This is a genomic window from Streptomyces sp. BL1 (assembly GCF_057628045.1).
Genome location: NZ_JBXYWZ010000002.1, coordinates 1 through 54,794, shown reverse-complemented (window position 1 = coordinate 54,794; position 54,794 = coordinate 1). Strand labels below are relative to the sequence as shown.

Genomic DNA, 54,794 nt, shown 5'->3' with positions numbered 1-54,794 from the left:
CCAGCGTCTGCGCCAGCGCCGGTAGCTGGTCGCTGTCGCACCGCCAGGGCCTGGGGCTGGCCACGATCGACCAGAGGGAGGCGCCACTGCATTCCTGCGGGTGGAGAAGCCCCCGACTGGTTCCGCAGCCCCATCTGGCCAGAGGATGCTGGACACTTGAGGCCCGCGTTGGCGACTGCTCGATCACGATTGCGAGGGACATGACCACCTCACCCGCGTCCGGGGCACCGCTGGCGCCGGCGATCCGGACCTGCACACGAGTTGAGCGGCACGTCACTGCACGCGGAGCGAGCCGGGAGGAACTCGACGCCCTCGGCATGCCCCACTACGCCTTGATGCCGGTCACGGTCTACAGGAGCGTTCAATACGGCGAGGACGACACCGTTCTCGCCGTCACCACAACTGCCGTGCCCGGCAACCACGAGAGCCCGGCCGGCTGGAATATCGCTACCGGCCCCGACGCAGACTGAAGCGTTACTCACGCGCAGCTGACAGGGCGTATCCCGTCTCCTCATTCCAGGAAAAGTCCGCATCGTCCACGTGCACGTGCCACGCGGCGTCCGGCAGGGCGCGGCGCAGCGCGGTCACCGAGACCAAGAGGTGGCTGAGTGCCGGCATTTGGCGCCCCTCGTCCGAGGGCAGCTTGCTCGAGCCGTTCAGGATGGTCTCAGGGTCGCGCCCACCGCCCGCGTAGAGGTACAGGCCCTCCTCGTCGTCGTACGGGAAGGTGGCTGCTCGGGCAGCGACGATGCGTTCCACCGCAGCGGCTTCCTCATCACTCAGCGGCCGTTGGCGCTCGGCCCGGTAATACAGCGACACACTCATGACCATGAGCCTACGCGGGCCGGCTGACCCCGGCGGCCTCGCCGCACGCCCGACCCGGGCCCGCGGCCGGGACGCCTCTCCGCAGCGGACGGGGGCGTCACGCCCGCGCCGCTGATGCTCGCACTGCGGAATCCCGCAAGCGGTGCCGTGCCAGGCGCCCTGGCCACCGTCCACGCCGGAGACCCACTGGGGCGACTGTCATTCGTAGACGGTCGCCGCCTGCAAGGCCCGGGCGAGAAACGCCCAATCCCCTGTCGCAGGCAGCTCCTTACCGGAGTTCCTGTACCAGCCCTCGGCGTCATCCATCCATGCGGCGAGCCGGTCCAGGAACGTGTCCAGGGTCTGGTTCTCCCACTCGTGGCCATGGTGGAGATACTCCTGGTGAAGCGCGCGGACGAACGCCACCAGATCCTCGCGGCTGCGGACCTCATCGGCGGGTGCAAGGGGCATGACGGCAACCTACCGCCCCCGTCTCAGGAGCCCCAGGGAGCCCAGCCCGGGGGTACCCTGGAGGACGAAGACCCTGGAGCTGTCCCTGGTAGTCCTCGCAGGAGGGCAGGCCACACAGCCAGGGTTCGTGATCGTGAGAAGGCCGCCCGGCACACGCCGGGCGGCCTTCGTTCGATCTGGCGGCACTGTCTCTGCGGAACGCAGCGACAGCCGGGGGCATCGCTGGAGATGGTCCCGATGCGGGCATTGCACCGGGCCTCTCGTGGTGCGGAAACTGTTGTATGCGGGGCTTTACGAGGCGAGGGTCACGGACAGAGCGACGCCCGACGCAATCAGCACGACGGCGATGACGACCGCGGCGTAGGGGTGTGCGTGCCAGGCCGGCACCACGTGGGGATGGTCGCGACGGAGGCTCTTGATCTCCACCCCGGCCGGTAGATCATCCGCACACCCCCGGACTTCAACGCCTGATGCGCCCGCTCCAGCTCCGTGGCCGGCCAGATGGTGCCGCTGGTGCCCCGCAGCAGGCAACGGCTGTGCTCATCGAGCACGGCCAGGTAGCTGATGGAGCGACTGGAGTTCCATGGGGAGCCGGTGCTCGCGCTGATCTGTGGGGTGTAGAGAACCGACGCGACCTGCCCCAGCGGCACAGACCGCGTGCGGCCCAGTGCACCGCGGTAGGCGACCGCGCTGCTGGGCCTCGCCGCGCCATGCTAGAAGCCGCCGGACGCGGCCTACTTGTGCCTACTTGGGGCTGGCTGCCGCGAGGGCCGCCGCCCCGACAAAGGCCAGTACGAAGACGAGACCGGCCACGACGTAGGGGTGCGCCCGCCAGGGAGGCATCACCTGGGGGTAGTCGTGCCGGAGGTTCGTCGCCCGTGTCCTCGCCGGGTAGGTGACCTCCGCGCCCGGGGACCCCAGAGCCCGGTGTGCTCGCGCGAGTTCCGCGGCCGGCCAGAGGTTGCCGCTGGTGACCCGCAGGAGAAGACGGCCGCGTTCATCTAGCAGCGCCAGATAGCTGCAGTAGTGCTCGCCGGTCTGAGGGTTGCTGCCCATGCGGACGTGTGGAGCGTAGAGAACCGCCGCGACCTGATCCAGGGGCACAGACCGCGTCCGGCCCAGAACCCCGCGGTACCTCACCTGCGAACTGGTGACGTCCATGCGCAGGATGCGGCCCAGCCATACCTGGACAGCGAGGACGACAGCCGCCACTCCCGACAGAGCGAACGGCCCCCAGGCGATGCCTCCTTGGGCAACCAGCCGCCACACAGCGAGCGTCAGGAACACCGCACAGACAATGCCCACCACCACGACCTGCGCCCGGGACGGCCTGTTCGACCGGATCGTGCAGGCCAACTGCTCGTACTCATGAGTCCCCGCGATCTCCATCGGCTACAGCATGGCAGCAGCGTGCAGGTGACGACCCCGATGGGGTGGAGGGGACATCGGTGCGCCTGAGCCACGCAGGAGGCAGCGCCCCGGCTGGGGCCTCCCGCCCGAACTGGCCTACGCTCGGCGCGAGAAAGGAGCGCACACGGTGCGCTCGCGTGGGATGGGCATGGACGACGGACCGGTGGGTGGGCAGGGGTATGAGCGGGTCGGCGAAGCTGCGACGGCGCAGGGCGAGCGCGAGTTCACTTCCCGTCCCGCCTCGGACTCCGCGCGGTGGCGGCACGGCGGCAAGGCCGCGGCGGTCAGCGGGAGACTGGCTGATCGTGCCGGGGCTGTTCGCGGGTCTCCTCGCGTTCGTGGTCATGGTGATCGTGGTGGGCGAGTCCGGGTGGGGCGGTATGGCCCCGCACTGGCCGGGCAGTGGGTACGGATTCGCGGTAACGGTCGGGCTGTTGCTGCCGCTCTCGATGACTGCCGCCGTGATCGCGCTGATGAAGGCCGGAGCATGCTGGAAGACGGCTCGGGCTCGCGCACTGGTGTGGACAACGGGGACCGCAGCCGGCGCCGCAGGGACCTTGGTGGCGTGCATGCTCGCGCTGGGGGCGCTGCCGTCGAAGAACCGTCACACGGGACGATCGATGGGAGTCGGCGAGAGCGGGTGGGTCAATGAACAGTGGCCCGGCGTCTGGGCCGTGGGAGTGGGCACCACTGTTGTGTGCGCTGCCGTCATCATCGGGGTCGCCGTGCAGTTCAGTCGGAAGCAACCTCAGCCGGAGTGCTATGCGGACTCGGCCTCCTCTTCCCGCGCCCACGAGGCCGATGCGCCGTGACGCGCCGACTAGGCTCACCTCCATGCCCGAGTCAGCCCCCGACCCTCGTATGCAGTTCTTGATCAACCAGCTCCGGCCGGGGGCCGTGCGAACGGTGAAGGTCGCCGGGTTCGACGGAGCGGACGTCCTGGGGAAGCTCGTGGATGCCGCAGGGGAGAAAGCCGAGATCGCTCGGATCCCTCGACATGAGGCGTCGATGCGTCGGATGGGACATCCGTCCGAGTTGTTCGAGGTCGGCCAGGAGATCAATGCCGAAGAGATGTGCAGGCACGAAGGTCAGCTTCACCTCTCCGCCAGGGCGTGCGAGATTCCGGCCTTGCGGTCTTTTCTCCTCGCGTTTGAACGAGGACAGGTCGTGGCTGGGACAGTCTCCGCGGTTCACAACTTCGGGGTCTTTGTGCACGTCGATGGCGAACCGGACGGCCTGTGCACCGGCTTCATCCGGGTGCCGGACCTGACGTGGGGCTGGATCGACTACCCCTCCGAGGCAGTTGAAGCCGGCCAGCGGATCACCGCTGAGGTGATCATCGCCGAGACGCGCTCCGGACAGGTCACGCTCTCGTTGAAGGCTCTTCAGGCCGATCCGCTCATTCGGTTTGCGGATCAGGTCGGCCGGATCCTCACCGGGACAATCGCCAAGATCATTCCTTTTGGCGTATTCGTGGAGCTTGCTCCCGACGTTGTGGGGTTCCTTCACCTCTCAGAGCTCACTGACGAGCCGGTCGAGACCCCGGATCAACTTGTCGAGGAAGGCGAGCTGATCCGGGTGAAGGTCGCCGAGGTTGACCTCCAGCGTCACAAGATGCGGCTGGGGGCCACTGGCGGGAGCGGATAGAACGTCATTTGAGAGCCGGCGCACGCTCGTTGAGCGATACCGGTGTCACACCGTTGTTTCGGGGTTCGCCAGCCACCGCATATACCAGTCGTGGAAGTCCGGCCCGGGACTCAGCCCCTGGTCGCAGGCAAGGTCGTCCGACCAGACCTGGCCGCGGGCTTCGCCGGTGACGACGAGGCGGAAATAGGAGCCGCAGCCGATCTCGGCGATCACGAGGGAGCCGGTAAACCAACAAGGGTCGAAGAACTCGTCCTCAGCAGCGTGTTGCGGGCAGAGCGCTACGTCGGGCCAGGGCTGGAAGCGATCGGTGTGCGGGAACGGAGCGGCCAGCAGGTCTGCCCAGCGTTCGCCAAGGTCGGCCTGCTGACGTACCCATAGGTCGCTGCCGTACAGGAACAGCCCGTAGCAGGGCCCGCCACCGCCGCTGCCCACCGTGGTGATGAAGGCGCGGTAGGAAGCCGGAAGGCTGATGCCATGCTCGTGCTCGAATTGCCGTACGAGAGCTTCCTCGACTGGTGGGCCAAGAAGGTAGCGGTGGCGATCCGCACCGAATCGCCGATACCGGGGGTCTGCCTCGGCCAGCGCCTGAAGCCGACCGCGCACCGTCTCCGCATTCCACACAGCGCCGATCATGACACGAGACCGTCGTGAGGTCGTCACGTCGGTTCATCACCGTCCCGCAAACCGGGCCCTTCCCGCCATGTCACGGTGGCTGCGCGGGTGTTCGAGCACCTCGAGGCTCTCTGCTCGCCGACGTTTCCCGGGAGCCCGTCAGCCGGAAGTCAACCGGACGCCCCCGCAGAGCGGAGCGCGCGTCCGAGATCCCCGACGAGGATTCGGGGGTGGCGTCGCCACCACCATCGGTCGTGAGTGTCGAACCGGCCGAATCAGTGGAAGTCCTCCAGGGCGAAGCCGTCGTCGAAGACGGTGGCGGCCCGAAACCGGTTATCGAGCACCTTGATCCGCGGGGTCCACAGTGCCACCGTCCGTTCGCTGAGCAGCGGCCACGCCGCGTGCAACCAGTCACGACAGTTGAGGTCGAAGAGGTATTCGTCGACGTCGTCGCGGTAGCCGTCCTCGACTTCATCCACGAGCTGGGTCCAGCACGCAGCCACCTGGCCGACGGCGGATGCCTGGCGCCAGCCGCGCGGCTGTATCCATTCACCCGCCTCCGACCCGTTCTGGATCTCCATAGACCCAGATCCTGACACGCCACCGTCACGAAGCTCACGCCCGATCAGGGACACGGAGCTTCCACCTCTTGCGTCCGCGTACTCCTGTCATCTTGGCTTTCCGTTTTGGTGTCTGCGCCTGTGTACGTCGTAGCCGAGTCGGGGCGACAGCGTGTGTGTTGTCGCAGCGCTCTGGGGGGTCGGGTTTCCGTGGGTGCGGAGCTATGCCGGCTCTTCGTACAGGTCGATCTCGTAGGGGCCGCGGTCGCGTAGGGGTGCGAGATGCTCCTCCATGATGCTGGACCACTCGTCGAGGTCCGTATCGGTGTCGTGGAAGAACCAGGAGCCGAAGTGTCCCAGGGACGTCAGGTCTGGTTCGGGCTCGTAGCGCAGTTCGCAGTGGACCTGCCTGTAGTGGTCGTGGTCGGCGGTGGTGGCGAACTGCCGCGTGAGGTCGAGGGTGAACATCGGTCGTCCGCTGAAGGCGTACGTGCCGTATTGGAAGAGCAGGCCGTCGGCGTCGGGGGTGGGCGGTGTGTGAAAGCGTCTGCGTCCGAAGCGCAGGAAGGCGAGCCATGCATGACGAGTGGTCCACTCGGTCATCGAGGCTTGGCCGGCCGCGAGTTCGGCCCGCAGGAAGTCGAGGGCTTATTCCAGTGGTGGTGTGTCGGGCACGTCGGCTCCCCGCGTCGCGTGAATCGGCCCCTGACCTTATGCCGTTCCTGAGCTGCTCAGCCCTGGCCCGGGAGTCAGGAGCCCGACGCCGTCGCGGATGGCTTCTCGGGCTTCATAGCCTGGTGAGGTTCGGAGTGAGGGAGTCGGCATGTCCGAGGTGGTAGTCCAGCATCCGTGGCTGGGGGAGTTGCGGCGCTATGGCGAGCATCAGCTGGTGGGGGAAATCCGGATCGATCCCGCGATGCGTTCGGCCAGAAGGAACGGCGGGACCGGTGCCGAGGTGCTGATCACCGTCGATCCGACGCTCAGCGGCTCCGCCCTCGATGCTGTCCTGGCCACAGCCGTGCGACGAATCCAGGCTGCCCTCACGGGGCTTCCCGCAGTCAAAGCCTTCGCCCTGGCGCACGCTCCCGAGGACCGGCGGCGCGGCTGTGCGGCGGTCGAGGCGAAGCCGCCGGCGGAGCGGCTGTTCCTTGAGGGTTTCGAGGTGACCTCAGCCGCAGGGATGGACATCACTTTCGACTTCGGCGATCTGGATCTACTCGTCGTCCGAGTCGACGCTCAGGGCTGCGGGCAGACGGTGTTCTTTGCCTGACTCCTCACGGCGCCCAGGTGCGATCATCAACCGGTGACGGCTTGCTGGGAGCCCCGGGATCCTGGCCGCTCTCGGCGGCAACCAAAGCTGAGCGCCGACTGGTTGAGGCGGTCCGACGACCGGTATCGCGAATGCCGGCACGCGCTCCCCTGCGGGGCGCGCCGCAGGTACCGATGGCGCCGGTGAGCTTGAGTTTTAACCGCAGGTCGGTTGCTAGTCCCAGCGGAACCAGGCCGCATCGCCGTCGATGTGCAGGAGGAAGCCGGACACCGGACCTGATGGCGACACCAACGTCAACTCCTTGGCGATGCGGTCGTAAACCGCGTCGAAGCGCTCGAAGTCTTCCGCCTCAAGGATGGCCAGAGCCTCGTCGAACCACGGTTTCACCTGGACGAACACGGGCTCGGGGACGAACCGGCCCCGCAGCTAGGGGAAGTCGCTCTCTTCCACAATGATCGTGCCTATCAGCGCATCCTGGCGCATCACACGCCAAGTGGCGCTCTCCTGGGGCATTCTGGGGACACGGCTCCTCTCGATCACGGCATGCCTGGGAGTTGCAGACAGCCCGGGTATTCCAGAGTGGAAGGTTACAGAACACCTGTAAGACGGCCAGCCGCAGCCCTGGTGTTTCAGAACGTCTGGTCATTCTCCCTAGGCCGGGCAGAGTCGGCGAGAACACCGCAGGGACGCTGCTGGCAAAGGACCTTTGGTTAAAACTCAAGGTGAGAAGCTGGTACGTATCTCGATCGGCTCAACTGTCCATGTCTGTGAGGGTGTTGGCATGCTTGCCTCCCCGGAGCCGGAGTCGGCGCCCGCACGGCACGGTGATTCGGGCGACTGGATCGCGTGGTTCACCGGCCGGGTTCTCGTGTTCTGCCCGCGCTGCGGAGGGCAGGCCGTCGCAGTGACACCTCCTGGACCCGCTGTACCGCCCCTGCCGGTCCCGTGGATACAGCCCCTGGGGCCGGCGCCGGCCGGGCACGCCCGCGCCGCATCCGCGCCGCGCCACCGGGCCACCCTTCTCCGGAAGGGGGCCGGTGACGCGGGTCCGAGGGCGGCGGGGCTGGGGCGGGGCGTCCCAGGTCTGTGGTGGGGGTGCCGGCGCGCCGCTCCGGCCGCAGGGGGCTGCGGGGCGGGGTCAGTTGTGGCTGAGGTGTTTTTCCAGGGCGGCCACGACCAGGGCGTGGTCTTCGAGTTGGGGCAGGCCGGACACGGCGACCGTGCCGATGACGCCGACGCCTTCCACTCGGAGGGGGAAGGCGCCGCCGTGGGCGGCGTAGCGGTCGGGGTCGAGGCGGGACTTGGCCTCGAAGGTGGAACCGCCGGCCTCGGCCCGCAGCCGGACCAGAAGGGTGGAGGCGCCGTACCGGTCGACGGTCCGCGTCTTGCGCAGGATCCACTCGTCGTTGTCGGGGGCGGTGCCGGGGAGGGCGGCGTGGAAGAGCTGCTGCCCGTTGCGGCGGATGTCCACGGCGACGGCCGCGCCGCGCTCACGCGCGAGCTCGACCAGGAGCGTGCCCAGCCGCCAGGCGTCGTCGTTGTCGAAGGAGGGCAGGACCAGGCGCCGTTCCTGCTCCTCCACCTCGGCCACGGTGGGCTGTTGAGGCATTGTCAGGACTCCATTTCGATGGCGGTTCCGGTCTGTGCGGAGCGGCGGGCGGCCTCCAGTACGCGCAGCACCTCCACCGCGTCGCGCGGGTCGACGGGTGTCGGGCCGCCGTCGCGCAGAGCGTGGGCCACGCCCCGGTAGAAGGCGGGGTAGTCGCCGGGGAGGGTGCGTACGGGCTTGGCGTCCGTGTCGGTGCCGAGCAGGCCCCAGGCCGATTCGGGCTCCTCGCCCCAGCCGGGACTGCCGGGGAGGGAGCCCGCGCGCAGTGCCGCTTCCTGCGGGTCGAGTCCGTACTTGGTGTAGGCGGCGCGATCGCCGAGCACCCGCAACCGGGGTGGAAGCTGCGCGGTCAGGGCGCTCATGCCCAGGTGGGAGCGGACTCCCGAGGCGTGGGTGAGGGCGAGGAAGGCGTCGTCGTCCACGGCGGCGCCGGGGCGGCGTGCGTCGATCTCGCTGTAGACGCGGGCGACCGGTCCGAAGAGCCGCACCGCCTGGTCGACCAGGTGGCTGCCCAGGTCGTAGAGGATGCCGCCGGCATCGGCCGGGTCGGCGGACTCGCGCCAGCCGGCCTTGAGCTGCGGCCGCCAGCGGTCGAAGTGCGAGGAGAAGCGGTGGACGGCGCCCAGCTCGCCCTCCTCGATCAGGGCGCGGGCGGTGAGGAAGTCGGCGTCCCAGCGGCGGTTCTGGAAGACGGTCAGCAGCAGCCCGCGCTCGGCGGCGAGCGCGCACAGCTGCTCGGCCTCACGGGAGGTGGCCGCCAGGGGCTTGTCGACGACGACGGGGACGTCGGCCTCCAGGGCGGCGCGGGCGGTGGCGACATGGGCGCGGTTGGCGTTGGCGACGACCACCAGGTCGGGCTTCCCCTCGGGCGTCTCCAGCAGCGCTTCGAGGGAGTCGGCGGGGCGCACCCCGGGGTGGTCCCCGGCCAGCTGGGCGCGGCGCTCGGCGTTCGTGGTGACCACGGCGTCCAGTCGCAGACCGGGAGTGGCACGGATGAGCGGGGCATGGAAAGCGGAACCGGCGAGGCCGTACCCGACCAGGCCCACGCGAAGGTCGTCGGCAGTCATGACCACCAGTTAAACAACAGAGTTTCTTAACTGCAAGGTGCCCGGCATACTGGCAGGCATGAACCTCGCCGCACTCCGCGACCACAACACCGCCCGGGTCCTGGGCCTCCTGCGGTACCGGAGCGCCGGCCGGGTCGAGCTCGCCGCGGCGACCGGGCTCACCCCCCAGGCCATCGGCAAGATCACCGCCCAGCTGCTGGCCGAGGGGACCCTCGAGGAGGCTGGCCGGGGCGCGGCCGGAAGTTCCGGCGGCAAGCCCCGTACCCTGCTGCGCCTGCGCCCCGCGGCCGGATACGCGGTGGGAGTGCAGGTCGACACCGGCCGGCTGACAGCCGTGCTCACCGACCTGGCATGCCGTCAACTCTCGGTGCGCCAGACCGCCTTCGACCCGGACGACGGCCCGGCCGAGGGCGTGCCGCGCATCGCCGCACTGGTGCGGGAGGCCGTCGCGGACGCCGGAGCCGGCCCGGTGCTGGGCGTGGGAGTGGGGGCCCGCGGCCCGCTGGACCACGCCACCGGAGCCCTGCGCGCGCCCACCGGATGGCCCGCCTCCTGGCACGGTTACGGCCTGCGCGAAGCGCTCGCCGGACAGCTGGAAGGTCTGCGGGTCTCCGTAGACAAGGACACCAACGCGGCGGCGGCGGGGGAGTCGTCCGAGCACAGCTCCCTCGCCTACCTGCACCTGGGCAGCGGCCTGGGTGCCGGGCTGGTGCTGGACGGCGCGCTGTACCGGGGCGCCGGCGGCAACGCCGGGGAGTTCGGGCACCAGACCCTGCACCTGGACGGCCCGCCGTGCGCCTGCGGGCGGAACGGATGCCTCGAAGCGCTGGCCCTGACGGCCCCCGACGACCGGGCCGCGGCGCGCATCGTGGCCGTGGGCGCGGCGAACCTGGTCCGGCTGCTGGACGTGGACCGCGTCGTCCTCGGCGGCGAGCGCGTCCTGGCGGCCCCCGACACCTACCTCACCGAGGTGGCCGGCGCCCTGCCCGAGCACACCGTGACCACCACCCCCCACGGCGAGCCCGGCCCCGCGCGCGGCGCCGCCGAGCTCATCCTGGGCCCGCTCTTCGCCCGGTCCCTGTGAGGCGAGCGCCCCGCCCAGCAGTACGCAGCCCGCTTCGCCATCCCGCAGGGCCCTGCGTTCAGGGCCACCTGGTGAAGGCCCGGTACGTGCGGCAGCCCGCTCGTCGTGGCACGGCCGCCGTTCGTCATGGATGCGGCGCCGGTCGTTCGCGACCGATTGCCAGGCCATGCGAGGGGCGCTGAAGCTGTGGACGGATAAGCCCAGTTCAGGGCCGGAACCACTGATGGTCGCCCCGGCTGAACCCTTGACGGGCCACGGTGTCTGTTGTCGCACGGCCGTTGTCGGTGGTCACAAGTGAGGGAGAACGCCATGAGGTGGGAAGCGCCTGAATGCGCGGCGAACGAGGCGCGCTCCGAAGCCGGCCGCCAACTGCTCCGGCGCTGACGGATCGTTGTCACGCCGTGCTTATTCATTGCCTCGGAGTGGCGGCAGGCGGAGGCTATCCGCAGTGGAACTGCGCGTGCGCAGGCTGCCAACAGGCGCGGGCCAGGCCTGACATCGCGTCGACCCACGCGGGGATCGCGGTATCCGGAGACGGCGAACAGTGGTTTCTGTTCAACGCGACCCCGGATGTCCATCACCAGATAGCGGCGGACCCCTCTTTGCACCCGGGCCCCGGAATACGGACGACACCGGTCGCCGGAGTGCTGCTGACGGACGCGGAGTTCGACCACACCATCGGTCTGCTGATGCTGCGCGAAGGAGCATCGCTCACCGTGTACGGCACGCACCCCGTGCTGGAGGCACTGACCCAGGACTTCCCGGTACGGGAACTGCTGAGCGACTACGCGGACTTCTCCTGGACCGCGGTCGACATCGGCAAGCCGTGGGACTTGGACGAACGGCTGCGCGTGACCCCTTTCATGACCGGAACCAAGCCGCCCCGCTACACCCGGCGTTCGCGGCTCGACGGCGCGGCGTGGGAGGTGGGCTTCCGCCTGGAGGACAAGGTGACCGGCGGGACCGCGGTGTACGCGCCGACACTGCCCCGGTGGGACCAGGAGTTCACCGCGCAGGTGGCGTCGGCCGACTGCGTCTTCCTGGACGGCACTTTCTGGACGGACGACGAAATGTCCGAGCAGGGTGCGGGGAGCCGCACCGGACGCTCGATGGGGCACATGCCCGTAAGCGGTGAGCACGGTTCTGCCCGGGCCCTGGCCGCGCTTCCTGCGACGCGGAAGATCTACACCCACATCAACAACACGAACCCGATTCTCGACGAAGGGTCCACGGAGCGGCGTTGGTTGTCGGACTTGGGCATCGAGGTGGGGCGAGCCGGCTTGGAGTTGGATCTATGAACGCTTGGTCCGCCGAGGAGTTCGAGACGCGGCTGCGGTCGATCGGAGAGAAGCGGTACCACCATCTGCATCCGTTCAACGAGCGGATGCACGCGGGCTCACTGACCGAGGAGGAGTTCCGGGGCTGGGTGCGGAACCGCTTCTACTACCAGGTGAACCTGCCGGTGAAGGACGCGTTCATCCTGACCAAACTCCCCGGGCGGGACGACCGGCGCCAGTGGATCCAGCGCATCATCGACCACGACGGGCGAACGGGAGACGAGGGCGGTATCGAGAAATGGGTCCGCCTCGGCGAAGCGGTCGGTCTGACCCGCCAACAACTGTTCGACGGGGACTCGGTGCTGCCTGGAGTCCGGTTCGCCGTGGACGCCTACGTGGATTTCTGCCGCCGCAAGCCGTGGCTGGAGGCCGTGGCGTCGGCCCTGACCGAACTGTTCGCCCCGGATCTGCTCAGCCGCAGGATCGCCGATGTCCAGCAGCACTACCCGTGGATCGCAGCCGAAGGCCTGGAGTACTTCCGTGCGCGACTCACCCAGCAGCCCAAGGACATCGCGCACCTGCTCCAACTGGTGATCAACGAGGCGAAGTCCCGGGAACAGCAGGACGCGTGCGTCCGCGCGTTGGAGTTCAAGTGCGACGTCCTGTGGAGCCTGCTGGACGCCGTGGAACTCGCGTACAGCAAGCGGTCGTGATGGACGAGACCACGCTGACGGCCGTTCCCCGGCTGGCGGCCAAGGCGATGCTCCGCCACGACAGCGTCCGCGACGTGGAGATGCTGCTGCTGCCGGAAAGGGTCGTCCTCCTCAACAAGTCCGGGGCGGCGATCCTGGGACTGTGCGACGGCACCCGGACCGTGCAGCAGATGGTCGCCCGGCTCGAGCAGGACTTCGAGGCCGCCGATCTCGCTGATGACGTCATGACGTTCCTTCAGGACGCGCGCGCACGCGGCTGGGTGGACGTCTCATGAACCGTCCGCCGCTGCCGTACGCCCTGCTGGCCGAAGTCACGCACCAGTGCCCCCTGCACTGCGTCTACTGCTCCAATCCATTGGAGCTGATCGGCCGGCAGGACGAACTCGCCACCGAGGAGTGGTTGCGCGTCATACGGGAGGCAGCCGGACTGGGCGTCGTACAAGTCCACTTGTCAGGCGGTGAACCACTGGCCCGCGGCGACCTGGAGGCGCTGGTCGCCGAGTGCCGTCGCCTCGGCCTGTACACGAACCTGATCACCAGCGGGCTGGGACTGACGGAAAGCCGTGCGAAGTCGCTCGTCTCCGCGGGACTCAACAGCGCCCAGCTGAGCATTCAGGGCGACGCCGCCGAGTCGACGAACCTGATCGCGGCGAGCAGGCGGTTCGACAAGAAGGAGGACGCCGCGCGCATCATCCGCGAGGCCGGGCTGCCGTTGAACATGAATGTGGTCCTGCACCGGATGAACCTGCCCCGCCTCGACGCGATCATCGATGTGTGCGTGTCGTGGGGTGCCGAGCGTCTGGAGCTCGCCAACACCCAGTACTACGGCTGGGCTCTGCGCAACCGCGACCTGCTCCTGCCGACCGAGGCCCAGCTGGAGGAGGCTGTCGGCGTCTACAGGCGCCGGAAGGCCGAGTTGGGGGAGCACATGGAACTCCTGTGGATCCTCCCGGACTACTACGAGCCCTACCCCAAGCCGTGCATGGGCGGGTGGGCGCAGACCGCACTGACCGTCGCACCCGACGGCACCGCGTACCCGTGTCCGGTGGCCGCGGAGATCACGACGATGCACTTCTGTTCGGTCCGCGACCACGACCTGGAGTGGATCTGGTCGACGTCCGACGCGTTCGCGGCCTTCCGGGGAACGGAGTGGATGCCCGATCCGTGCCGCAGCTGCCCCCGCAAGGAGCTGGATTTCGGCGGATGCCGGTGCCAGGCCTTCGCCCTGACCGGCGATCCGGCGCGCACCGACCCGGTGTGCATCCACTCGCCCGACCACCACGTGGTGCAGGACGCCCTCGCCCGCGCCCAACAGGGGGAGAGCACAGCGGCCTTGGAGAAGCTGGTGTACCGCCGCCCGCCCGCCTCAGCGCGCCGGGACTGAGAGCATGCCGCCCGAAAGCCGGACCGTCTCCAGAAGCAGACTGACGCAGGACGAGGCGGCAGCACGTTCGGCCGCGATCCGGGACGTCCACTACGCGGTGGAACTCGATCTGACGCGTGGTGAGCGGCAGTTCGCGACGAGCACCGTGGTGCGCTTCCGGGCCCGTACCGGAGGCGGGCACCTCTTCCTCGACTTCGCGGGGAAGGCCGAGTCGGTGACGTGCAACGGCCGCGAACTGGGGCCGGACGCGCAGGAGGGAACACGCGTCCGCCTGGAGGCGCGACGGGGCGACAACACGGTCCGCGTGGCCGGTACCGCTGCGTATACGCGGACGGGGGAGGGGCTGCACCGTTTCCGCGACCCCCTCGACGGACAGGTCTACCTGCACACCAAGTTCCAACCCTTCGCCGCGCACACGGTTTTCGCGTGCTTCGACCAGCCCGATCTGAAGGCGACGGTCGACCTGACCGTCACCGCCGACACGCGCTGGACCGTGGTGGCCAACACCAGCCACGAGGAGCCCTTGTCGCCTGCCGGCGACGGGTGTTCGGCGTGGCGCTTCCGACGTACGCCACCGCTGCCGCCGTATCTGGTGGCCTTCGCAGCCGGCCCCTTCAGCCGGCTGGACTCCCGCCACGACGGAGTGCCATTGGCGCTGTACGCACGCCACTCCCTCTTCGAGGAGCTCACCGGGCAAGCGCCCGAGATCTTCGACGTGATCAGTCGCGGCCTGGACTTCTACACCCAACTATTCGACCTGCCCTACCCGTTCACCAAGTACGACCACGTCTTCGCACCCGAGTACGCGTTCGGAGGAATGGAGCATCCGGGCTGTGTGACGCTCAACGAGCGGCTCCTGTTCCGCCATCGCGCCACCGAGGAGGCACGGCGCAGCCGGGCCGAACTCCTGCTGCACGAGATGGCACACATGTGGTTCGGCGACTACGTGACGATGCGCTGGTGGGACGATCTGTGGCTGAACGAGGCCTTCGCGACGATGATGGCTGTCGTCGCCCAGGGGGAGGCGACCCGGTACGGGGAGGGCTGGACCGCCTTCGCCCACCGAGCCCTGCCGGCGGCCCGGCACGCCGACCAGTTGCCCACCAGCCACCCGATCCGGGTGGAGACCGCCGACACCGATGCTGCCCGCTCGAGTCTCGGCCCGATCGTCTACCTCAAAGGCGCAGCGGTACTCCACGACCTCGCCGAGCGCATGGGCTGGGAATCCTTCGTCACCGGTGTACGCACCTACCTGCGCAGCCACGCGTGGGGAAATGCCGGCCTCGACGACTTCGTGGCCGCACTGCGGCAGGCATCGGACGAAGACGTGGACGTGGACCGGTGGGTGGACGAATGGCTTTTGCGCCGTGGGGTCAACACGGTCGAGATCTCCCGCCACGCGGGCGGTTACCGGGTGCACCAGCGTCCCGATCCGCAAGTGCCGCCGCGCCACATGCGCCTGCCCCTGGCCGCGTACGACACCCGGGAGGGCACGCTGGTGCAACGGCAACGCGCGCACCTGTCGCTCGGTCCCGGCGGGGGCGAAGGCGAACTCGCCGCCTCCGGCCCGGCCCCGGACCTGCTGGTGCCCAATGCGGACGCGGTGAGCCACGTCAAGGTCAGGCTGGACCCGCACTCGCGGCGGACGGCCTTGCGCAGCCTGTCCGCACTGGATGACCGACGAGCGCGCGCAGTGGTCTGGGGAGCGCTGTGGGACGATGTACTCGACGCGAACCTGCCCGCGCGCACCTACACCTCGGCCGTACTCGAACACGGCGTGCGCGAGAGCGATGCCGGCGTCCTGGAGGTGCTTCTGGACCGGGCGGTGCGGGCGGTGGAGGTCTACGCGGACCCGGCCGAGAGGGGACGGACGCTCGACGTCGTGGCGTGCCGCGTGCGGGAGGAGCTGGACGCCGCTGCCGCGGGCAGCGACCGCCAACTCGCCCTGGCCCGCGCTCTCGTAGGAGCCGCCCAGGCCGACAGCCACGCTCTGCTCAGAGACCTCGTGTACGGGCGGTCTCCCTGGGCGGGAGTGGAAGTGGACCGGGATCTGCGGTGGCGGGCAGTGTTCCGCCTCGCATCGACCGGAGGCGACATCGACGGACTCCTGGACGTCGCGACGGAAGCCGACCCGGGGGACAGCGGCCGCAGGAACGCCTTGACGGCACAAGCCGCACGCCCCACCCCCGCCGCCAAGGAAGAAGCGTGGACCCGGCTGTTCAGCGAAGGCCATTCGCTCGCGGAGCGGAAAGCCGTCATGGCGGGGCTGCGGCAACCGGGGCAGGAGGAGTGGCTCACTCCCTACGCGGAGCGCTACCTGCGCGCGCTGGAGAGCATGGCGGCCGTCCCGTCCGAGTTCCTTCTGGCCTTCGCTCGCACCCTCTACCCCCGCTTCACCCACGCCGAGCAGAGCGTGCTGGCGGGCACGGACTGCCTGCTGGAGAACAAGCAGCTGTCCGGACAGATACGGAAGGCCGTCCGGGAGGAACGAGCCGAGCTCGTCCTCATGCGGGCGGCGCGCCTGCGCGACGCGGCGCACCGCACGTGCTGACCTCACAGCCCTGCTGGCGCCAGGTCAGGAACCGGGCCGTTCACCGCACTTGGGGACCGGGCGCTCACACGCCGAGCATCTGCCGCAGCTCCGGGGCGTGCCGCCGGGAGACGGGAACCACCTCATGGGCACGAGGATTCATGATCAGAAAGAGCTCGCCCTTGATTCCCCGCTCCACTTCCGCCACCCGGCGAAGGTTGACCAGGAAACGCCGGTGCACTCGGTGAAACCCGTAGGGCGCCAGTAATCGCTCGACATTGTCCAGGCCGCGGGTGGACGCCTGGATCTTCCCCCTTTCCGTCATCAACCAGACGATGTTCCGGTCGGCCTCGGCGTAGCGGATTTCCGACGGAGCGAGCAGGACCAGACGGTCGTTCCGCATTCCGATGACGCGCGGCGGCAGAGGGCTGACCGCCGGCTCCGGACTGCTCTCGTACGGCTCGCCTTCCTGCACCCCCACGACGCACAGCATGCCCATCACGTGATGCGAGTCGAATACCGGCCGTATGGTGAGCGGAGTGGTCTCTCCCTCGGGAGTCATCGCTAGACACGCGTATCCGCTCCACTGGTCGTTTCCCTGCGCCCGTTCCTTGGCCCACCGCACCACGTCGGAAAGCCCTGGAATATTCGGGGCCCAGCGTTCCGCCGGTTCGATCGCGGCCGCGACGATGGAGGTTTCATCGGTCATTCCGAGTAAGGTGACGGCTGCTTCATTCGCGGCTATCACGTTTCCTCCGCGGTCCGTCGCCAGAAGGGCCCCGCCGGTCCGGGTGGATTCCTTGCTGAACTCGGATATGACCCTGTCCGCCTCGTAGACGGCGCGCCGGTATATCTCCTGTTCCACGGAGGTGACCGCGGTGGTCAGCCACGACGGGACCGCCTCGGACAGCGAGGCGTTCCATCGTGAGATGTTGATCGAGGCGACCGGCGCTCCGGTCACCACGTCGCGTATGGACGTGCCCGCGCAGGACCACTGGTGAAAGGCTTCGCACCAGTGCTCCGGGCCCGTCACCGTCACCGGTCCTGACATCTCGAGCGAGGTTCCCATCCCGTTCGTGCCGGTGCACTCCTCCGACCACGAGGACCACGGGGCGAGGTTGTGCAGCTCAGCCCGTCGTTGTGCGCTGGGGTCGCCCCACGTCCCAAGGACCCGGCCGTCCCCGTCCGTCACGGTGACGAGGGCACCGTCCCGTTCCACCTGCCGGCCGGCCAACGCGCCGAGACTGCCGAGCGCGGTGAAGATGACGCCGTTGTCGAACCGGTCGCTCCGCGCCCCGGGCGCGGCGTCCAACGTGCGGTCCACCTTGTATTGATCGCGGCACCGGTACCACGAGGCCAGGATTTCCGGCCGGACGCCCGATTCAATGCATTCGCCGGCGGCGAAACTCTCCCAGGCCCGGGCCACTTCTCTCGACGACGAAGCAGCCATGACAGATCCATCCACCCTGGGCTCACATCCGCTGGATGCACTCGGGGTGATCGTCAGCGGTGGAACTCTCCCGGCCATCGCGACCTCCTCGTCCCCTGGCGCACCGGGATTCACAGCAACCACCGGGCGATGCAGACAGGAGTGCGAACGTAACCGCTCAACACTGGACTTCTCAAGAGACGTGCACTGTGCGGCCGTTCCGCCGGAGGAGCGATGATCCGGGGCGAAAACAGGGTTACCGCTGGTGGGCTGACGCGTACCGGCGATATCCGGTTCACGACCGTTCGTAGTTTTTTCGGCCTCGGTCATCCCGCTCTGCTTGTCCTCAACCGAAGGGCGCAATATTTTGCGTCAGGGGCAATGCGACCCGGCCCGATACATGACGGAGCACCCCGGCGGTGATCGGCAGGAAGCGCCGGGGCAACCGGCCGGGTCGACACCCTGCGGACCAAAGGCGGTCTCCTATGGCACAAGTGCGGCGGCCCGACCCGTACTTCACCGATGCGCCCGCACCTGCCGGGGAGGCCGGCAACGCACCGGACCGCAATGCCGTGCCGGCCGAACTCGGCTTCCGGACCGCTGCGTTGACATATGAAATCAGCAACCACTGCGGCATCGGCACTCGCACCGGACCCGGCGGACGGGCCCTTTCCCCCAGGAGAGGCCAGGCCACAAGAGTTCCGGTTGTCCGGCGGAACACGCCGACTGTGCGCCGAGCGCTCGAGAACTGACGGCCCTGGTCCGGAGGCGAAAGGAGTTCCATGCCACAGAACCCTGACGCCGTCGCTGTTCACGAGACGTACGACCGGACCATCGCCGTGCGCCGCGGGACCGGAGGACGCCACCCGGCGGCCGGCGGGGACAACCGCGACTGGTGGCCCCACCGGCTCGACCTGAAGATCCTGACGAAGGACCAGCCCGCAACAAACCCCCTGGGGAGGGACTTCGACTACGCCGCCGCGTTCCGGGCCGTCGATCTGGATGCCCTGGCCGAGGATGTCGACAAGGTTCTGACGACCTCTCAGGACTGGTGGCCCGCCGACTTCGGCCACTACGGGCCGCTCGTCCTCCGCATGGCGTGGCACGCCGCCGGCACGTACCGCATGAGCGACGGTCACGGCGGCGCGGGCAGAGGAATGCAGCGCTTCGCACCGATGAACAGCTGGCCGGACAACCGCAATCTGGACAAGGCGCGCCGGCTGCTGTGGCCGGTGAAGCAGAAGTACGGCTCCCACATCTCCTGGGCCGACCTGATCGTGTTCGCGGGCAATCGCGCCCTGGAAACGATGGGCCTGAAGACCTTCGGTTTCGCGGGCGGCCGGGAGGACGCCTGGGAGAGTGACGAGGATGTCTACTGGGGCCCGGAACGCACCTGGCTCGGCGACGAACGCCACAGCGGCGTCCGGGACTTGCAGGAACCGCTGGCCGCCGACGAGATGGGCCTCATCTACGTCGACCCGCAGGGCCCGGGGACCCTGCCGGACCCCGTAGCGGCGGCCCGCGCCATCCGCGTCACGTTCCAGCGCATGGGCATGAACGACGAGGAGACCGTCGCGCTGATCGCAGGCGGCCACACCTTCGGCAAGACACACGGCGCAGCTGCCCCGGACCACCTCGCCGCCGAGCCCGAAGGCGCACCCCTCGAGGAGCAGGGACTGGGGTGGCGCAACACCCACGGAACCGGCAGCGGCCCCGACACGATCTCTTCCGGGCTCGAGGGCATCTGGACGCCCACCCCCACCCGGTGGGACACCGGCTTCCTCGAGACCCTGTTCACCTACGAGTGGGACGTCGAGCTCAGCCCCGCCGGAATGTGGCAGTGGATTCCCCGCGACGGTGCAGGCCAAGGGACCGTACCGGACCCCCACGACCCGTCGAAGACTCACACTCCGACGATGCTCACCACGGACCTCGCGCTGCAGGCGGATCCGCTCTACGAACCCCTCGCCCGCCGCTTCCTCGCCCATCCCGACGAACTGGCGGACGCGTTCGCCCGCGCCTGGTTCAAGCTCACCCACCTCGACATGGGCCCGCGCCGGCGCTACCTCGGACCGCTGGTGCCCTCCGAACGCCTCATCTGGCAGGACCCGTTACCCGATGTGGACCACCCGCTCGCAGAACCCGAGGACCTGGCCGAACTCAAGGCCCGCCTCCTCGCGTCGGGACTGTCCGTACCCCGACTGGTGTTGACCGCCTGGGCATCGGCCTCCACGTTCCGCAACAGCGACAAGCGGGGCGGAGCGAACGGGGCGCGCATCCGGCTCAAGCCCCAGAACACCTGGGACGCCAACGAACCGGCAAAGCTGGCGCACGTGTTGGGCACGCTGGAAGGAATCCGGGAAGCGTTCAACGCCGAGCAGCACACGGGCAAGAGGATTTCGCTCGCCGACCTCATCGTGCTCGGCGGATGCGCCGCCGTGGAACACGCCGCCGCCAAAGCCGGACACCGCATCCAGGTGCCCTTCACCCCCGGACGCACGGACGCCCCGCAGGAGTGGACCGACCCGCACTCCTTCGCCGCACTCGAGCCTGCCGCCGACGCATTCCGCAACTACCTCGGGCCCGGCAACCGGACCCCGGCGGAACTCCAGCTCCTCGACCGCGCGCGCCAACTCACGCTCAGCGCACCCGAGATGACCGTCCTCGTCGGCGGAATGCGCGTCCTGGGGGCACACCACAGCCGCTTCCCGCTGGGCGTGCTCACCACGACTCCGGGGACGCTGACCAACGACTTCTTCGTCAACCTGCTGGACACGGAGACCGACTGGGCGGCCACGCCGCACGGCGGTAAAACCCCGGCAACCTTCGAGGGGCGCGACCGCCGCAACGGTGACCACCGATGGACCGCCGGCCGCGCCGACCTCGTCTTCGGCTCCAACGCCGAACTGCGCGCCCTGGCCGAGGTCTACGCGAGCGACGGTGCCGAGGAGAAGTTCGTCCGCGACTTCGTCGCCGCCTGGCACAAAGTCATGAACATCGACCGGACCGGCCCGACCTGACGGGAGGGGAGGACCAAGCGGCGGATCACCCCGCGCGAAAGAACAGCGCCGAGATCATGCCAAACGTCCACGACAGCGAAACGAACGAGGAGGTGGGGTCCCATGGCAACGGCTCAGGAACAGTACGAGCTGCTGAGCGAACTCGGTCTGGACGCACAGAACACGGCAACCATCGGTCGCGTACTCGGAAACGGACGGATCGAACAGGCCACGGAGCGATCCGACGGAGTGATGGAGGCGACCATCCGCATCAAGGAGGACGCCCTCTCGTGGGACCCCGGAGTCCTGGTCCTGCCCCACGGCGGCGACGTCGAACTCACGGTCGTCAACGACGACAAGAACACCCACGCCTGCCTGCTGCCGAGCAACGGCGACAAGAAGTTCCTCTGGCTGCTGAACCACTCCAAGGGCCGGGCGAAGCTCAACCTCGACGGCCCCGGCTACTACTGGTACAGCTCCCCGGGCGGCAACGACGAGGGCCGCGGGCTGACCGCCGCCATCGTCGTGCTCGGAGAAGTACCGCCGGAAGCCCGCCTCGACCGCCCGCCCCAGCCCCGCCGGTAGAAAGGAACGATCCCATGACAGCCGAATACGTGGACGCCGGCGAGGCCATCAACCAGGGAGCGCTGAACGCCTCCTCCGGCACCGCGCCCGCCGTCGTGCAGAACGTCCACCACAAACGCCTCGTCGACGCACGGCAGGAACCGCAGAACTGGCTCACCTACTACGGCGCCTACGACGGCAAGCGGTACAGCCTGCTGGACCAGATCAACACACAGAACGTCAAGAACATCGGACCCGTCTGGATGTTCCAGGCCGGCGCCTCCGGCCAGATAGCGGGCGCTTCGACCTACGCGTTCGAGGCCACTCCCGTCGTCGTGGACGGCGTCATGTACGTCACCGGCTGGGACGGCTGGTTCTGGGCCCTGGACGCGAAGACCGGCGAACAGCTCTGGCGCTACAAGCACGCCGTACCCTTCGACGTCTCACTGTGCTGCGGGAACGTCAACCGCGGCTGCGCGGTGGCCCACGGCAAGGTCTACTTCGTCACCCCGAACGCCCACCTGCTGGCCCTGGACGCCACCGACGGCACGACGGTCTGGGAGAAGACCACCGGCGACGTACGCGCGGGCGAGAGCGCCACACTCGCACCCCTGGTCGTCAAGGACACCCTCATCACCGGCAGTTCCGGCGGCGAATTCGGCGTACGCGGACACATCGACTGCTGGGACCTGGAGACCGGCGAGCAGCGCTGGCGCTGCTACACCGTCCCCAAACCGGGCGAGCCCGGCGCCGAGACCTGGCCCGCCGACGGCGAAGCCTGGACGCGCGGCGGAGCCAACCACTGGGTCACCGGCACCTACGACCCGGACACGAACCTCTACTACGCCGGCACCGGCAACCCGGCACCCGACTTCGACGGCGAGGTCCGCCCGGGCGACAACCTCTACACCGACAGCGTCGTCGCCGTGGATGTGGACTCCGGACGGATCGTGTGGCACTACCAGTTCACCCCGCACGACCTGTGGGACTACGACTCCACGATGGAGATGATCCTGTTCGAGCGGGACGGGAAGAAGCTGCTCGGCCACTTCGACAAGAACGGCTACTTCTTCGTCCTGGACCGCACCAACGGCGAACTGCAGCACGTCACCCCCTTCGTCGACCGGATCGACTGGGGCACCATCACCCGCGACGGCAGGGTCACCCCCAGGAAGTACCCCGACAAGGAAGGCGAGCCGGTCCACTTCTACCCCGGCCCGGCAGGCGCGAAGGAATGGACGCACGCCGCGTACAGCGACCGCACCGAGATGTTCTACGTGCCGGTCGCCGACGTCGGCGCCACCGCCATCCGGCGTCGTCGCGAGTTCAAGGAAGGCGTGCCCTACTGGGGCGCCGCCGTACAGGTCGACATCGACGACATGGCCGGATCGATCAGCGCGTTCGACACCCACGGAGAGGAGAAGTGGCGCTGGCGCAACCAGCACCCCATGGCATCGTCGGTACTCGCCACCGCAGGGGACCTGGTGTTCGCCGGCACCCCGACGGGCGAGTTCATCGCCCTGGACGCCCGGACCGGTGAGGAGCTGTGGAAGTTCCAGTGCGGCAGCGGCCACCACGGCAGCCCGATGACCTACAGCATCGACGGCAAGCAGTACATCGCCGTGCCGGTCGGCTGGGGCGGCTGGCTCGAAGGCATCCTTCCCGGCATGCTCGGCGCCGGCCACGGAGACGCACTGATCGCCTTCGCCCTGCCGGAGTGACCAGGACCGCCGCGGCGCCGGTGAGTTGACGCCCGCGCACGACGGCGGGCAGGCGAGGGCCGGCGGCGACCAGGCGTCGCAGAACAGTACGGCGAGCTCCTGCCGACCGGATCCGGCCGGCAGGAGCTCGCCGTACTGCCGCCAACGGGACCGCCCCGGCCGGACACGGCTCGCGCCGTGACCGGGTTCCTCACCCGGTCACGGCGCAGCGGGGTAGGGAACGGCAGCTCAGCCGCTGAAGACCAGCGGCAGCAGGATCGCCGCCCCCACGAGCGAGATGCCGCAGAACAAGTCGGAACGGATCCGGATCACTTTGGTGGCCAACTGTCCGATGAAGAGCCCGGCAAACGACATGATCGCCGTCATGGCGCCGAAGACCAGCATCGGGACCACGAGAGAGAACCCGGTGACCCCCAGGCCGACTCCTGCAAGGAAATTGTCGATGCTCAGGGTAAGTGGCAGGCCGAAGAGTGACATCCAAGGATGGTCCAAGTCTTGCGGCTCCGGATTCCGGATCGCGCCGACAATGAACCACAAGCCGTATGCTCCCAGCGCGGCCGCTCCGATGTACTCCGCCGTGTCGCCGAGAAAACTCCCCAGGTAGCTGCCGAACAGTCCCCCCAGTAATGGGCCCACGGCATCCCATATTCCGAATACGAGGGACACCTGCACGGCGCGACGCCAGCCGAACGGGATGGTGCCGATGGCGATCGACGAGCGGAAATTGTCGAGGCTGAGCCCGGCAGCGAGCGCTATCAGCGGAAGGAATTCAAGATTCACCTGAGCCACCTTAAAGTGAAGCCTTGTCCAGGGCGTTCTCGGTGGCCAGGACCCGCTTCCTACTGGGGAGCGTGTTCGCGATGCCCAGCCAGAACCTCGTCACGCACGGCACCGTGGCAGACCACCCACCGGCCCCCTGAACCCCCGCAACAACCCGTCAAGGGCGCCATATCGCCCACCCGGAGCTGAAGCCCGATCGACGGCCGATGGCAGACGCGAACCCAGGCCAGTACCGCGAACTCATGCACGTCGATCTGCCAGACGCGGCGCGCGGCTGACTTCCGCACGGCACGCCGAAACCCACTGTCAGCGAATGACGCAAGGCCCCCGCGGGCCCAATGTGCCGAACCGGGACCTTGCGTCAACGGACACGTAGCCTCGTCACAGATTTCAGCAACCCGTTGCGACTACGGAAAATCGGGCAGAACGGCCCGTGAGGTCCGACTGTCAGCCCCGGTAGAAGTATCCGCTGGCCTCAGCGCAGACCTCGATCACCTCATACGTCGGAGTCTCCCACGTCATATTTTCCTCCTCCTGTCGGCGACGCCCGAAGACCGGGCGAACATCGGAAAACGTGAGCCGCGTGAGTTCGAAGACGCCATCACGAAACGTCACTTTCGCCACAGAGTGTCCACAGTGCGACGAAGATACTGCAACTGACCCAGAACTAGCGGTCGATAACCGGTGCCGAACGGCCCCCTGAAGCCCACGAGCGGAGACACGTTCACCGACGGGGCGCAGTCATGTCCCGCTCGTCGTAGAGAGGTTGGGCGAGGGCGGCCCCGGCCCTCCACGGTCGAGGTGCCGATGCCCTGCTCGATGACGTGCAGGCCGATCCCGCGCTCGCGCAGGGTCGGCGCCGAGCGCGGAGTGAACATGTCCGCCGGGCACCTCAGCCGTCAATTCAGTGCCGCCTATGGTGAGCCGCTGTACGCGTACCTGATGACGCGTCGCTTCGAGCGCGCGACGGCGCTGTTGCGACGGGGCGCCCTCAGCGTCACTGAGGTCTGCTTCGAGGCCGGCTGCGCGTCGCTGGGCACGTTCACCACCCGCTTCACCGAGCTCGTGGGCATGTCGCCCTGGGTCTTCCGGCGCCAGGCTGCGGACGCGGCGGCCGACCACGCTGTGGGCGCGGACCACGACGAGGGCTCCGCGATCAGGGTGGAGGGAATGCCGGCGTGTGTGGCGGAGCAAGTGACGAGACCCGTCAGGAATCGAGAAGCCACGGCCACCGAGGAGCCCCTAGCGTGATGGCCATGGCAACCACCGGTTCCACCGCATCCGACACGTCCCTCGCATCCGTCACCCTCGAGGTGGCCGACCCCGGGGCCGCCTGCCGCTTCTACACCGCCTTCGGAGTGGACACGCGCATACACCTGCGGGCGTCCGAGGCACACTCCACCGGCTTCCGTGGTTTCACCCTGGCGCTCACGGTGTCCCAGCCGGCCACCGTCGACAGCTTCGTCGGCGCCGCCGTGGACGCCGGCGCCACGGTGCTGAAGCCCGCCGCGAAGTCGCTGTGGGGCTACGGCGGCGTCGTCCAGGCGCCGGACGGGACGATCTGGAAGATCGCCACCTCGGCGAAGAAGGACACTGGCCCGGCCACGCGCGAGATCGACGAGATCGTGCTCCTGCTCGGCGTCGAGGACGTGAAGGCCAGCAAGCAGTTCTACGTCGGCCGGGGCCTGAGTGTGGCCAGGAGCTTCGGTGGCAAGTACGCCGAGTTCACCTCCGACGAGTCCGGCTCCATCAAGCTGGCGCTGTACAAGCGCGGCGGGCTGGCCAAGGACCTCGGTCTCCCTGCCGACGGCACCGGCTCGCACCGCGTCGTCCTCGGCAGCACCGCCGGCCACTTCACCGACCCGGACGGATTCACCTGGGAGACGGCCGCCACGTCTCCCGGCCCCGCGCCGTCCACGACGCCTCCCCTGTCCTGACCCACGGGCCCCGCACCCCCCGCCCCGAGCCGCCTCGTCACCGGGACCTCCGCGTCTGATTTCCCGTTCGGCTCCCCGGCCGACGTCCCGGCGCAAGCGCTGTGCCTCGTCCGGTTCATCGTGGGGCAGGACTCTTCGGCGGGGACGCGGGAAGTGACCGGAGACCGGCGGGACTTCGGGGCGACCGAGTCGCCCGTGAAGCCCCTGTACATGGCCTGCTTGTGCCCCGAGGACCTCGATGAAGCGCCTTCTCACCTTCTCGTTCCTGATCGTCATCGTGTTCGCGCTGACGGCGCCGGCGCACGTGCAGAACACGGACTCTCCCCGCTCCTCGTCACCGCAGCAGCGGTGCGGCAGCCTTCCCGAGCCCCGGGTCGGCGGCGCCCGCGTGGTGTCGGTGTCCTCGGTCGTCCGCACGGCAGCGGAGGCCCGGCCGTCCGGAGCCGGCGACCGCGCACCGGGCGTGTGCGAGGTGACGGTGGTGCTGACGCACCCGGGCGCCGGCGAACGGGCGCACACGCACCTGTGGTTGCCGCTGGAGTCGTGGAACGGGCGGTTCCAGGTCCGCGGCGGCGGGGGCTTCTCCGCCCGTACGGACGGACGGGCACTCGCCGACGCGGTCGGCGACGGCTACGCGGCCGCCACGACGGACGCCGGCGCCGGTACGGACGAGGAGGACCCGTCGTCCTGGGCGCTCGACGGCCGGGGCCGGGTCGACACGGGGCTGCTGAGGAACTTCGCGGAGCGTTCGCTTCACGAAACGGCCGTGGTCGGCAAGCAGTTGACGGGCTCGTTTTACGGCCGGCAGCGCTTCTACTCCTACTGGAACGGCTGTTCCACCGGAGGGCGTCAGGGCTGGATGGCGGCCCAGCGCCACCCTCGCGACTTCGACGGCATCGTCGCGGCCGCGCCCGCCGGTAACTGGGACCGCTTCGTCCCGGCCGGGATCTGGCCGCAGGTCGTCATGGAGCAGAGCGGGAACCACCTCAGCGCCTGCGAACTCCACGCGTTCACCAGGGCAGCCGTCGCCGAATGCGACCCGGACGACGGGGTGGCGGACGGCGTCGTCCAGGAGCCGGGACGCTGCCGCTTCGACCCGAAGGCCCTGATCGGCAAGCGCGTCCTCTGCCGGGGCGAGCGGCCGCGGATCAGCGCCGAGGACGCGAGGGTCGTGGCCCGCATCTGGCAGGGTCCCACCACCCGCAGCGGGAAACCGCTCTGGTACGGCCCGGACAAGAGCGCGCCGCTGACCGGCCTCGCCGGGACGAAGGCCGCAGCCGACGGCACCCTGGCCGGCGCGCCGCTCCCGCTCAGCGCGAACTGGATCAAGTACTTCCTGCGCCGGGACCCGGACTTCGACATCTCCGAGATCACCTACGCGGAGTTCGAGCGGCTCTTCCGCCAGTCCCAGCGGCAGTACCACCGGATCATCGGCACCGACGACCCGGACCTGAGCGAATTCGAGGCGGCCGGGGGCAAGATGGTCACCTGGCACGGCGGGGCCGACCAACTGATCACGCCCCAGGGGACCGTCGACTACCGCAAGCGCGTCGAACGCGCCATGGGCGGCGCGAAGAAGACCGACTCCTTCTTCCGGGTCTTCCTCGCGCCCGGCGTCGGCCACTGCGGCGGCGGCAACGGTCCCGTGCCCACGGACCCGTTGAGCGCCGTGGTGAAGTGGGTGGAACACGGCCAGGCCCCCGACACGCTGCCCGCGGCCACCACCCCCTCCGACGGCACGCCCGTCACCCGGAACCTCTGCCCCTACCCCCTCCACGCCCGCTACACCGCCCCCGGCCCGGCCTCGCCGACACGCAACCACACCTGCCACCGCTGAGCCCTGCCGGCGGACGCAGGGGGAGGACGGCGGTGCCTCACAGTCCCGCCGCCGGAACCTCCGCCGCGTGCCCGGGGTGTCACGCGGCCGCTTCCGCCGAATGGGAGTCTTGCGTACCACCCGTGACGGTGTGTCTGGTGCCACCGGGGAGGACGCCGTCCTCGATCAGCGGAAGTCGCCAGTGTGTGGTGTGCGGTGCCGGGGGAAGGGCGTTTCGGCTACCCGCCGCTGTGCGCAGCCTCCCAAGAGCACCAGTTCTCACAGCAGATGGAGAGGCGGGAGCGGATGAACGAGGAACTCGCCGCGGAACTGCACCGTCGCGCGGAGCGGGACAAGGCCGCCCGGTACCGAGCCCTGGAGACGGACCAGGGGGCCGAGCTGACTCGTGTCGACGAGGACAACACCGCCTGGCTCGAGCAGGTCCTCGCCGAGCACGGCTGGCCCGGCATCAGCCTGGTCGGCAAGCAGGGAGCCGATGAAGCGTGGCTCCTGGTGCAGCACGCGGATCTCTCCCCGGCCTTCCAGCGCCGGGCACTTGAACTGGTGAAATCCGCCGTCACGGCAGGCGAGGCACCCGCACGCCACCTCGCCTACCTCACCGACCGGGTACAGGTGGCAGACGGCAAGCTGCAGACGTACGGCACGCAGTACACCCACGACCCCGATCGCTCGAACATGCGCCCCCACCCGGTGGCCGACCCCGACCAGCTCGACGAACGCCGCGCCGCCGCCGGCCTGGAGCCGGCCGCAGACTACGACCGCCGCATGCACCGCTACGCCCGTCCCTGACTCCGCCAACGTTCCGGCCGTCACGAGCGACTTGGGAAGCCGCACCGATACTGGCGAGTCGTCACTCGCGTGCCCGTCTGTCAGTGGGACTTGGCACGGTTGCGCACATGCTCACCCAACAGGCCGCCGTGCAGCACCTGACGGAGCAGACCCGCGACTGCCCGCTGCCCGTGGTCCCGCACGCTTTCCGCCGCCGTCGTTATCGACGAGCCCGGTGGAGGCTCCTTCGAGGACGGGTCGGGGATCAACGGCTCGGACATCGTCACCGGCGACACTTCCAACACTGCCCAGGGCCCCGCATTGGTGATTCCACCGCGAAGCCGGCCCCGCCGGGGGAGGAGTATGGCCTTCATGCGTGCTCCACTGTCACCGGGGCGGCATATGTTGGCCTGTCTCCGCCCAATACACCGGGAGGTGCTGCATGTTGAACCGCCGCACGGACCGGCCCTCGGTCTACTGCGGGCAGTGCCCGGGCCACCCGGCGCTGCCCACTCACTTCGAGGAGACCGAGACGCGTAAGTGCGTGCGTTGCCAGGGCGAGGACCGCTGGCTCCCGCTGCCTCACCCGGAGAACCATCTGTGCGAGGTGTGCCGGCGTGAGTGTCCCAGCTGCCAGGCCCGCACCGGGCACTCCGACGGCCGCGAATGCCTGGCGTGCCAGGGCAAGTGCCGCACCTGCGGCGGCAGTCTGCAGCAGCGTCCCGGCGCGGCCTCCCAGCTCGTGCACATCGAACCGGGCCGGCGCAAGGACCGGCGGAAGTGGACCAAGACGGTCTACCCCCGCTCGTGGGGTTGGGACCAGTGCCCCGGCTGCCAGAACGCGGAAACTTCCGCCGACCCGGTCCGGGCGGTCCTGGCCGCCGTGCCGGACCGGGTCATCCACGCCTGCGGCGGCAACATCCCCCCGACGGTGGTCGAAGCCATCCAGACCGAACTGCGCCGGCACATCCGCCCACGCGACCTGACAGCCCGCATCGAACGCCGCTGGTGGAACGGGTGGGCCGACCGCCCCCTGCAACGGGCCGGCGACCACTACCGCGACGGCTACCGGCCCGACGACGTGGCACTGTGGCTGATCGTCGCCACCGCCTGCGCCGGCCGCTGCGAAGACGGCTGGCACCGCGCCGGCCCCGACCAGCCCGGGCAGGACGACACCCCCTGCCCCGACTGCCGGGGCGGCCGGCTCCTCACCCGGCCCTACGCCGCCCGCACTTCCGGCGCAGAGGATGAGGGAGAAGCGCGTGAGCCCGGGACCCCGGTCGCCGGCCGGAGCCTCGCCGACGCCGTCACCTACCGCCCGCCCGTACAGGAATGCACCGGCCGCGACGGCGCCTGCGGTGTACCCGTCGCCGCCCCCTACGCCCAGTGCCCCGTCTGCTTGGACTGGCCCTTGTGCGGCTGCGGTCGCCGCCGCTACGACCCCCACCAGGGCACCTCCTGCCGCATGTGCGCCAACGGCGTACCCGCCTAGTGCGCCAGGTGCTCCGATGTCTTTGGCCAAGAGAAACGAGGGGTGTTGAGCCGGCGGGCCGGGCAGCATGGCCGGGTGACCGACCTGCTGTGGGATGACGTGCGGTGCTTCTTCGACCCGGACTTGATGGGGGCATTGCCGGACGTGCGTGTCCCGAATAGCTCGGTGGAGGGCTGGCAGGCGCTCCTCGACCTCATCGCGGAGCGGGACTGGACGTGCAAGTACTCCGAGGGAGGCACGGTGCTTCCGGTGCCCCGGGCAGAGGTCGTGCTGTCCCGCCCAACTGACGCCGAGCGCCCGGACCTGCGGGTCTGGCCGGCCGCTGATGTGCTGGCGATCTTCCGTTTCCATACCGACGAGGAAGTCGACTTCGACGTCGACTTGCGCGAGTTGCAGGGCCAGGAGCGACTTGACGTGTTCTGCGGCTTCCTTGGGGAGATCGGGCGGCGGTTGGGCAAGCCGGTACTGATGGCCCCGGAGGGCGACGCTGACCACCCGGTGCTCGGCTTCACTGTCGCGGCTGATCGGGTCGTCCTCCTCGCCTAACGGCCGGTCAGGTAACTGGGACCGCCGGACTGGAAGCGACATGGGGGAGCTATAGGGGCCGCTGGGCGGTGGCACATGCCTACTGGCGCCGAAGGGGACGCCCATCCGGCCGGCCGGGTGAGCCGCGTGCGTTGAACGGGTGGACCACCGGGTCACGTTCACCCGCGACGCGTGATCCGAGCATGGGCAAGCGAGACAAGAAGGCGCGGAACAAGCGGGTCGGTCCGCAGAACCCCGCAGCCCGCCAGACCAGGGACCGCTCGAGCCGCACGCCGCCGAACCTGCCGCCACTTGTGTACCGGGATGAAGCCGAGTTCATCGACGGGCGCTTGTAAGTGCCCAGCCTCCGCATCGCCGTCGAGGGCGAGAAATTCGTACTCGACCCCATCGCCACGATGTGCGCGCTCGCTGACGGGCGTGTCACGGGGGAGGAGGCCCGCTTCCTCGCCGCACTTGTCGCCACCTCCGAGGAATCCCAAGGCCTGTTGTCTTTCGAGGACATGCCCCTGGACGAGTACATCGCCGCGCATGACCGGCTGAGTCGCCCGGCGCCAACGCACAGCCCGTGCGGCCACTCGGCCCGTGCGGACCTCCGGGTACGGTTCTGCACCGGGTCGGCGAGATGCTGACCTGGAGCCGGGGCGGGAAGAGGAGAGTGGCGATGGCGTCGGAGCCTGCCGAGCAGCACGGCCAGGCTGGAGGTGTCCGATCCCTCACAAGGCCGTTGCCTGCCGGGCCGAGTGCGGTGTCGGCCTACGCGGATCGGGCCACGCTGTTGAGGGCACGGAAGGACGTGCTGGATGCCCTGGTGCGTGAGGATCAGTCACCGGCCAGGGCACTTGGATTCCTGGCCTGTGTGGTGATGCCCGTCCTCGCCGTTGCCGTGCTGCCTGCGGCAGTTGGCGAGCAGGTCTCTTCCGGGAACGCCATGGATATCGCCGTGGCACTGGTGCTGGGCGCCGTCCTGACAGCCGTGTTCGGTGTGGCCCCGCTGGTCGTCCTGTACCGGTGGAGGCGTCGCGATCGTGTGCGCTGGCTCCTCATCCAGGCCTGGACGACGCTCGACCGGCTCCCGGAGGCACGAGCCCTTCCGCCGGGCGATGTTCCGGCCGACCTGGCCCTCGGCTTCGACCTCGAACGGGCCGGCGAGCCAACCGCGTTCGCGCCTGAAGGCGTGGAGTTCCCGGCGGGGTACGGGTCCGTACGCAACCCGACGATGCGCCTCTTCGTCGGGGCCGCAGTGACCGTCCTCGGAATTGTGCTCCTCATCGCCTTTCCGGCCGTGGAGGAAGACCCGTTCAACAGGCCGTTCATCGGCATGATGGCCGCGCTCGCAGTACTGACGGCGGCCGCGGGATGTGTCTTTCGCAGGGCTCTGCGGCGCCAGCGCTGGAGGGGCAAGGAGGAGAGCATCCGACTGCGCGAGCAGAGGCTCCGCCGGAACCGCCAGCAGCTCGCGTAGACACCCATCCCCTACTGCAGCCGGCCGGTGCACCGGTTCCGCGGAGTCAGCTGCGGCGAAACGGGACACGTCTGCGCAGCCAGCCTGTCGCACGCGCACGGCCACCGGGATGCCGACCTCCAGGCGTTGCCCCATACGGTCATCCCAGACGCGTGACCTGCTGCGATGGAATGATCGCCGTGAACAGCGGAGGGGGATGACGGTGTGATGTGGACGACGGAGGGCGAGGACGTGGGCATGCTCACCGCGGAGCGAGATGCTGGGCCAACCCGCCATACGCCGCCCAGGAGTTGGCTTCCGTGGCTCGCATTCACCGCGGCATGCACTGCCGTCTCGGTGAGCGGTGCCTGGTCTGCCGCGGCGGTGCCGCTGCCGGGCCCGCTGCACGGTCTGAGCCTGCTGGTCGCGCAGCTGGTGATTCCGGTGACGCTGTGCGTGGCGCCGGCCGCCGTTTTCCGCCACGCCCGACGCCGGGAGTCCTTGAAGGCTGCGGGTGGCGTGCTGGCCGGTGTCACCGGTGCCGCGATCGTGCTGGGGGTTGTCTCCCAAGCGGCCGGTGAGGAGCGGGCGTTGGAGAGCCGGGGCCGGGTGACGGGGGCCGTGGTGACCGGCGTCCACGAGCGCAAGGACAGCATCGAGTGCACGCTCCGCGCCCGCGACGGCCAAGCCATTTCCCCCGCCATGCACGACAGTGACGGCTGCGAGAGGAACCTGGTGTCTCCGGGCGAGAGGGTGCGGGTGCTGTATGACCCCGCCGGTGCAGCGGCCCCGGTGGAGACGCACGAGACGGACCTGAACTCCAGCACCTTCACCGGGCCGATCGGGGCGCTGGCACTGCTGATCACCGCGGCGGGGACGGCAGCCTGCACCCGCCTGGGCCGGGAGAACACCACACAGCCGGCCGGCGCCTAGAGTGGGCGGTCATGTACATCCCGGCCAGCGCACTCAGCGGTTCCCGTGGTCAACGCCTCGGCATCGGTGCCATTTTGACCCCCTTCATGGCGATCATGGGGGTGGTGTTCTCGCTGCTGGCGTGGCATGCCACCGCCCTGCTGCCCTTCCTCGCCTTCGCCGCGGTGGCACTGTCGGCGTTCACCGTCACCTGGTGGTGCGCCCGTTTCTGGTACGCGGCGCTGCGCGGGCTGCCCGAGCCGAACCCCTGGCCGTGGGCGCTGCCGTACGGCGTCGTGATGGTGTGCCTCCTCGTCTCCGGCACCCTCAAGGTCGTGGACGGGGAGAAGGGCGGCATCGGACTGCTGGTCTTCGGCGGCGTCTTCACCCTCCCGATCCTCGGCGGGCTCGCAGCAGCCCTGACCCACATCATCAAGGAACGGTTCCGCCGGCGCCACCACCCCGCACCGTCCCGCCAGGCGCCCGTGCGGCAGCGGCCCTACCGCGCCTGGGGACCGATCGAGTAGTCCTGCCGGGCGTGTTGGGAGACTGGCGGGATGTGGCGCGATCACCTCCTGACCATGTCGGCGGACACCGACCTCGCCGACCCGGCACCCAGCGCGGCCTTGACCGACGTGGAACGCACTCTCGGACAGCCGCTCCCTTAAATAGTTGACGCAGGGCGGGGAGCGGCCCGCAGTGTTCAGGTTCGCGAGCGGGACCGGCCACTACCCAGCAATCACCCCAAAGAGCGACCATGCGAACAGATCAGCGGTTCAGTCCAGTGTGGTAGCGAAGGCGATGCCCTGTCTCGCCGAAGCCAAGGCAGTCCCGGCGACCTCGGCCAACTGCGGCTGTGTCTTGCGGGTCAGCCCGGCGCGTCCATCAGGGCGGTGACATAGGCGTCCAACCGCTCCTCCACAGCCCGGGCCGTCAGCTCTGTCCTCCCGGCCTCCCGCCACGGCTGCGAAACCGAATGCACTTCTTCCGAGGCAGCCAGCGCGTCCCGCACCCGCCAGTACCGCCGCTCGCTCGCGGTCGCGGCCAGTACTCCGCCGGCCTCCTCGTACGCCTCGGCGAACCGCAGACCCCACGCCGGGCCGTGCAGCAGCGCGAGATTGACGGAGCAGTGCGCCACATCGAGATCGGCCGGACCCCAGGAGGCTGCTGCCCAGTCGATGATGCCGGAGATCCGAGCACCTTCCGGGGCCGAAGGCGGCACGTCGAACAGCACGTTGCCGGGCTGGAAGTCCCGGTGCAGGAAGCGCCCTTCATAGGGCGGCGCGGGCCTGCGAATCACGTCGATCGCCGCGGCCCATGCGACCGCGTCGGCACCCCTGGGAACCACGCCGGTGTCGGCGGTCGTCAACGCCGTATATTCCCGGGGCCGCTCAGCGGGGCGCACTGCATGGATCGCCACAAGTTGACGGGCCAGCAGGCGAACGCGCGCCTCCTCTCCCGCACGGTCGAGGACCGTCCGGCCCTCCAGATGAGTCATCAGCAGCGACGGATACTCGCACTGCGCGGCGGTCGGATCAACTGCGACCAGTGAGGGAGCCAGCACATCGGTCCCGGCGAGCAGGGTCAAAGCGTCGGCTTCTCCCATCAGCCCGCTCTCGGCGTGCTCCACATAGAACGGGTCGACGTAGCTCCGCAGCACCAGGTCACGGGTACCTCCGTCCCGTGTGCCGATGATCAGCTTCCGCACCTCGGCGGTAGTGCCGCCGTGCAGCGCCTCGGCTCCGACGATCCGTTCGCCGGCCTCCAGGTACAGACCCACCCAAGCCAACGTCAACGGCTGGACAGGCGCGGCCTCATCGTGGTTCATCACCGTGCCACCTCATCATCCGGACGGCGACAACCGTGACTGTCCGGGGTGTCCCGCATGTACAGGCCCACGATCTGCGGCGCCGCCCACACCGCCAGCGCCGTTCCCACACCCAGTACACAGACCACGAGCGTGACCAGACGAAAGCCGGTGTCATCGTGGTGCAGGCCGGCGCGGCGTTCAGGCCGGAGAAGTCCTCGGGGAGCCGGGGTCTCGGCTGGGCGGGGGCGATGGAGACCGGCGGGAGCAGCACCCGCCCACTGTGCGGAGGGTCGAGGCTGCGGGCCGGGCGGCGCGCAGGCGCCCCCGACGCACACCACCGGGCCGGAGCAACCCGCCGTATGCGTCTGGAGCCGCCTGACGCGCCCCACAAGGGCCCGTTGCCTACCGGTCGCCGCTGTTCTCGATGGTGAGGATCAGGATGGCCACAGTGGCGGCCGCGAGGGCAGGTGTGGCGAGGGCGGGACACATGAGCCCTGTGTGGTCCTGTGCTCGGACACCACGCCAGCCCGGAACTCCCAAGCTGCTCACGACCGGGGATCCGAAACAGCCTCCAGAGTCTGATCACCGCGTGCTGCGAGGCCGTGTGCGTGTGGCGTGGTCATGTCCGCGGTCGTGCCGTTCGTGGCGTCCACACCACGCGCCCCCACCGCGCCACCCGACGAGATCGCCGTCATTGAGGCGAAGACGGCACGTCAGCAAGGCGATCAAGGGCATGCACGGGCCGCCACCGCAGGTGTAGCCCCCGGGATGGGCTGCAGGCGCCGGGCAGGGCGCTCTTGCCGTTCCTGATCAGGCCGCATTCACCTCGGCTGAGCCCGGTATGCGGGTCCTGAACGTGCGCGAGACGATGGGGATGAGCAGAGGGATGTTTTCAAGCCACCAAGGGAGGTTCCCATGGCCGGCCTCATCCGCAAGAGCCTCGATTCACCCGAGGAAACCCGTCCGTTCTCGGAGAACAAGGGAAAGCTCGAACTCGTCAACGTGGACGCCGGGCCGGTGGGCAGGGCGACGTTCGAACCCGGTTGGCAATGGTCCAAACACATCAAGCCCATTGCGAAGACGGAGAGCTGCCAGTCCGGCCACCTCGCCTACTTCGTTTCCGGCCGCATGAAGGTCGTCATGGACGACGGGGAGGAGATGGAGTTCGGCCCCGGTGACTTCATGAACTGCCCTCCGGGCCACGACGCCTGGGTCGTCGGCGACGAAGCCTGTGTGGTGATCGACTGGCAAGGCTTCGCCGACTACGCCAAGCAGTAACCACCCGCCGTGTCGTACGGCGGTACGCCGGATTCATACCTGCTGGTCAGCGCGGTGTCATCCGCGGTGAGGTTCGCCGACTCGGCAACGGGCGGGAACCCTTCGTTCGCCGCCCGTACCGCCGTCCGGCGTGCAAGTCGCCGGGTGCAGCAACACTGAGGGCCCGACACCGGGTGGTGTCGGGCCCTCAGTGTGTTGGGCGGCTCGGGGAGCCGTAGTGCAGGTGTGGCCTACCGCGTGATGACGAAGTCCGCGGGGATCGTGCTCTCTTCGAGCATGCGGTCGACGTAGTGCTGGACGCTGCGGGCGCCTACCGGGATCCGCTCGTCCTCGGACAGCTGCTTGCCGTTGAACCGCCGGTTCTGGCGGACGTATTCGAGAGCCACGGACACGGCAAGCTCGTAGTTGTCCTGCCGGCGCTGCTCGCACTGCTGCTGCTCGCGGGTCTCGCGCTCGGCGAGGGTCTCGATGGCCTCGTCGGCGGTTGTGGGGGTGATGCCCCACAGGTCGCTGGTTGTGGCGTAGGGGGCGTCGCCCTCGGGCTCGGTGCTCGTCTGCGCGCCGAGGGGCAGCGCGGTCTGCTCGGTGTGGTGCTCAAGCTCCGGCTGCTGTTCGCGCTGCGGGGGGGGGGGGAGGGTGCAGGCTCGGGAGTTGTTGAGGGCGCCATCTGCTTCCGGTCGACGGTGCCCTGGGGGAGCGGGGCGGCACCACTGGCCTGCTCGGGGGTCAGGGAGCCCAGGCGGAGCTCGACCTTGAGGTCGAGGTCGGTCTTCCACCGCCACGAGACCCGTCTGATGGTCTGCACGCGGATGTCAGTGGCGGTTCGTCATCTTGATGTCAGTGGGAACGTGGGCATGGCCAGGAAGAACCTGCTGACCCTGTTTAGTTACTGGTGACATGAGTGACGAAAGCCGGCAGGGCGCAGTGGCCAGGGCCGGTTCTCGGCGGCCCGTAGCCCCGCGTTGAGCGGTAGCCCCGCGTTGAGCGGCGCCTGCGGTCGGTCACCCGTGTGGCCGGTCCGGGGTGGGCGAGGGCGGACCGGTGTGCGGCGATGGTTGGGACGTATTGCCGAGGACGGGAGTGTCCGATGGGTGTCCGAAGTGCGCTGGTGTCCCTCGTGTTGGCGGTATGCGCCGTGGTGGGCGGTGCCAGCACGGCCGCGGCCTTCGATGACCCCGACACGCTGACCCCGAGAGAACAGGCGGGTCTGTCGGCGGCTACGTCGGTGATCGGCGCGCTGCTGGGCGGGGGCGCTCCGTCGAGCAGCTGAGCGTGCCGAAGGCCGTTCACGTGCAGCGTCGCCCTCCCGCTGTGCTCTTCTCACGGCCCGCTCAGCTCGTGTCAGAGAGGTACGGCATGCTGCTCTCATGGACCGTCGGCCGTCGACATCCGCGTGACACGAAGACGCAGATGCGCGACTCCGACGGACTGCTCGCCCCGCCGCCCGGCAGCGAAGGGTTCTGGAGGCGCGCGAATGCCCATCGGCTCCACAGCAATGCAGCGTGTACGCACATCTCCACCACCTCGTCGGTGACGTCGTGGACGACGGCGCGACCGTGTCCCGTGCCGTACCGGTTGCGCAGCTCGCCCAGCTGCGAGGCCATCCGCCGGACGGCCTCCGACGCCTGCCGCAGCGGATCGTTGGTTGCCCGGATCTGTCCGGCGTGGTGCTCGATGACCCGATGGGCGTGGGTGAGGACCTTGGTGAAGTCATCCCGGTCGCCGGTCGGCCGCCCGGAGGAGACGAGAACAACCCGGGCGACCGTCTCCACCAACTCCCTGGCTGACCCCACCAGCAGCCGGCGGGCCGGGGGTGGGCCCCGTGGGCGTCGCGGAGCGGGGTCGGGCTGTGTGTGTGTCCGGTGTGGGTGTTGTCGGCTGTGGGGGGTACCTTGCGGCGCATGGTGAGGGGGTGCGCCGAATCATCCTGGGCTTGTTCTTCATCTCCTGTGCGGGGGTGGCGGGTTCGCAAGGCAAGCCGGCTCGGCCCGGTGAGCGGGGTTGTCCGGGGGCGGCTTCGGCGGTGTGATCGCGCCAGCCGCGTCGGGTTTCTCGTACCGGGCCGGCATGCCCTTGTCAGCAGGCTTCCCGTGTCAGTGGAACTCGTGGACCAGCTGGATTTCGCCGACGATGTGGGCGTTGAGGTCCTCCGGCTCCTCGGCGGGAACCCGGAGTTCGAGGATCGTCTGTCCGCCCGCCTGTTGGACGGGGTACCGGCTCAGGAACTGTGACTCGGCCTCGAAGCGGGTGACGTAGCCGGCGCCGTGGTGTTTCACGTTCCAGTCCCGCGCGATTTTGATCGCGTAGTCCTCGTTGAGGACCGGGTAGAAGATTGGCTGCTCGGGCAGCCGGGGCGGCCACGCATGCCAGTTCAGCTCGCGGACCAGCTCCAGCTCCTTGGGGCCGGTGGGACGCCACAGGGTCGTCGTCGCGTGCTGGCTGGTCATGTGGATCGCTCTCTGAATGTCGGCCGCTGGTAGGGCGGGCGGGATACCGGACCATACCGGCACTGCGGACTCGCCAGCACGCAGTTTCTGCCTGGCCAACGCTTGTCACCAGCAGTTACGGGACGGCCGCTGTGCTGCTGTCGGGGGTGCCGGGTGGTGAGGGTGGGCTGGGTCAACTCGCGGCGGGTGTCGGGCGGGTCGCTGGGGTGCGGGCGTCGTTCACTCATGGGCGGGGTGTGAGGCCGGGATGCGCGGGTCGAACAGGGTTCCTGGCCAGGTGATCTTCCGGTGGTGCGCGCATGGAGGCGAGGGCGTCTCGGCAGTTCGGCGATGCGTAACCGGTCGAACTGTCCTCGGGGGGCTTGTTGTTCGTGTGTGTGTGGTTGTGCGGGGTCAGTGTGTTCGCCCGGTGGAGTCGCCTGCCTCCTGGCGGAGGGTTTCGGCGATTTTGGTGAGTGCTGCGCCGAGGTGGCGGCGCTGCGCAGCGGTGAGAGGCTCGAACACGAGTCGGTGCACCTGTGCGACGTGTGCCGGCGCGCTGTCGACGACCTTCTGCCGGCCGGTGTCGGTGAGGGTGGCGAGGGTGTAGCGGCCGTCGTGGGGGTCGGGTTGGCGGGTGGTCCATTCTCGGGTTTCGAAGCGGTCCATGAGTTTTGACAGGCGGGGGAGGGTGCTGTCGCAGTCCCGGGCCAACTCGCTGAACCGCATGGTGGCTTGAGGCGCCATCGAGAGGCGGGCGAGGACGCTGTATTCGAAGTTGGAGATGCCTGCGTCGCGTTGCAGTTGGCGGTCCAGGGCGGCGGGCAGGGCGATCACGACGGTGAGGAGGTCTTGCCAGAGGTCCTGCTGCTCGGTGTCGAGCCAGGGTGAGGGTTCGTCCATGTGGCCCATGTTATTTGCCTGGGCAAGAAATATCTATTGCCCGGGCAAGTAATGCGGTCTACGTTGTCAGTTGCTCAGGCAAGTCAATCTCGGTTTCGAGGAGTCTCCTGTGATCAAGCTCAGTATCTTCCTGACGCGGCGGCCGGACCTGTCCCACGAGGAGTTCGTGGAGTACTGGACGCAGAAGCACACCCCGTTGCTGGCGACGCTGCCCGCCGGAGAGGTCCCGGTCCGGCGCTACGTGCAACTGCTGCCCACCGGCGACGAGATCCCCGGCATCAGCACCGCTGTCTGTGACGGTGTCGCCGAGGTGTGGGTCGACAGCATCGCCGACGCCACTCGCTGGTTCACCTCCGACACCTACACCACCACCATCGCGGCGGACGAGGAGAACTTCCTCGACCGCTCCCGGACCCGCTTCCTCTACTCGGCCGAAACCCCGGTCTTCGGCTGACCGCCGCCGTCCGCGCCGACTCGCCCCGGGGGGGGGCAGTCGGCTGCAGGCAGCTCGCTGTGCTCGGGTCCCGGGTCGGGTCCCGGGTGACCTGACGATCAGGCCCCCACACACGGCCCGGGCGGGGTCTCGGGTGACGGGGTGTCAGGGGTGTGTGGTGCCGAAACACGGTTTGTGGGTGGGGTTTGTGGTGGTGGGTCAGGTGGGGGTGTGTGTTGTGGTGTGTGTTGTGGTGGTGGGGGGTTCGTGGGGGCCTTGGTCGAGGCGGAAGGGTGGGTAGGTGTCGGTGAGGAGGCTGGTGTAGGCGGCGACGCGGAGCATCCAGCGTTGGAGGCCGAGGATGAGGGGGAACATGCCGGCCGGGTAGTGGCCGGTGAAGAGGAGGGAGATGCCGGCGAAGAGGACGAGGAGTCCGGTGAGTCCGCCGGCGCGTACGGAGCCGCCGGTGAGGAGGGCGACGACCAGTAGTTGGGGGAGGGCGAGGAGCCACCATTTGATGAGGACGAGTCCGCGGGAGAGCTGTTCGGGGTAGGCGATCTCGAGGCGTGCGGGGTAGTCCGGCACATCGGCGAGGGTGAAGGGCGGGTAGCGGTCGGTGCCCAGCGCCCCGTACGAATAGAAGTGCACGCGCCAGCTCCAGCGCAGCACCCCCACGGAGAAGTCGAAGAGGGGGCGGGGGTAGCGGGCGGTGAAGAGGATCGCGAAGAAGGCGACCACCGACACCAGCGCGTAGCCGATCCACAGGAACAGCAGCACGACCATGTGCGGCAGGACCAGCAGCCACTTGATGAGCCACAGTCCGCGGGACAGTCTGGGTTCGAGGAGGCCCTGGACGGTGACGGGTGAGGGTTTCGGGGCGGATTCACGCTCGGGGTAGGTCATGTGCGCCACTCCCTTTCCGGGCTGGCCGGCACCGGGTTCCCGGGGCTGGAGGGCACCGGGGCCTGACCGTACCGGCGGGCGGTGTGGTGGGGCGATGACGCTTTCGTGCTCGGCCGGAAATTCTCCGTGTGGCCTGGCGGAATGCCGGGTTCTGCTGTCGTCGGGCGGGCCGGGCGCCGCCCTGCGTGCCGGGGGAGGGCGGGAGGGGCTTGGTGGGCGGCCGGGTGCGGCGGGGCGGTGCCGTTTCGGCCAGAACGGGTGTGCGGGCGCGTGCAGTTCGGCTTGTGTCAACAGCCGGGTGCACACCCGGCCGGCCATCCTGCCGGGCGCGGCGGGCGGGTGCGGCGGGCGGGTGTGGGCGCGGCGTCTGCGGTGCCGGGGTGAGGGGTGTGGGCGGGAGGCCGGGGTAGGGGGTGTGGGTTCCGGGTGCGGGGCTGCCTCGGGCGCGGCTGCCTGGGGCACGTTCGTTTCGGGTGGTGCCGTCCGGGGGCGGGCCGGGGTTGCTGGTGGGCGGGGGCCGGCTGAACGGTCCGTATGTGCCTGCGTGTTGGGGCGGTGTGTGCCGGGGCGGCAGGATCGGCCGGGAGGGGTGCGCCGGCCTGCGCCCTGCCCGGCCGGCCCGCCCGCCTCTTTTTCCCTGGTGCCCGGTCCGTCCTTCTTCCCTGGTGTGCTGTGTCGGTGCCCCCGGGGGGGGGCTCGTCGCCGTGGTGGTGGCTGTCGTGGTGGCCCTCTGGTGGGTTCCGGGGCTTTTTCTGTTCTCCGGTGTGGGGGGGGCATGTTCGGTTCAGGGGGTGGGGTGCGGCCTGTCGGCCAGGTGTCGGGTGCGGGCGTGTCGCTTGCCCCTCTGGTGTGGCGTGGGGTCCTCTCGTGGCCCGTAGGGTTTCGGGGGTGGTGACCGGTACGGACGCAGGATGTGAGGGAGGCCGCGTGAGCGAGGACCGTGGCGGGGGCGGTGACCCGGCGTGCTGGGCGGGGCTGGTGTGTGCCGGGTGCGGCGGGGTGCGTGAGTCCGCCGACCCGCGTAGGCCGTGTCCGCGGTGTGGTGCGGTCTCCTGTGACGCCGCCGGCGCTGCTGCTGCGTCTGCCGGGGCTGCTGTGTCCGATGATGGTGCCGCTCCCTCTGCTGCCGGCCGGTCCGGCGGTGCGGATGATGGTGCCGCTTCCTCTGGTGCGGGGGCGGGAGAGCAGCCGGTGGAGGAGTCTCCTGCGGGGGCGGGCCCCGGTGCGGGGCCCGGTACGGGTGCGGGTTCCGGCGCGGGCGCTGCTGCGTCTGCCGCCTCCGGCGAGGCGGCCGTCCCCGGTGAGGGGGCCGTTCCCGGTGAGGGGGCTGTCTCCGGCGGGCAGCGTGCCGGGGCCGGTAACTCCTCGGCTGCGCCGCGCAGTCGGAGCCGCCCCCGGGGGCGGGACCGGGACCCGGCCACGGGGCGGGCGCAGAATGCGCGGCCGCGGGACGGGTTGGGGCGTCCGTTGCCGTATGGGACGCCGGGGGTGGCGCGGCAGCCTGAGGGAGTCGTGCGTACCGCGCAGGAGACCCTCACCGAGGCCCAGCACCTCCTCGACACCGGCATGCCTTTCCACGCACACGAGGTGTTCGAGGACGCCTGGAAAACCGGCCCCGAGAGCGAGCGGGGGTTGTGGCGGGCGTTGGCCCAGTTCGCCGTCGGCCTTACCCACGCGGCCCGCGGCAACGCTTCCGGTGCGGCGTCGTTGCTGACCCGTGCGGCCGACAGCCTCGCCCCCTACAGCGAAGACCCGCCGTACGGTCTCGACATCACGGCGCTCACCGTGTGGGCGCGGGAGGCGGCCGCCGCCCCCGCCACGGACCTCACCCCGCCACGGCTGCGCCGCCGCTGAGCCGGCGCAGCCATGACGGTGGCGCAGGCCCGGCGGCGTGGTCCACTGCCGCCGTCATACGGGTCACCGGCCACGCAGGGGCGTGCGCCGGATGTGGCCGGCGGGGCCGGGGAGCGGGGCCGGGAAACGGGAGGGGCAGGGGTTAGAAGGGAGCGTCGCCGCTGCCTTGGACGCGTACGTACTGGCTGCCCCAGCCGTGCAGGAGTACCTGCGCCTCGTTCCCGCTTTCGCTGCTGTCTTCGCCGCCTTCGTCGTCGCCCTTGGGGAGGCGGAGGGTGACGGGCTGGTCGGCGAAGCGGGCGAAGTCTTCGAGGGGGTTGTCGGTTTTCAGCAGTCCGCACCATTCCTCGTCGCCGCCGGTGGTGCGGTAGGCCGTGAGTTCGGCGGTCACCGGGTATTCGGTCTCGTTGAGGAGGAGGGCGGCGGGGCCCTGGTAGGTGCGTTCAGCAGTCGCCATGGTTTCAGGCTGCGCCTGCCCGGAGGCGGCCGCAAACCCTGCTGCGCCCCGGCCGCACGGCCCCTGCCGGCGGGGTGGGGGAAGGACTCCGGTGCCCGGCTCCGGCCCCGTTCGTGGGTTCGGGGCTGCGTCTGCCGGCTGGGGCTGCCGCAATCCGTGCTGCGTCCCGGGCGCACGGTTTCCTGCCGGCCGGGCCGGGCGGAGGGGGCCGGTATCCGGTTGCGGCCCCCTGTTCGTGGCGTGGGCCGCGTCTGCCCGCTGGGCTGCTGTCGTCCGTGCTGCGCCGGGGCGTACGGCTCGGCTCTGGCGGCGGGGCGCGGGGTGGTGGGGATCGCCGGTTTTTCCCCGGGCTCGGTCGGCTCTCCCGGTTGCGCAGTGGGCGAAGGGGCTGGAGTTGCCTGCCGGTTGAGGGGTCGGGCCGCTCCTCCCGGTCAGGGGTGTCTGCGGCGTCGCCCGGTGTTGGGCTACGCCTCTTTCTGGTCAGCTCGTTCTGGCCCAGGTGCGGGCCGGCGGTCGGGCGGATCCGGCGGGGCGGGGTTCCGGGCGCGTCCGCGTGTCGCGGGTGGGAGCGAAGGCGCGCAGGTGTGGGGAGGCCCTGAGCAGGTCAGGGGCGCGGTGGGTGCCGGGGTTCCGGGTGCCGGGTGGTTTCGGGCGGCGCCTGCCCGGAGGCGGCCGCAATCCCTGCTGCGCCCCGGCTGCACGGCCCCTGCCGGCGGGGTACGGGAAGGACTCCGGTGCCCGACTCCGGCCCCGTTCGTGGTTTCGGGGCTGCGCCCGCCTCGGGGTGCTGCGGGTCCTGCTGTGCCGGGCCGGGCGGCTCTTGGCGGGGCGGGGTGGGGGCTGGTGTCTGGTTGCGGGTTCTGCGCGTACGGGGTGTCCGGCACCCGGCCCGCGTAGCTGCCCGCGGGGGTCTGGTGTGCGGGGCCGTCATCGGCCGTAGGGGGTCTGGTGCCTGGGTCGTGTGTGGGGGTGGGTGGGGGTTGTTTCGGGGCGTGTCGGGGTGGGGTGGGGCGCTAGTGTGCGCGGGGGAGTTGGCCGTCCGCGCTTGCCGGCGCGGGGCGGTGCGGGGTGGTGTGTGGGGAAGTGGGGTGGGGGTGTGTCGGAGCGGTCACGGCCGTGGCCACGGCCCGCGGGGTCGCGGGGGCGGCATGGTCTGGTGGATCTGCATGCGGACAGGCCGCATCCGGCGCGGGTCTACGATGCGCTGCTGGGCGGGAAGACGCACTATGCGGCGGACCGGCAGGCGGCGGAGGAGACTCTGAAGGTCCTGCCCGGGGCTGCTGCTATTGCCCGGCACAACCGGGCTTTCATGCACCGTGTGGTGCGCTATCTGGCGCGTGAGGCGGGGGATTGGCCAGTTCCTCGACATCGGCACGGGGATTCCGGTGTCGCCGAATCTGCACGAGGTCGTCCAGGGCGTCACCCCTGCCGCCCGCGTCGTCTACGCCGACAATGATCCGATCGTGTTGGTGCATTCCCAGGCCCTGCACACCAGCGGGCGGGCGGGCCGTACCGCTTATCTCGAGGCGGATCTGCGTGATCCGGAGTCGGTCACCGGGCACGGGGTGCTGCGGGAGACTTTGGATCTGCGCGAGCCGGTGGCGCTGTCGCTGCTGGCGGTTCTGCACTGGCTGCCGGCCGGTACCGACCCCTATCCGGTGGTCGCCCGGCTCTTGGAGGTGCTGCCGTCGGGCAGCTATCTGGCGCTCAGTCATGTGACGGCGGATTTCGCGCCGGCTGCGATGGGGGAGGTGGCCGGTGTCTTCGCCGCGGCCGGGGCCCCTTTGGTCTGCCGTTCGCGGCAGGAGGTGGCGCGGTTCTTCGACGGCCTGGAGCTGGTCGATCCCGGGCTGAGAGTCGTGCACCGCTGGCGGCCCGAGGATGCGGCCGCCGAGGGGCTGGGTGAGGGGGACGTCCCCCTCTACGGCGCCCTGGCCCGCAAACCCTGACCCCGCGCCCCGTACGTCCTCGGGGCCCGGGCCCGCACACCCCTCTCCGCCGTCCTGGACGCCCCCTTGCGGCCTGGACACCCTTGCGGGCTGCTGCCCGGCGCGCCCCGTACGTCCTCGGGGGCCCGGCCCGCACACCCTCTCCGGCGGCCTGGACGCCCCTTCCGGCCTGGACGCTCCTTGCGGTCCGGCGCCCCTTGTGGGCTGTTGCGGTCCCGGACCGGGCTGCTGCCCGGCGTGCCCCGGCCGCGGAACGGGGAGGGGGCCGGCCTGTCCGCCGCCGCGCCCCGGGTCCTGCGCGCCGGGCCACAGTCCCCGCCTCCGGATCTGCCCCTGCCGGCACACCGCCTGACGTGTCCTCAGCCACGTCCGGGTGCCGCTGCCGGATCCCGGCCGGCCGCTGCGCCGTGCTTGACCATGAGTCGGCTGCCCGGCCGACTGCCCAGCCGGCTGCCCGGCCGGGTGGGCGGCAGCGCGGTGCGCTGCGGCGGCGCAGCGCGCCGCGCGCCTCTCCGCCCCCGTCGGTGTCGTCACCGCCGCTACGGGCGGGTCTTCAGCGTCCCTTCAGGAACGGTGCGCGAGAGTGCGGCACGTGGTCTCCGGGCCACGACTCCCTGACCCGACCACACCACGTGCCCCGCGGCGGGGCGCGTAGGAGGCAGGCCGACCATGCAGCAACTGATCGCACAGGCCCGGGTGTTCGCGTCCCGGTGTACGGAAGGCGCGGCGGACTTCCAGGAGTTCGAAGCCGGGCAGAGCCCGCGGGCCCGGTTCCTCACGTGTTCCGACTCCCGGGTCATGCCGTCCCTGAGCACCGGGGCCGGGCCGGGCCCGGGGGAACTCTTCGCGCTGCGCACGGCGGGCAACATCGTGCCCGCCTACCGCCGCGGGCACCCCGCGGGGGAGGCCGCGAGCATCGAGTACGCGGTCGATGTCCTGGGGGTCGGGCACATCGTGGTGTGCGGGCACTCCCCGTGCGGGGCGGTGGGCGCTCTGGCACGCAATGACGATCTGCGCGCCGCCCCGGCCGTACGTGCGTGGCTCGACAGCACCGCGCCGCGCCGCGGCAGCCGCAGCACAGGGGGGAGGGAAGGGGCCGGATGCCGCAGCCGGTTGCGTGCGACGTCGCCGGGGCCGCGCAGCGGCACGCGCTCGCGCAGCCGGCCAGACTGCGCGCCTACCCGTGCGTACGCGGGGGGCATCGGGGCGGAGTGCCTCTTTCTGCACGCCGGGTTCTACGAGGTGAACACCGGGGTGGTGTGAAGCCACCGGCCCGGCAGCGGCGCCTTCCTGCCGCTGTAACGCGCCTCCCTCCCGCTGTAACGCGCCTCCCTGACACAGCACTTCGCGCATCACGTCGAGGAATCGGAAAATCCCATGCTGCCCCGCTTCAGTAACGCCCTCCCCTCCACGCTCCGTCCCGCCGCTGTGCGGCGCGACGTCCTCGCCTCCCTCGTCGTCTTCCTTGTCGCCGTCCCCCTGTGCGTCGGCGTCGCCGTCGCCTCCGGGGTGCCGGCCGAACTCGGCCTGATCACCGGGATCGTCGGCGGACTGCTCACCGGCTGCCTGCCCGGCAGCTCGCTCCAGGTCAGCGGCCCCGCCGCCGGGCTCACCGTGCTTGTCTACGAGGCGGTGCACGCCTTCGGTCTCGCCGCGCTCGGCGCCCTCGTCCTCGCCGCCGGGCTCCTCCAACTCGGCCTGGGGGCCCTGCGCCTGGGCCGCTGGTTCCGCGCGATATCGGTCGCCGTCGTGCAGGGGATGCTGGCCGGCATCGGCCTGCTCCTCGTCCTGGGCCAGGTGTACGCGATGGCCGACACCCCGCAGCCGGGCACCGGCATCGCGAAGATCACCGGGCTGCCCGGCCTGGCCGCCGGGCTCGTGACCGGCCCTAACCCGCGGGCCATGACGGCTTTCGGGGTCGGTGCCGCCACCCTCGCCCTGCTGGTTGTGTGGAAGCGGATGCCCGCCAAAGTCCGCGTGGTGCCGGGGCCGGCTCGCCGCGATCGCCGTGGCCACGGTGGTGACGGCGATCGCCGGTCTCCCCGTCGAGAAGGTGGAGGTCCACGGCCTGCTGGCCTCCGTGCAGCCGCCCGGCGCCGGTGACCTCACGGTGCTGGCCCAGGTCTCCGCGCTCGGCACCGTCCTCGCGTTCACTCTCATCGCCTCGGCGGAGAGCCTCTTCAGCGCCGCCGCCGTCGACCGCATGCACAACGGCGCACGTACGGACTACGACAAGGAACTCATGGCCCAGGGCGCGGGCAACGCCGTGTGCGGTCTCCTCGGCGCCCTGCCCATGACCGCGGTGATCGTACGCAGCGCCGCCAACGTCCAGGCAGGCGCCCGCACCAAGCTCTCCCGCATCCTGCACGGTCTGTGGCTCCTGGTGTTCGCCGCCCTGCTCCCCGCGGCCCTCGGCGTCATCCCGCTCGCGGCGCTCGCGGCCGTACTGGTGCACGCCGGCGCCAAGCTGGTGCCCGCACGTCAACTGCTGCCGCTGTGGCGCGAACACCGGGGCGAGGCCGTCATCCTCGCTGTGACGGCACTCGCCATCGTGCTGGCCAACATGTTCGAGGGCGTGCTCGTGGGGCTGCTGCTCGCCGTCGTGAAGAGCGCGTGGGAGACCTCGCACCTCCACATCGCCACGCACGAACTCACCGGCGGCCGCCTCGTCGTCGCCCTCAGCGGCAACGCGACCTTCCTGCGGCTGCCGAAGATCCTGGACACCCTGGAGTCGCTGCCCCGCGGCAAGCCGGTCGAACTCGACCTCTCCGGGCTGCGCCACCTCGACCACGCCTGCCGCACCGCCCTGGACCACTGGGCCGAACAGCACAACACCACGGCCCCCACAGCACCGGCTCCGGCGGCCGGCTAGGCCGGATGCGGGGGAGGAAGCGCCCAGGGCGCCCCCTCTTTCCTGGCTGCGCCGGCGTCCTCTGGCCCTGCCCGCAGCTGCCGGACGGGGCGAGGGGAGGCGCCCGGGCCTCCTCGGTGACGCGTCACGCCCACGGCCCAGCGCAGAGGCCGGCAGGGGGTGGGGCGCCGCAAGGGGGCGGGCGTGCGGGGGCCGTTCGCGGGGACGCTGCGCCCGCTGCTGTTCTCCGTGCTGCGTGCGGTGGGTGTGTCAACGCCGGCGTTCCGTACGGGCGTTGAGGGCCTGCGGCGCCGCCCGCTCGGCTGCCACCCGGCCCGTACGCCGTCCCCGTGCGTCCCCGCGCGTGGCCGGCTGCCGCTGGCCGCGCGGTGTCCGTGCGCCCCCGCCCGGGAAGGAACGGGCGCCCCCGGCCCGGGCGGTGGCCGGCCGGGCCGGGATGCCCCGCCCCGCCCCACGTCGGGGCGGGGAGGGGCGGGGGTGTGGCTGTCCGGGGGCCGGGTCAGTTGCTGGGCGGGGTGACCCAGCCCTTCTTGACCAGCTGGTCGCAGTGCCACTTCCCGTGTGAGGGGCTCTCCCCGTGCTTCGCGGTCGCGTCGAGGCAGTCGCTGTAGGGGAACGGGGGCTCCGAGGCGGCAGCGGCCTGGGCGCCCACTGCCGACGCACCGAGTCCACCGGCGGCCACGGCCAGGGCCAGGGCAATGCTCATCCGACGCACAAGATCCTCCTCTTCTCGGGCCGGAGCACCCATGCTCCGGCAGGTCCACGCGCTCTGCCGCAGCCCCGCCAGGGGGACATGCAAGATCACTCATGGCCCAACGAGCAGGCCACCACCAGGAAACGCCGCGCTACCCCGCCCCGCCCGTACGGCCCAACGCCGCGCCACACCGACCCCCGCCCTGGGGTAACTTCCGTACCTGGCAGGGCAGTTGACCCGGTCTCGGTGTCCCGTCCTGACTCCGCCTGTTCCGGCGTGGCGCGCTGTTGCCGCAGGTGCGCGCCCGTCCCGTGAGCGGCTCGGGGCGGGGTGTGCGCGGGGGCACTGCACCGAGACGGCTGGCCACGGATTCCGGAGCCTGGGCGCGCAGCGGGAAGACGTGCGTACCTGATTCCCGGGGGCAGGCGGCGGCCCCCCCGGGGGGGGCACCGCGTTGTGCCGGTCGTGCAGCAGGCGAGCTCGCGCCGGTGCCCTGCCGGCCCACATGCGGCAGGTGCGTTGCACCAGCGCCCTCTACGCCCTGCGGCTACTGATCCACCCAACTTCCCTCCCTGGGCGGGTAGATGAGGGATCTCAAGGTCCTGTGTGCCCACCGCTGGGGGAGTGACGGCGGGGTACGGGTGAGGAAGAGAAACGCCCGCCCCGCCTCCCCTCTCGCGGCACGCGGGGGGGGGCAAGCCGCCGGTGGCGGCATCACTCCCGGCAGCGTGCGGGGCCGGACCGCCTCAAGTGGCAAGAAGTGTGGGGTATTTGCCTGATAGGCATCTACGATGACTTCCTGCACGGAGGGCAACACGTGCCCCATCAGTGCAGGGAGTGCCCGCACGCCACGCCCCCTTCCGGCCACAAGGGAAATACGGAGTAGCTCGATCGTGCACCTCACCCGCCTCTCCGCCGGTGGCTTCCGCTCCCTCACCCACGTGACAGACATCCCCATCAGCAGCCCCACGATCCTGGCCGGGCGCAACGACAGCGGCAAAAGCGCGGTACTGACCGCGCTGGCCTTCCTCTGGGAACCCACCGGCTCACCGAGGAGGACCGCACCTACGAGCAAAGCGACGGCGTCACCGGCAGCGGTGCTCGAAGACGTCGGTCGAGGGCGACTTCACCCTCGATGCCACGGAGCAAGCGACCAATACGCTCCCTCCTCCTTGCGAATCGCCGCCGCGCCCGCGCCGATGAGGCCGCCTGCTGGGAGTTCTTCGGCGCCGAGCCCGACGACAGCCGCCTGCAGGGCCTGGACCAGCTACGGAAGCCAGACCTGGCCCAGCGCGTCACCGAGTTCGGCCTGACCCCCACCGGGACACTCAAGGACGACCTGCTCGCCGCCCTCACCGCGCACGCCGCGACCGTGCCGCAGGTCCAGCAGTGGCAGCCGCTTCCCAAAGAACTGGAGGAACGCCTCCCGCGGCTGCTGTCGTTCGGCGGCCGGCACGAGAGCCCCGACGACGCCTACCGCACCGCGCTCAGTAACTGCTACGAAACCCACCTCGAGGACGAGACACTCCTGGGACAGGTGCGGGAGATCGAAGCGGAGATCACGCAGCGGCTGGAGAAAGAGGCCCACTCGCTGTGCCAGCACATCCGCCGGCACTGCAGCGAGTTCGTAGAGGTAGAGGTGAGGCCGGAGGTCTCCTTCAAAGGCGGCTTCAAACGCGCCCCCCTCGAAGTCTCCCGGGCCGATGGGGAGCCGGTGGACCTGACCCGCTCAGGCCAAGGCAGCACCCGGCGCATCGCCCTGGCGGCGTGGGAATGGACCAGCAACCTCCTGGAGAGCGCCGAGCTCGCTACGGCAGCAGAACACAGCGCGCCAGAGCCCACGCAGACCATCGTCGTCTACGACGAACCCGACACCCACCTCGATTACCGCCACCAGCGCACCGTCATGGACATCATCCGCAAACAGTGCGCCCTGCCCCACGTCAACGTCATGATCGCCACGCACTCGATGAACCTCATCGACGGCGTCGACATCGCCGACGTGGTCCACCTCAAGCTCAACGACCGCGGCCGCACCCTCATCGAACGCCTGACAGAAGACACCCACGCAGGCATCGACTTCCACCTCGGCCAGATCGCGGCCGCCTGTCGGACTGCGCAATTCCGTCTCTCCACGAACGCTGCTTCCTCGCGGTGGAAGGCCCCACCGAACAGCAGAGCGTGCCGCTGCTCTTCCGCCTCTCCCAGGGGCTGTCCCTGCAGGCAGCCGGCATTGCCCTTTGGGCCTGCGGCAACAACGAAGGGGCTCTGCTCCTCGCTGGCTACCTCGTCAAACACCACCGCACGGTCATGCTGATGGTCGACAACGACAGCCGCTCCAACAGGCATTTCAAGGAAGAAAACTCATCCAGGCCGGGCTCGACCTCACCACGGAAGTCTCCTACGTCGGCGAAACCGCAGGGCACAACGAGTTCGAAGAGCTCTTCAGCGACGAACAGTGGGCAACCGCCGCCAACATCCACTGGCCCCGCACCGGGCGCCCTTGGAGCGCCGACGACTTCACACCACACCGCGGAAGCAAATTCAGCGGACGTGTCCTCACCATGCTCAAGGAACAGGCCCAGGAGAACAGCCCCAACGGAAAGACCGACATGGTCTATGACCTGGTTACCACGCTGACCACCGCCGAGGACGTCCCCACCCAGCTGCGAGACATTTTCACCGACGTACAGAACCTGGCTTCCTAGGGAGCTCCCGGCGAGCGCGCCGCTGCTGCATGCGCTCCTTGCGTTGCGCGGTGGTGGCGCTACCCAGGCATGCCAGCCCACCCCCGGTAGCCACTGCCGGGCATGCTGGTCCGTCGATCCCGGCACCACCGGCACCCACCAGGTGTAGGGATACGGTCATCCGTGGCGGAACGCGATAAGGACATCAGCTCCTCCTTCCCCTAGAAGACATCTTCTCCTGCCACTTACAATCACCCCGCGTAGCACCAGCGCTGGCTGCCGTGCCGCGCGCGGCCCTGTGCCAGGTCAGGGGCTGTGTCACGTTCCGCCGAAACCGTCACGCGCTCGCGTTCGGGCCAAGGTCAGGTTTCTCGGCTCGACACCATCTCGCCCCTGGTGGGCGGCTGTTGGGCATGCGCGGGTGGGTGGTTGCCAGCGCTGGTGTGGCGGGGAGGGGTATGCGTGGTGGGGGATGAGGGTGCGGAGCATGTTCTGGGCGTCGGGGCCGGTGGAGTGGAGGACGGTACCGGTAGCGGCGCGCTGTGGTGGTCCCAGTTCGTCGATCGCCTGCCGCAGCGCGGCCTCCTCAGTGGCCTCAAGGTCAGGGGAGGGGATGTCTGCCCGGTTGTTGTCCAGTCAGGCCCGGTTGCCCGGCTTTCACGTATCCGCCGCCTGAAGAGATCCCTGGCCAGGTTGCGGGCGGTCCGGCACGCATAGCTCGTGCAGCGCACGTCGGATCGAGGGTGCGGCCACCGGGACAGGAGCTCCTCGAAGGCCCTCTGCGCGATGTCCTCGCTGTCGGCTATGGAGAGGTTGAACGTTCCGCGCAGCAAGTGGTTTAGCAGGGCGCGTGTGAGTGCTTCGCATCGGCGAGCCGCTCGGCATTCAGCCCGGGAGCAGCGACGCTCGGCTGATTCACCACAGGTGGTACTCCTCGCACGAGCGTTGGACGGTCAACGAACTGCCGTCGGCGGCCTCTTCCTGCACGGTTGCCCCGGCAGGGGTGTACTTCAAGACTGTCCGCGGCTGCAGCCGCAGCGGGCGTTCGCGGACCAGGCGCTCCTCGGAGTGCTGGTGGCGGGCCTGGGGAAGCAGCTCAAGTATCTCGGCCCGGCGCAGGGCCAGGCAGACGCCGGCAATCGCCGGGACAGCGACCATCACGAGCTCGGTGTATTCCTGGGCGATCATCTCGTGCGGCCTTCGGGGCGGGACGGGAGATGTGGACAGCGCGCGCTCTTACTCCTCCTACGTCTGGCTGTCCCGGTCCGTGCGCCGGTGTCTCCAACTTTCGGCCAGTTCGCTCGTGCCACGCGCTCGCTGGCGGACTGCAGGGAAGGTGTGTCTGCGCTGCCGCGCGGACTTCTCCGGGCAACTAACGCCCCAGAGGTATCGGGCTCAAAGAGCACAAAATCCAGTGAGCATCTTGATTCCCGCTCGCCGCATGTATATCGCAAGGATGTGGCGCAGAATGTTCTCTTCCATCACCGGACAGGCTCCCAATAACACGCATCTCTCTTCCCGGCGCGGCGGGCGTCGTGACGATGAGTGGTATGCGACTAACCCTGATGCGCGGCTCTTTATCTCCGTTATCAGCTGGCGGGCCTACCGGATGGTGGTGGCGAGTGGCGGCCGGATGGACTTCGATGTTGCCTGGCGCCGGGTCAGAGTGGCCCGCCACCCCGACGAGCTGCCCTTCCGGAGGCCGGGCACCGGCCTCCCGGAGACCGCGGATCTCGCTAGTCGGTGCGGGAGCAAGGAAATGCATTCCGGCTCAACAGGTGCCGGATGAGGCGGGTGTTACGGGAGTTATGAACCAGCGAGACGTGCTTTTAAGTCAGATCCGGCGAAGGTGTAGATCGCAGCTGAGTAACGCGGCGAGAATTCCCTGGAAGACGCCTGCCGCATTTCGCACCTGGGGGAGTGCTGTGACAGATTTTGCCGCGCTGTCTGCTGTGATCGGCGCCGGACTGACACCCACCCTGACGTTCCTCTACCAGCGCCTCGAGCGGCTGTTGGACCGCAACGGTGCACCGGAGGCTGAACCGGAGATCCCTGCCGAACTGACCGGCATCCTCGCTCTGCCCCTGCAGGCCGACACCGCCCAACCCGCCGCACACCGGCAGGAGCTGGAGCAACTGCGCGATGCGCTGAGCGTCTACCAGCGCGGTGTCGCCCCTATCGCTCCCACCGACGCCCCGCTGCTGCGCACCCTGGGGCGGTTGCGCGGCACCCTGGAGGAGATGACGGCCAGCGCCTGACTTTCGCCGGTGAACAGCGCCCGGACTCGGGCCCGTTCGTGCATCAACGCACCGAACACGTCGCGGGCCGGCAGACCGGCATGGACGCCGACGAGATCACCGGAACGGCCTCCGTGGAGCAGGAAATAGGCACGGTGGAACAGGGTGGGACCAACATCGGCATGCGCGCCCGCAGGATCGGCGGCCCTCCGCCGTCATGAACGCCCCGGACACCGGAAACCTCTCCCGTCCGCCGTCTGCGAGGTGCCGCCATGACCACCGACAACACCCTCCCGCCCCACCTCGACACTCCGTCGACCGCCCGCCCAACACCCACCAACGACGACGCCCCGGGCGGTACCTCATCCTCGGACGGTGCCCCGCCTCCCGGGGTAGACACCCCCGGACCTCCTGCGCGGGACGGGCAGCCCCCCGCCGACCGACCCTCGCCCCCAGAGCCCGGCACCGCCGCTCCGTCTCCCGCACCATCCGGCGACCAGCCGGACCCCGAAGAGCGCCCCGAGGCGCCGCGGCGCGATGAGCAACAGGCGGCCCGGCCCGTTGAAGAGAGTCAGGCATTCGACGACACCCCTGATGCTTCCGAGCAGCACCCCGGTCGCGACGAGGGTGCCGTCCCTGACAGCGAACCGCGCGTCTCGGTCGAGCAGCGCTTCGGCCGCAACGACGGCGTCGCCATCGGCGTCCAGATCGTCCAGGAGATCCACCGGCTGCGCGGCGCCCTGCTGCCCCCGCACTGGATCGACCAGCGGCTGGCCACCTACGAACGCTCCCCGCAGGAGCGGGCCACCTTGCACGCTATCCTCGCCCGCGAGCACGTGCTCGTGCTGCACGCCGCGGAGAGCACCGGTCGCTACACCGCCGCCCTGGAAGCACTGCACCACCAAGTGGGCCCCCACATCCGACAAGCGCGGCACGAGCCCGGAGACCCCTTCAACATCGAGGGCCTGCGCGAGCGCGATACCGGCTGGATCCTGGACTGGCGCGATGAGGACGACAAACTCCCCTCCGGCATCGGCCCCGCCCTCGCCGAAGACGCCCCGCACCTGCAGTACTCCGGCTCCTACTTGGTCTCGGCCGACACCGACACATGGGACGATGCCGCTAAGGGAACCACCCCCCTCGCCCACGACCTCCAGTCTCCCGAACCCAAAACGGTGCTGCGCGCCCACCTGGAGAAGGTCGACCCGCCGGTGAAAAGCAGAGCGCTGGCTCACCGATTCGAAGATCACCGAAGGCATCGAAGACCTGCTCCCGGCGGATGTAGTCGAGTGGGCCCACATCATCCGCGAAGCCGAGCTCCTCGACGAAGAGACAGACCAGTCCTTCGAGGAGCTGGTCGAGCACGTGGTCGCTGCGGCAGACGAAGACTGGCGCACCCGGTTGCTGGAGTGGCACACCGAGCACCA

At 69.7% G+C, this 54,794-nt stretch carries 54 protein-coding genes and 4 pseudogenes; 35 read left to right on the top strand and 23 right to left on the bottom strand.

The genetic code is table 11. The features are described 5' to 3' along the window. The first annotated feature begins 200 nt into the window (after positions 1–200). Complete coding sequence (locus tag AC3AGO_RS00415) at positions 201–470, top strand: hypothetical protein (RefSeq protein WP_487818035.1); 270 nt, start codon at positions 201–203, stop codon at positions 468–470. 4 nt (positions 471–474) lie between these two features. Here AC3AGO_RS00415 and AC3AGO_RS00410 read toward each other — a convergent pair whose 3' ends face one another. From AC3AGO_RS00410 to AC3AGO_RS00395, 4 genes are all read right to left on the bottom strand, one after another. After that, a complete protein-coding gene (locus AC3AGO_RS00410; protein ID WP_487818034.1) occupies positions 475–825 on the bottom strand; it encodes a hypothetical protein in 351 nt (116 codons plus the stop codon). A 198-nt stretch (positions 826–1,023) separates the two neighbouring features. Beyond that, a complete protein-coding gene (locus tag AC3AGO_RS00405) occupies positions 1,024–1,275 on the bottom strand; it encodes a DUF7660 family protein (RefSeq protein ID WP_487818033.1) in 252 nt (83 codons plus the stop codon). Between the two features lie 291 nt (positions 1,276–1,566). Continuing rightward, positions 1,567–1,701 (bottom strand): hypothetical protein, encoded by a 135-nt coding sequence (locus tag AC3AGO_RS00400; RefSeq protein WP_487818032.1) that lies wholly within the window; start codon positions 1,699–1,701, stop codon positions 1,567–1,569. A 318-nt stretch (positions 1,702–2,019) separates the two neighbouring features. After that, a complete protein-coding gene (locus AC3AGO_RS00395) occupies positions 2,020–2,664 on the bottom strand; it encodes a hypothetical protein (protein ID WP_487818031.1) in 645 nt (214 codons plus the stop codon). Between the two features lie 326 nt (positions 2,665–2,990). Between AC3AGO_RS00395 and AC3AGO_RS00390 the strand changes: the two genes are divergently transcribed. Continuing rightward, positions 2,991–3,497, top strand: a complete 507-nt coding sequence (locus AC3AGO_RS00390; protein ID WP_487818030.1) for a hypothetical protein — start codon at positions 2,991–2,993, stop codon at positions 3,495–3,497. 22 nt (positions 3,498–3,519) lie between these two features. Continuing rightward, entirely contained in the window at positions 3,520–4,332 is an 813-nt protein-coding gene (locus AC3AGO_RS00385; RefSeq protein ID WP_487818029.1) for a S1 RNA-binding domain-containing protein, read from the top strand. Positions 4,333–4,377: 45 nt separating this feature from the next. Here the strand turns inward: AC3AGO_RS00385 and AC3AGO_RS00380 are convergent, their stop codons facing one another. The 3 genes from AC3AGO_RS00380 to AC3AGO_RS00370 form a co-directional block, all read right to left on the bottom strand. Further along, complete coding sequence (locus AC3AGO_RS00380; protein ID WP_487818028.1) at positions 4,378–4,965, bottom strand: SMI1/KNR4 family protein; 588 nt, start codon at positions 4,963–4,965, stop codon at positions 4,378–4,380. 254 nt (positions 4,966–5,219) lie between these two features. Next, complete coding sequence (locus tag AC3AGO_RS00375; protein WP_487818027.1) at positions 5,220–5,525, bottom strand: hypothetical protein; 306 nt, start codon at positions 5,523–5,525, stop codon at positions 5,220–5,222. Between the two features lie 201 nt (positions 5,526–5,726). Then, positions 5,727–6,107 (bottom strand): hypothetical protein, encoded by a 381-nt coding sequence (locus AC3AGO_RS00370; RefSeq protein ID WP_487818026.1) that lies wholly within the window; start codon positions 6,105–6,107, stop codon positions 5,727–5,729. A gap of 220 nt (positions 6,108–6,327) precedes the next feature. On the opposite strand from AC3AGO_RS00370, the gene AC3AGO_RS00365 reads away from it, so the two are divergent. Beyond that, entirely contained in the window at positions 6,328–6,774 is a 447-nt protein-coding gene (locus tag AC3AGO_RS00365; RefSeq protein WP_487818025.1) for a hypothetical protein, read from the top strand. 213 nt (positions 6,775–6,987) lie between these two features. On the opposite strand, the gene AC3AGO_RS00360 is transcribed toward AC3AGO_RS00365, so the two are convergent. The 3 genes from AC3AGO_RS00360 to AC3AGO_RS00350 all read right to left on the bottom strand — a co-directional run bounded on the left by AC3AGO_RS00360 (position 6,988) and on the right by AC3AGO_RS00350 (position 9,450). Next, on the bottom strand, positions 6,988–7,173 hold the full coding sequence (locus tag AC3AGO_RS00360) for a hypothetical protein (RefSeq protein ID WP_487818024.1): 186 nt from the start codon (positions 7,171–7,173) through the stop codon (positions 6,988–6,990). 739 nt (positions 7,174–7,912) lie between these two features. Further along, complete coding sequence (locus tag AC3AGO_RS00355) at positions 7,913–8,383, bottom strand: heme-degrading domain-containing protein (protein ID WP_487818023.1); 471 nt, start codon at positions 8,381–8,383, stop codon at positions 7,913–7,915. A gap of 2 nt (positions 8,384–8,385) precedes the next feature. Beyond that, a complete protein-coding gene (locus AC3AGO_RS00350) occupies positions 8,386–9,450 on the bottom strand; it encodes a Gfo/Idh/MocA family oxidoreductase (protein WP_487818022.1) in 1,065 nt (354 codons plus the stop codon). Between the two features lie 58 nt (positions 9,451–9,508). Here AC3AGO_RS00350 and AC3AGO_RS00345 point away from each other — a divergent pair, with 58 nt between their 5' ends. From AC3AGO_RS00345 to pepN, 6 genes are all read left to right on the top strand, one after another. Continuing rightward, complete coding sequence (locus AC3AGO_RS00345) at positions 9,509–10,534, top strand: ROK family protein (RefSeq protein WP_487818021.1); 1,026 nt, start codon at positions 9,509–9,511, stop codon at positions 10,532–10,534. A 329-nt stretch (positions 10,535–10,863) separates the two neighbouring features. Next, positions 10,864–11,832, top strand: a complete 969-nt coding sequence (gene pqqB / locus AC3AGO_RS00340; protein WP_487818020.1) for a pyrroloquinoline quinone biosynthesis protein PqqB — start codon at positions 10,864–10,866, stop codon at positions 11,830–11,832. Further along, entirely contained in the window at positions 11,829–12,524 is a 696-nt protein-coding gene (gene pqqC / locus AC3AGO_RS00335) for a pyrroloquinoline-quinone synthase PqqC (protein WP_487818019.1), read from the top strand. Before pqqB ends, pqqC begins: the two co-directional genes overlap by 4 nt. After that, the gene (gene pqqD / locus AC3AGO_RS00330; RefSeq protein WP_487824495.1) at positions 12,524–12,799 is read left to right on the top strand and encodes a pyrroloquinoline quinone biosynthesis peptide chaperone PqqD; all 276 of its coding nucleotides are present in this window, start codon (positions 12,524–12,526) and stop codon (positions 12,797–12,799) included. The genes pqqC and pqqD overlap by 1 nt, the downstream gene beginning before the upstream one ends. Continuing rightward, positions 12,796–13,908 carry a pyrroloquinoline quinone biosynthesis protein PqqE gene (gene pqqE, locus AC3AGO_RS00325; protein ID WP_487818018.1) on the top strand — a complete coding sequence of 371 codons (1,113 nt, stop codon included), beginning with the start codon at positions 12,796–12,798 and terminating at the stop codon, positions 13,906–13,908. Before pqqD ends, pqqE begins: the two co-directional genes overlap by 4 nt. Positions 13,909–13,912: 4 nt before the next feature. After that, positions 13,913–16,459, top strand: a complete 2,547-nt coding sequence (pepN, locus tag AC3AGO_RS00320; RefSeq protein WP_487818017.1) for an aminopeptidase N — start codon at positions 13,913–13,915, stop codon at positions 16,457–16,459. 64 nt (positions 16,460–16,523) lie between these two features. On the opposite strand, the gene AC3AGO_RS00315 is transcribed toward pepN, so the two are convergent. Then, positions 16,524–17,888, bottom strand: coding sequence for a LytTR family transcriptional regulator DNA-binding domain-containing protein (locus AC3AGO_RS00315; RefSeq protein ID WP_487818016.1), 1,365 nt, complete (start codon positions 17,886–17,888; stop codon positions 16,524–16,526). A 761-nt stretch (positions 17,889–18,649) separates the two neighbouring features. Between AC3AGO_RS00315 and katG the strand changes: the two genes are divergently transcribed. The 3 genes from katG (at position 18,650) to AC3AGO_RS00300 (ending at position 23,151) form a co-directional block, all read left to right on the top strand. Beyond that, positions 18,650–20,887, top strand: coding sequence for a catalase/peroxidase HPI (katG, locus tag AC3AGO_RS00310; RefSeq protein WP_487818015.1), 2,238 nt, complete (start codon positions 18,650–18,652; stop codon positions 20,885–20,887). A gap of 102 nt (positions 20,888–20,989) precedes the next feature. Further along, positions 20,990–21,451: an MSMEG_3727 family PQQ-associated protein gene (locus AC3AGO_RS00305; RefSeq protein WP_487818014.1), complete on the top strand. Its 462-nt coding sequence runs from the start codon at positions 20,990–20,992 to the stop codon at positions 21,449–21,451. 14 nt (positions 21,452–21,465) lie between these two features. Further along, a complete protein-coding gene (locus tag AC3AGO_RS00300; protein ID WP_487818013.1) occupies positions 21,466–23,151 on the top strand; it encodes a PQQ-dependent dehydrogenase, methanol/ethanol family in 1,686 nt (561 codons plus the stop codon). A 228-nt stretch (positions 23,152–23,379) separates the two neighbouring features. On the opposite strand, the gene AC3AGO_RS00295 is transcribed toward AC3AGO_RS00300, so the two are convergent. Further along, on the bottom strand, positions 23,380–23,931 hold the full coding sequence (locus AC3AGO_RS00295; protein WP_487818012.1) for a manganese efflux pump MntP: 552 nt from the start codon (positions 23,929–23,931) through the stop codon (positions 23,380–23,382). Between the two features lie 864 nt (positions 23,932–24,795). Between AC3AGO_RS00295 and AC3AGO_RS00290 the strand changes: the two are divergent. From AC3AGO_RS00290 to AC3AGO_RS00275, 4 genes and pseudogenes are all read left to right on the top strand, one after another. Then, a pseudogene (locus AC3AGO_RS00290) lies at positions 24,796–25,182 on the top strand (helix-turn-helix transcriptional regulator); the annotation flags it as partial. Further along, entirely contained in the window at positions 25,182–25,868 is a 687-nt protein-coding gene (locus AC3AGO_RS00285; RefSeq protein ID WP_487818011.1) for a glyoxalase, read from the top strand. The pseudogene AC3AGO_RS00290 and the gene AC3AGO_RS00285, both read left to right, overlap by 1 nt. Before the next feature lie 238 nt (positions 25,869–26,106). Further along, positions 26,107–27,705, top strand: coding sequence for a tannase/feruloyl esterase family alpha/beta hydrolase (locus tag AC3AGO_RS00280; protein WP_487818010.1), 1,599 nt, complete (start codon positions 26,107–26,109; stop codon positions 27,703–27,705). 285 nt (positions 27,706–27,990) lie between these two features. After that, complete coding sequence (locus AC3AGO_RS00275; RefSeq protein ID WP_487818009.1) at positions 27,991–28,494, top strand: DUF6624 domain-containing protein; 504 nt, start codon at positions 27,991–27,993, stop codon at positions 28,492–28,494. An 80-nt stretch (positions 28,495–28,574) separates the two neighbouring features. Here the strand turns inward: AC3AGO_RS00275 and AC3AGO_RS00270 are convergent, their stop codons facing one another. Continuing rightward, entirely contained in the window at positions 28,575–28,760 is a 186-nt protein-coding gene (locus AC3AGO_RS00270) for a hypothetical protein (protein WP_487818008.1), read from the bottom strand. Positions 28,761–28,915: 155 nt separating this feature from the next. Between AC3AGO_RS00270 and AC3AGO_RS00265 the strand changes: the two genes are divergently transcribed. The 6 genes from AC3AGO_RS00265 to AC3AGO_RS00240 all read left to right on the top strand — a co-directional run bounded on the left by AC3AGO_RS00265 (position 28,916) and on the right by AC3AGO_RS00240 (position 33,391). Continuing rightward, entirely contained in the window at positions 28,916–29,965 is a 1,050-nt protein-coding gene (locus AC3AGO_RS00265) for a hypothetical protein (protein ID WP_487818007.1), read from the top strand. A 75-nt stretch (positions 29,966–30,040) separates the two neighbouring features. Next, positions 30,041–30,511, top strand: a complete 471-nt coding sequence (locus AC3AGO_RS00260; protein WP_487818006.1) for a hypothetical protein — start codon at positions 30,041–30,043, stop codon at positions 30,509–30,511. A gap of 335 nt (positions 30,512–30,846) precedes the next feature. Beyond that, the gene (locus AC3AGO_RS00255; protein ID WP_487818005.1) at positions 30,847–31,140 is read left to right on the top strand and encodes a hypothetical protein; all 294 of its coding nucleotides are present in this window, start codon (positions 30,847–30,849) and stop codon (positions 31,138–31,140) included. A 32-nt stretch (positions 31,141–31,172) separates the two neighbouring features. Further along, the gene (locus tag AC3AGO_RS00250; RefSeq protein WP_487818004.1) at positions 31,173–31,973 is read left to right on the top strand and encodes a hypothetical protein; all 801 of its coding nucleotides are present in this window, start codon (positions 31,173–31,175) and stop codon (positions 31,971–31,973) included. A 237-nt stretch (positions 31,974–32,210) separates the two neighbouring features. Continuing rightward, positions 32,211–32,885, top strand: a complete 675-nt coding sequence (locus AC3AGO_RS00245) for a DUF3592 domain-containing protein (protein WP_487818003.1) — start codon at positions 32,211–32,213, stop codon at positions 32,883–32,885. A gap of 11 nt (positions 32,886–32,896) precedes the next feature. Beyond that, positions 32,897–33,391 carry a hypothetical protein gene (locus AC3AGO_RS00240; protein ID WP_487818002.1) on the top strand — a complete coding sequence of 165 codons (495 nt, stop codon included), beginning with the start codon at positions 32,897–32,899 and terminating at the stop codon, positions 33,389–33,391. A 341-nt stretch (positions 33,392–33,732) separates the two neighbouring features. Here AC3AGO_RS00240 and AC3AGO_RS00235 read toward each other — a convergent pair whose 3' ends face one another. Then, positions 33,733–34,692, bottom strand: a complete 960-nt coding sequence (locus AC3AGO_RS00235; protein WP_487818001.1) for a phosphotransferase family protein — start codon at positions 34,690–34,692, stop codon at positions 33,733–33,735. Positions 34,693–35,589: 897 nt separating this feature from the next. On the opposite strand from AC3AGO_RS00235, the gene AC3AGO_RS00230 reads away from it, so the two are divergent. After that, positions 35,590–35,952, top strand: a complete 363-nt coding sequence (locus AC3AGO_RS00230) for a cupin domain-containing protein (protein ID WP_487818000.1) — start codon at positions 35,590–35,592, stop codon at positions 35,950–35,952. Between the two features lie 230 nt (positions 35,953–36,182). On the opposite strand, the gene AC3AGO_RS00225 is transcribed toward AC3AGO_RS00230, so the two are convergent. Next, on the bottom strand, positions 36,183–36,734 hold the full coding sequence (locus AC3AGO_RS00225) for a hypothetical protein (RefSeq protein WP_487817999.1): 552 nt from the start codon (positions 36,732–36,734) through the stop codon (positions 36,183–36,185). A gap of 305 nt (positions 36,735–37,039) precedes the next feature. Between AC3AGO_RS00225 and AC3AGO_RS00220 the strand changes: the two genes are divergently transcribed. Beyond that, the gene (locus AC3AGO_RS00220) at positions 37,040–37,222 is read left to right on the top strand and encodes a hypothetical protein (RefSeq protein ID WP_487817998.1); all 183 of its coding nucleotides are present in this window, start codon (positions 37,040–37,042) and stop codon (positions 37,220–37,222) included. A 61-nt stretch (positions 37,223–37,283) separates the two neighbouring features. On the opposite strand, the gene AC3AGO_RS00215 is transcribed toward AC3AGO_RS00220, so the two are convergent. The 3 genes from AC3AGO_RS00215 to AC3AGO_RS00205 form a co-directional block, all read right to left on the bottom strand. Beyond that, positions 37,284–37,745 (bottom strand): abortive infection family protein, encoded by a 462-nt coding sequence (locus AC3AGO_RS00215; protein ID WP_487817997.1) that lies wholly within the window; start codon positions 37,743–37,745, stop codon positions 37,284–37,286. A gap of 300 nt (positions 37,746–38,045) precedes the next feature. Then, positions 38,046–38,399, bottom strand: coding sequence for a hypothetical protein (locus AC3AGO_RS00210; protein ID WP_487817988.1), 354 nt, complete (start codon positions 38,397–38,399; stop codon positions 38,046–38,048). 393 nt (positions 38,400–38,792) lie between these two features. Continuing rightward, on the bottom strand, positions 38,793–39,281 hold the full coding sequence (locus tag AC3AGO_RS00205) for a MarR family winged helix-turn-helix transcriptional regulator (protein WP_487817996.1): 489 nt from the start codon (positions 39,279–39,281) through the stop codon (positions 38,793–38,795). 109 nt (positions 39,282–39,390) lie between these two features. On the opposite strand from AC3AGO_RS00205, the gene AC3AGO_RS00200 reads away from it, so the two are divergent. Further along, the gene (locus AC3AGO_RS00200) at positions 39,391–39,735 is read left to right on the top strand and encodes an EthD domain-containing protein (RefSeq protein WP_487817986.1); all 345 of its coding nucleotides are present in this window, start codon (positions 39,391–39,393) and stop codon (positions 39,733–39,735) included. A gap of 198 nt (positions 39,736–39,933) precedes the next feature. Here the strand turns inward: AC3AGO_RS00200 and AC3AGO_RS00195 are convergent, their stop codons facing one another. Then, positions 39,934–40,617 (bottom strand): DUF4389 domain-containing protein, encoded by a 684-nt coding sequence (locus tag AC3AGO_RS00195; protein ID WP_487817985.1) that lies wholly within the window; start codon positions 40,615–40,617, stop codon positions 39,934–39,936. A gap of 1,512 nt (positions 40,618–42,129) precedes the next feature. Here AC3AGO_RS00195 and AC3AGO_RS00190 point away from each other — a divergent pair. After that, positions 42,130–42,471 (top strand): DUF309 domain-containing protein, encoded by a 342-nt coding sequence (locus AC3AGO_RS00190; protein WP_487817984.1) that lies wholly within the window; start codon positions 42,130–42,132, stop codon positions 42,469–42,471. A gap of 142 nt (positions 42,472–42,613) precedes the next feature. On the opposite strand, the gene AC3AGO_RS00185 is transcribed toward AC3AGO_RS00190, so the two are convergent. Then, a complete protein-coding gene (locus tag AC3AGO_RS00185) occupies positions 42,614–42,928 on the bottom strand; it encodes a DUF4873 domain-containing protein (RefSeq protein WP_487817983.1) in 315 nt (104 codons plus the stop codon). 1,153 nt (positions 42,929–44,081) lie between these two features. Here AC3AGO_RS00185 and AC3AGO_RS00180 point away from each other — a divergent pair. From AC3AGO_RS00180 to AC3AGO_RS00170, 3 genes and pseudogenes are all read left to right on the top strand, one after another. After that, positions 44,082–44,877 (top strand): annotated as a pseudogene (locus AC3AGO_RS00180) (SAM-dependent methyltransferase). Between the two features lie 669 nt (positions 44,878–45,546). After that, on the top strand, positions 45,547–46,140 hold the full coding sequence (locus tag AC3AGO_RS00175) for a carbonic anhydrase (RefSeq protein ID WP_487817982.1): 594 nt from the start codon (positions 45,547–45,549) through the stop codon (positions 46,138–46,140). A 114-nt stretch (positions 46,141–46,254) separates the two neighbouring features. After that, positions 46,255–47,749: pseudogene (locus AC3AGO_RS00170) on the top strand (SulP family inorganic anion transporter). Between the two features lie 499 nt (positions 47,750–48,248). Here AC3AGO_RS00170 and AC3AGO_RS00165 read toward each other — a convergent pair. Beyond that, positions 48,249–48,455 (bottom strand): hypothetical protein, encoded by a 207-nt coding sequence (locus tag AC3AGO_RS00165; RefSeq protein ID WP_487817980.1) that lies wholly within the window; start codon positions 48,453–48,455, stop codon positions 48,249–48,251. Positions 48,456–49,578: 1,123 nt separating this feature from the next. Between AC3AGO_RS00165 and AC3AGO_RS00160 the strand changes: the two genes are divergently transcribed. Together AC3AGO_RS00160 and AC3AGO_RS00155 are read left to right on the top strand one after the other, a co-directional pair. Next, positions 49,579–50,760, top strand: a complete 1,182-nt coding sequence (locus AC3AGO_RS00160) for an ATP-dependent nuclease (protein WP_487817995.1) — start codon at positions 49,579–49,581, stop codon at positions 50,758–50,760. Then, positions 50,684–51,151: a hypothetical protein gene (locus AC3AGO_RS00155; protein WP_487817994.1), complete on the top strand. Its 468-nt coding sequence runs from the start codon at positions 50,684–50,686 to the stop codon at positions 51,149–51,151. The genes AC3AGO_RS00160 and AC3AGO_RS00155 overlap by 77 nt, the downstream gene beginning before the upstream one ends. 341 nt (positions 51,152–51,492) lie before the next feature. Here AC3AGO_RS00155 and AC3AGO_RS00150 read toward each other — a convergent pair whose 3' ends face one another. Further along, on the bottom strand, positions 51,493–51,963 hold the full coding sequence (locus AC3AGO_RS00150; RefSeq protein ID WP_487817993.1) for a sigma factor: 471 nt from the start codon (positions 51,961–51,963) through the stop codon (positions 51,493–51,495). 82 nt (positions 51,964–52,045) lie between these two features. Further along, entirely contained in the window at positions 52,046–52,318 is a 273-nt protein-coding gene (locus tag AC3AGO_RS00145) for a hypothetical protein (protein ID WP_487817992.1), read from the bottom strand. A 737-nt stretch (positions 52,319–53,055) separates the two neighbouring features. Between AC3AGO_RS00145 and AC3AGO_RS00140 the strand changes: the two genes are divergently transcribed. From AC3AGO_RS00140 to AC3AGO_RS00130, 3 genes and pseudogenes are all read left to right on the top strand, one after another. After that, positions 53,056–53,388 (top strand): hypothetical protein, encoded by a 333-nt coding sequence (locus AC3AGO_RS00140; RefSeq protein ID WP_487817991.1) that lies wholly within the window; start codon positions 53,056–53,058, stop codon positions 53,386–53,388. A gap of 38 nt (positions 53,389–53,426) precedes the next feature. Then, positions 53,427–53,588 carry a hypothetical protein gene (locus AC3AGO_RS00135; RefSeq protein WP_487817990.1) on the top strand — a complete coding sequence of 54 codons (162 nt, stop codon included), beginning with the start codon at positions 53,427–53,429 and terminating at the stop codon, positions 53,586–53,588. A gap of 51 nt (positions 53,589–53,639) precedes the next feature. Further along, positions 53,640–54,794 (top strand): annotated as a pseudogene (locus AC3AGO_RS00130) (hypothetical protein); the annotation flags it as partial.

What these genes read in the sequence shown, in the direction of transcription:
- AC3AGO_RS00415 (WP_487818035.1), top strand. Translation starts at nt 201, where the DNA reads ATGACCACCTCACCCGCGTCCGGGGCACCGCTGGCGCCGGCGATCCGG.
- AC3AGO_RS00410 (WP_487818034.1), bottom strand. Translation starts at nt 825, where the DNA reads ATGAGTGTGTCGCTGTATTACCGGGCCGAGCGCCAACGGCCGCTGAGT.
- AC3AGO_RS00405 (WP_487818033.1), bottom strand. Translation starts at nt 1,275, where the DNA reads ATGCCCCTTGCACCCGCCGATGAGGTCCGCAGCCGCGAGGATCTGGTG.
- AC3AGO_RS00395 (WP_487818031.1), bottom strand. Translation starts at nt 2,664, where the DNA reads ATGGAGATCGCGGGGACTCATGAGTACGAGCAGTTGGCCTGCACGATC.
- AC3AGO_RS00385 (WP_487818029.1), top strand. Translation starts at nt 3,520, where the DNA reads ATGCCCGAGTCAGCCCCCGACCCTCGTATGCAGTTCTTGATCAACCAG.
- AC3AGO_RS00380 (WP_487818028.1), bottom strand. Translation starts at nt 4,965, where the DNA reads ATGATCGGCGCTGTGTGGAATGCGGAGACGGTGCGCGGTCGGCTTCAG.
- AC3AGO_RS00375 (WP_487818027.1), bottom strand. Translation starts at nt 5,525, where the DNA reads ATGGAGATCCAGAACGGGTCGGAGGCGGGTGAATGGATACAGCCGCGC.
- AC3AGO_RS00370 (WP_487818026.1), bottom strand. Translation starts at nt 6,107, where the DNA reads ATGACCGAGTGGACCACTCGTCATGCATGGCTCGCCTTCCTGCGCTTC.
- AC3AGO_RS00365 (WP_487818025.1), top strand. Translation starts at nt 6,328, where the DNA reads ATGTCCGAGGTGGTAGTCCAGCATCCGTGGCTGGGGGAGTTGCGGCGC.
- AC3AGO_RS00355 (WP_487818023.1), bottom strand. Translation starts at nt 8,383, where the DNA reads ATGCCTCAACAGCCCACCGTGGCCGAGGTGGAGGAGCAGGAACGGCGC.
- AC3AGO_RS00350 (WP_487818022.1), bottom strand. Translation starts at nt 9,450, where the DNA reads ATGACTGCCGACGACCTTCGCGTGGGCCTGGTCGGGTACGGCCTCGCC.
- AC3AGO_RS00345 (WP_487818021.1), top strand. Translation starts at nt 9,509, where the DNA reads ATGAACCTCGCCGCACTCCGCGACCACAACACCGCCCGGGTCCTGGGC.
- pqqB (WP_487818020.1), top strand. Translation starts at nt 10,864, where the DNA reads ATGCGCGGCGAACGAGGCGCGCTCCGAAGCCGGCCGCCAACTGCTCCG.
- pqqC (WP_487818019.1), top strand. Translation starts at nt 11,829, where the DNA reads ATGAACGCTTGGTCCGCCGAGGAGTTCGAGACGCGGCTGCGGTCGATC.
- pqqD (WP_487824495.1), top strand. Translation starts at nt 12,524, where the DNA reads ATGGACGAGACCACGCTGACGGCCGTTCCCCGGCTGGCGGCCAAGGCG.
- pqqE (WP_487818018.1), top strand. Translation starts at nt 12,796, where the DNA reads ATGAACCGTCCGCCGCTGCCGTACGCCCTGCTGGCCGAAGTCACGCAC.
- pepN (WP_487818017.1), top strand. Translation starts at nt 13,913, where the DNA reads ATGCCGCCCGAAAGCCGGACCGTCTCCAGAAGCAGACTGACGCAGGAC.
- AC3AGO_RS00315 (WP_487818016.1), bottom strand. Translation starts at nt 17,888, where the DNA reads ATGGCTGCTTCGTCGTCGAGAGAAGTGGCCCGGGCCTGGGAGAGTTTC.
- katG (WP_487818015.1), top strand. Translation starts at nt 18,650, where the DNA reads ATGCCACAGAACCCTGACGCCGTCGCTGTTCACGAGACGTACGACCGG.
- AC3AGO_RS00305 (WP_487818014.1), top strand. Translation starts at nt 20,990, where the DNA reads ATGGCAACGGCTCAGGAACAGTACGAGCTGCTGAGCGAACTCGGTCTG.
- AC3AGO_RS00300 (WP_487818013.1), top strand. Translation starts at nt 21,466, where the DNA reads ATGACAGCCGAATACGTGGACGCCGGCGAGGCCATCAACCAGGGAGCG.
- AC3AGO_RS00285 (WP_487818011.1), top strand. Translation starts at nt 25,182, where the DNA reads ATGGCCATGGCAACCACCGGTTCCACCGCATCCGACACGTCCCTCGCA.
- AC3AGO_RS00280 (WP_487818010.1), top strand. Translation starts at nt 26,107, where the DNA reads ATGAAGCGCCTTCTCACCTTCTCGTTCCTGATCGTCATCGTGTTCGCG.
- AC3AGO_RS00275 (WP_487818009.1), top strand. Translation starts at nt 27,991, where the DNA reads ATGAACGAGGAACTCGCCGCGGAACTGCACCGTCGCGCGGAGCGGGAC.
- AC3AGO_RS00265 (WP_487818007.1), top strand. Translation starts at nt 28,916, where the DNA reads ATGTTGAACCGCCGCACGGACCGGCCCTCGGTCTACTGCGGGCAGTGC.
- AC3AGO_RS00250 (WP_487818004.1), top strand. Translation starts at nt 31,173, where the DNA reads ATGGCGTCGGAGCCTGCCGAGCAGCACGGCCAGGCTGGAGGTGTCCGA.
- AC3AGO_RS00245 (WP_487818003.1), top strand. Translation starts at nt 32,211, where the DNA reads ATGCTCACCGCGGAGCGAGATGCTGGGCCAACCCGCCATACGCCGCCC.
- AC3AGO_RS00240 (WP_487818002.1), top strand. Translation starts at nt 32,897, where the DNA reads ATGTACATCCCGGCCAGCGCACTCAGCGGTTCCCGTGGTCAACGCCTC.
- AC3AGO_RS00235 (WP_487818001.1), bottom strand. Translation starts at nt 34,692, where the DNA reads ATGAACCACGATGAGGCCGCGCCTGTCCAGCCGTTGACGTTGGCTTGG.
- AC3AGO_RS00230 (WP_487818000.1), top strand. Translation starts at nt 35,590, where the DNA reads ATGGCCGGCCTCATCCGCAAGAGCCTCGATTCACCCGAGGAAACCCGT.
- AC3AGO_RS00220 (WP_487817998.1), top strand. Translation starts at nt 37,040, where the DNA reads ATGGGTGTCCGAAGTGCGCTGGTGTCCCTCGTGTTGGCGGTATGCGCC.
- AC3AGO_RS00210 (WP_487817988.1), bottom strand. Translation starts at nt 38,399, where the DNA reads ATGACCAGCCAGCACGCGACGACGACCCTGTGGCGTCCCACCGGCCCC.
- AC3AGO_RS00205 (WP_487817996.1), bottom strand. Translation starts at nt 39,281, where the DNA reads ATGGACGAACCCTCACCCTGGCTCGACACCGAGCAGCAGGACCTCTGG.
- AC3AGO_RS00195 (WP_487817985.1), bottom strand. Translation starts at nt 40,617, where the DNA reads ATGACCTACCCCGAGCGTGAATCCGCCCCGAAACCCTCACCCGTCACC.
- AC3AGO_RS00185 (WP_487817983.1), bottom strand. Translation starts at nt 42,928, where the DNA reads ATGGCGACTGCTGAACGCACCTACCAGGGCCCCGCCGCCCTCCTCCTC.
- AC3AGO_RS00175 (WP_487817982.1), top strand. Translation starts at nt 45,547, where the DNA reads ATGCAGCAACTGATCGCACAGGCCCGGGTGTTCGCGTCCCGGTGTACG.
- AC3AGO_RS00165 (WP_487817980.1), bottom strand. Translation starts at nt 48,455, where the DNA reads ATGAGCATTGCCCTGGCCCTGGCCGTGGCCGCCGGTGGACTCGGTGCG.
- AC3AGO_RS00160 (WP_487817995.1), top strand. Translation starts at nt 49,579, where the DNA reads ATGCCACGGAGCAAGCGACCAATACGCTCCCTCCTCCTTGCGAATCGC.
- AC3AGO_RS00145 (WP_487817992.1), bottom strand. Translation starts at nt 52,318, where the DNA reads ATGATCGCCCAGGAATACACCGAGCTCGTGATGGTCGCTGTCCCGGCG.